42 protein-coding genes (1 of these 42 only partly in view) are annotated in these 49,871 nt (G+C 69.5%); 13 read left to right on the top strand and 29 right to left on the bottom strand.

The annotated features are described in order from the left end of the window. Both H5407_RS06220 and H5407_RS06215 read left to right on the top strand, forming a co-directional pair. A partial coding sequence (locus tag H5407_RS06220; RefSeq protein WP_255501096.1) for a D-alanyl-D-alanine carboxypeptidase family protein occupies positions 1 to 1,046 on the top strand: 1,046 nt, incomplete at its 5' end. Between the two features lie 120 nt (positions 1,047 to 1,166). Beyond that, positions 1,167 to 2,057 (top strand): alpha/beta hydrolase, encoded by an 891-nt coding sequence (locus tag H5407_RS06215; RefSeq protein WP_183103568.1) that lies wholly within the window; start codon positions 1,167 to 1,169, stop codon positions 2,055 to 2,057. A 6-nt stretch (positions 2,058 to 2,063) separates the two neighbouring features. On the opposite strand, the gene H5407_RS06210 is transcribed toward H5407_RS06215, so the two are convergent. Next, positions 2,064 to 2,576, bottom strand: a complete 513-nt coding sequence (locus H5407_RS06210; protein WP_183103567.1) for a hypothetical protein — start codon at positions 2,574 to 2,576, stop codon at positions 2,064 to 2,066. 40 nt (positions 2,577 to 2,616) lie between these two features. Beyond that, positions 2,617 to 5,340, bottom strand: coding sequence for a polysaccharide deacetylase family protein (locus tag H5407_RS06205; protein WP_255501095.1), 2,724 nt, complete (start codon positions 5,338 to 5,340; stop codon positions 2,617 to 2,619). Between the two features lie 192 nt (positions 5,341 to 5,532). On the opposite strand from H5407_RS06205, the gene purB reads away from it, so the two are divergent. Then, positions 5,533 to 6,900, top strand: a complete 1,368-nt coding sequence (purB, locus tag H5407_RS06200; protein WP_183103565.1) for an adenylosuccinate lyase — start codon at positions 5,533 to 5,535, stop codon at positions 6,898 to 6,900. Between the two features lie 38 nt (positions 6,901 to 6,938). Continuing rightward, positions 6,939 to 8,138, top strand: coding sequence for an MFS transporter (locus tag H5407_RS06195; protein WP_310737622.1), 1,200 nt, complete (start codon positions 6,939 to 6,941; stop codon positions 8,136 to 8,138). Between the two features lie 4 nt (positions 8,139 to 8,142). Here the strand turns inward: H5407_RS06195 and H5407_RS06190 are convergent, their stop codons facing one another. The 14 genes from H5407_RS06190 to H5407_RS06125 all read right to left on the bottom strand — a co-directional run bounded on the left by H5407_RS06190 (position 8,143) and on the right by H5407_RS06125 (position 21,741). Further along, complete coding sequence (locus H5407_RS06190) at positions 8,143 to 8,835, bottom strand: YciI family protein (RefSeq protein ID WP_183103563.1); 693 nt, start codon at positions 8,833 to 8,835, stop codon at positions 8,143 to 8,145. Between the two features lie 43 nt (positions 8,836 to 8,878). Then, positions 8,879 to 10,240 carry an ATP-binding protein gene (locus tag H5407_RS06185; RefSeq protein WP_183103562.1) on the bottom strand — a complete coding sequence of 454 codons (1,362 nt, stop codon included), beginning with the start codon at positions 10,238 to 10,240 and terminating at the stop codon, positions 8,879 to 8,881. Next, positions 10,230 to 10,952, bottom strand: coding sequence for a response regulator transcription factor (locus H5407_RS06180; protein ID WP_183103561.1), 723 nt, complete (start codon positions 10,950 to 10,952; stop codon positions 10,230 to 10,232). Before H5407_RS06180 ends, H5407_RS06185 begins: the two co-directional genes overlap by 11 nt. A 64-nt stretch (positions 10,953 to 11,016) precedes the next feature. Next, positions 11,017 to 12,390 (bottom strand): sigma-54 dependent transcriptional regulator, encoded by a 1,374-nt coding sequence (locus tag H5407_RS06175; RefSeq protein ID WP_183103560.1) that lies wholly within the window; start codon positions 12,388 to 12,390, stop codon positions 11,017 to 11,019. Between the two features lie 10 nt (positions 12,391 to 12,400). Continuing rightward, complete coding sequence (locus tag H5407_RS06170) at positions 12,401 to 14,266, bottom strand: ATP-binding protein (RefSeq protein WP_183103559.1); 1,866 nt, start codon at positions 14,264 to 14,266, stop codon at positions 12,401 to 12,403. Positions 14,267 to 14,278: 12 nt separating this feature from the next. Further along, positions 14,279 to 15,013 carry an amino acid ABC transporter ATP-binding protein gene (locus H5407_RS06165; RefSeq protein WP_183103558.1) on the bottom strand — a complete coding sequence of 245 codons (735 nt, stop codon included), beginning with the start codon at positions 15,011 to 15,013 and terminating at the stop codon, positions 14,279 to 14,281. An 8-nt stretch (positions 15,014 to 15,021) separates the two neighbouring features. After that, positions 15,022 to 15,684: an amino acid ABC transporter permease gene (locus tag H5407_RS06160; RefSeq protein WP_183103557.1), complete on the bottom strand. Its 663-nt coding sequence runs from the start codon at positions 15,682 to 15,684 to the stop codon at positions 15,022 to 15,024. After that, the gene (locus H5407_RS06155) at positions 15,681 to 16,427 is read right to left on the bottom strand and encodes an amino acid ABC transporter permease (protein ID WP_183103556.1); all 747 of its coding nucleotides are present in this window, start codon (positions 16,425 to 16,427) and stop codon (positions 15,681 to 15,683) included. Before H5407_RS06155 ends, H5407_RS06160 begins: the two co-directional genes overlap by 4 nt. Positions 16,428 to 16,490: 63 nt before the next feature. Continuing rightward, the gene (locus tag H5407_RS06150) at positions 16,491 to 17,405 is read right to left on the bottom strand and encodes an amino acid ABC transporter substrate-binding protein (protein WP_183103555.1); all 915 of its coding nucleotides are present in this window, start codon (positions 17,403 to 17,405) and stop codon (positions 16,491 to 16,493) included. Positions 17,406 to 17,443: 38 nt separating this feature from the next. Then, a complete protein-coding gene (locus tag H5407_RS06145) occupies positions 17,444 to 18,379 on the bottom strand; it encodes a transporter substrate-binding domain-containing protein (protein ID WP_183103554.1) in 936 nt (311 codons plus the stop codon). A gap of 176 nt (positions 18,380 to 18,555) precedes the next feature. Beyond that, complete coding sequence (locus H5407_RS06140) at positions 18,556 to 19,395, bottom strand: hypothetical protein (protein WP_183103553.1); 840 nt, start codon at positions 19,393 to 19,395, stop codon at positions 18,556 to 18,558. A gap of 170 nt (positions 19,396 to 19,565) precedes the next feature. Beyond that, positions 19,566 to 19,787 carry a hypothetical protein gene (locus tag H5407_RS06135; protein WP_183103552.1) on the bottom strand — a complete coding sequence of 74 codons (222 nt, stop codon included), beginning with the start codon at positions 19,785 to 19,787 and terminating at the stop codon, positions 19,566 to 19,568. A gap of 272 nt (positions 19,788 to 20,059) precedes the next feature. Next, a complete protein-coding gene (locus H5407_RS06130) occupies positions 20,060 to 20,458 on the bottom strand; it encodes a hypothetical protein (RefSeq protein WP_183103551.1) in 399 nt (132 codons plus the stop codon). A gap of 356 nt (positions 20,459 to 20,814) precedes the next feature. After that, positions 20,815 to 21,741 (bottom strand): GNAT family N-acetyltransferase, encoded by a 927-nt coding sequence (locus H5407_RS06125; protein ID WP_183103550.1) that lies wholly within the window; start codon positions 21,739 to 21,741, stop codon positions 20,815 to 20,817. A 118-nt stretch (positions 21,742 to 21,859) separates the two neighbouring features. On the opposite strand from H5407_RS06125, the gene pyrF reads away from it, so the two are divergent. The 3 genes from pyrF (at position 21,860) to H5407_RS06110 (ending at position 26,704) form a co-directional block, all read left to right on the top strand. Continuing rightward, a complete protein-coding gene (gene pyrF / locus H5407_RS06120) occupies positions 21,860 to 22,699 on the top strand; it encodes an orotidine-5'-phosphate decarboxylase (protein ID WP_183103549.1) in 840 nt (279 codons plus the stop codon). Between the two features lie 194 nt (positions 22,700 to 22,893). Beyond that, on the top strand, positions 22,894 to 26,181 hold the full coding sequence (locus H5407_RS06115) for a PAS domain S-box protein (RefSeq protein WP_183103548.1): 3,288 nt from the start codon (positions 22,894 to 22,896) through the stop codon (positions 26,179 to 26,181). A gap of 88 nt (positions 26,182 to 26,269) precedes the next feature. Beyond that, the gene (locus tag H5407_RS06110; RefSeq protein WP_183103547.1) at positions 26,270 to 26,704 is read left to right on the top strand and encodes a hypothetical protein; all 435 of its coding nucleotides are present in this window, start codon (positions 26,270 to 26,272) and stop codon (positions 26,702 to 26,704) included. Between the two features lie 64 nt (positions 26,705 to 26,768). Here H5407_RS06110 and H5407_RS06105 read toward each other — a convergent pair whose 3' ends face one another. From H5407_RS06105 to H5407_RS06095, 3 genes are all read right to left on the bottom strand, one after another. Further along, on the bottom strand, positions 26,769 to 27,503 hold the full coding sequence (locus H5407_RS06105; protein WP_183103546.1) for a class I SAM-dependent methyltransferase: 735 nt from the start codon (positions 27,501 to 27,503) through the stop codon (positions 26,769 to 26,771). Between the two features lie 131 nt (positions 27,504 to 27,634). Beyond that, positions 27,635 to 29,164 (bottom strand): hypothetical protein, encoded by a 1,530-nt coding sequence (locus tag H5407_RS06100; RefSeq protein ID WP_255501094.1) that lies wholly within the window; start codon positions 29,162 to 29,164, stop codon positions 27,635 to 27,637. Positions 29,165 to 29,195: 31 nt separating this feature from the next. Beyond that, positions 29,196 to 30,479, bottom strand: coding sequence for an SPFH domain-containing protein (locus tag H5407_RS06095; protein WP_183103545.1), 1,284 nt, complete (start codon positions 30,477 to 30,479; stop codon positions 29,196 to 29,198). A gap of 164 nt (positions 30,480 to 30,643) precedes the next feature. On the opposite strand from H5407_RS06095, the gene H5407_RS06090 reads away from it, so the two are divergent. The 4 genes from H5407_RS06090 to H5407_RS06075 all read left to right on the top strand — a co-directional run bounded on the left by H5407_RS06090 (position 30,644) and on the right by H5407_RS06075 (position 35,043). Continuing rightward, entirely contained in the window at positions 30,644 to 31,339 is a 696-nt protein-coding gene (locus tag H5407_RS06090) for a response regulator transcription factor (protein ID WP_183103544.1), read from the top strand. 13 nt (positions 31,340 to 31,352) lie between these two features. Continuing rightward, a complete protein-coding gene (locus H5407_RS06085) occupies positions 31,353 to 33,476 on the top strand; it encodes a HAMP domain-containing sensor histidine kinase (RefSeq protein ID WP_183103543.1) in 2,124 nt (707 codons plus the stop codon). A gap of 68 nt (positions 33,477 to 33,544) precedes the next feature. Then, entirely contained in the window at positions 33,545 to 34,270 is a 726-nt protein-coding gene (ypfH, locus tag H5407_RS06080; protein ID WP_183103542.1) for an esterase, read from the top strand. Between the two features lie 2 nt (positions 34,271 to 34,272). Further along, positions 34,273 to 35,043 carry a transporter substrate-binding domain-containing protein gene (locus H5407_RS06075; protein WP_183103541.1) on the top strand — a complete coding sequence of 257 codons (771 nt, stop codon included), beginning with the start codon at positions 34,273 to 34,275 and terminating at the stop codon, positions 35,041 to 35,043. Here the strand turns inward: H5407_RS06075 and H5407_RS06070 are convergent, their stop codons facing one another. The 9 genes from H5407_RS06070 to H5407_RS06030 all read right to left on the bottom strand — a co-directional run bounded on the left by H5407_RS06070 (position 35,044) and on the right by H5407_RS06030 (position 44,014). After that, positions 35,044 to 35,757 carry a hypothetical protein gene (locus tag H5407_RS06070; protein WP_183103540.1) on the bottom strand — a complete coding sequence of 238 codons (714 nt, stop codon included), beginning with the start codon at positions 35,755 to 35,757 and terminating at the stop codon, positions 35,044 to 35,046. 285 nt (positions 35,758 to 36,042) lie between these two features. After that, positions 36,043 to 36,273 (bottom strand): hypothetical protein, encoded by a 231-nt coding sequence (locus tag H5407_RS06065; protein ID WP_183103539.1) that lies wholly within the window; start codon positions 36,271 to 36,273, stop codon positions 36,043 to 36,045. A 275-nt stretch (positions 36,274 to 36,548) separates the two neighbouring features. Continuing rightward, positions 36,549 to 36,821 (bottom strand): hypothetical protein, encoded by a 273-nt coding sequence (locus H5407_RS06060; protein WP_183103538.1) that lies wholly within the window; start codon positions 36,819 to 36,821, stop codon positions 36,549 to 36,551. A 112-nt stretch (positions 36,822 to 36,933) separates the two neighbouring features. Further along, positions 36,934 to 38,649, bottom strand: coding sequence for a M14 family metallopeptidase (locus tag H5407_RS06055; RefSeq protein ID WP_183103537.1), 1,716 nt, complete (start codon positions 38,647 to 38,649; stop codon positions 36,934 to 36,936). A 121-nt stretch (positions 38,650 to 38,770) separates the two neighbouring features. After that, positions 38,771 to 39,532, bottom strand: a complete 762-nt coding sequence (locus tag H5407_RS06050; RefSeq protein WP_183103536.1) for a LytTR family DNA-binding domain-containing protein — start codon at positions 39,530 to 39,532, stop codon at positions 38,771 to 38,773. A 30-nt stretch (positions 39,533 to 39,562) separates the two neighbouring features. Then, complete coding sequence (locus H5407_RS06045; RefSeq protein ID WP_183103535.1) at positions 39,563 to 40,726, bottom strand: sensor histidine kinase; 1,164 nt, start codon at positions 40,724 to 40,726, stop codon at positions 39,563 to 39,565. Then, positions 40,723 to 41,871, bottom strand: a complete 1,149-nt coding sequence (locus H5407_RS06040; protein ID WP_183103534.1) for a sensor histidine kinase — start codon at positions 41,869 to 41,871, stop codon at positions 40,723 to 40,725. The genes H5407_RS06045 and H5407_RS06040 overlap by 4 nt, the downstream gene beginning before the upstream one ends. A gap of 97 nt (positions 41,872 to 41,968) precedes the next feature. Next, positions 41,969 to 42,724, bottom strand: coding sequence for a class II glutamine amidotransferase (locus tag H5407_RS06035; protein WP_183103533.1), 756 nt, complete (start codon positions 42,722 to 42,724; stop codon positions 41,969 to 41,971). 15 nt (positions 42,725 to 42,739) lie between these two features. Then, a complete protein-coding gene (locus tag H5407_RS06030) occupies positions 42,740 to 44,014 on the bottom strand; it encodes an NAD(P)/FAD-dependent oxidoreductase (protein WP_183103532.1) in 1,275 nt (424 codons plus the stop codon). A gap of 424 nt (positions 44,015 to 44,438) precedes the next feature. Here H5407_RS06030 and H5407_RS06025 point away from each other — a divergent pair, with 424 nt between their 5' ends. After that, entirely contained in the window at positions 44,439 to 47,015 is a 2,577-nt protein-coding gene (locus tag H5407_RS06025; RefSeq protein WP_183103531.1) for a TonB-dependent siderophore receptor, read from the top strand. Between the two features lie 133 nt (positions 47,016 to 47,148). Further along, positions 47,149 to 49,119: a prolyl oligopeptidase family serine peptidase gene (locus H5407_RS06020; protein ID WP_183103530.1), complete on the top strand. Its 1,971-nt coding sequence runs from the start codon at positions 47,149 to 47,151 to the stop codon at positions 49,117 to 49,119. Positions 49,120 to 49,206: 87 nt separating this feature from the next. Here H5407_RS06020 and H5407_RS06015 read toward each other — a convergent pair whose 3' ends face one another. Then, a protein-coding gene (locus tag H5407_RS06015; RefSeq protein ID WP_183103529.1) for a malate synthase G crosses the window boundary here: on the bottom strand, positions 49,207 to 49,871 show its end. Its footprint extends 1,528 nt past the window's final position; 665 of the gene's 2,193 nt are visible here — the last part of the coding sequence; its start codon lies beyond the right edge, outside the window; it ends in the stop codon at positions 49,207 to 49,209.

Genomic DNA, 49,871 nt, shown 5'->3' with positions numbered 1-49,871 from the left:
TGCAGCGCGTGCGCGGCTTGCTGCAGCCTGGCGAGCGCCTGATGCCGGCCTGGAAGCTGGCCCTGCCGGCCCTGCTGTTGGCCCTGGGCGGCCTGCTGGCTCAGGCGCAGGCCAAGGTCAATGCCGGCGGCGAGGCGGGCGACGAGACCGAGTCCGCCGTGCTGGCGGCCTTGCCGCAGCCGGCCGCCTCGGCGCCGGAGGCCGTGGCGTCGTCGGCATCGGCGGCGCAGGCTGTGCTGCAGGCCGCTTCCCCCGCAGCCCCAGAGCCCACGGCGGTGCTGGCCGCGCCCGCCCGGCCCACGACTTCAGGCTGGCGCCTGCCCGTCAACGCCCGGCATGCCGTGGTGATCGAGGAGGGCAGCGGCCGCGTGCTGATGGCCAAGGACGCCGACGAGCCCGTGCCCATCGCCTCGCTGACCAAGCTGGTGACGGCCATGGTGGTGCTGGATGCGCGCCAGGATCCCCAGGAGCAGTTGCGCATCGCCGACGAAGACGTGGACCGCCTCAAGCACAGCGCCTCGCACCTCAAGGTGGGCAGCCGCCTGCCGCGCGAGGCCGCGCTGAAGCTGGCCCTGCTGTCCTCCGAGAACCGCGCGGCCTCGGCCCTGGCGCGGGCCTACCCGGGCGGCCTGGAGGCCTTCCGTCTGGCGGTGCGCCGCAAGCTGCAGGGCCTGGGCCTGCAGCACACGGTGATCCAGGAGCCCACGGGTCTGTCGCCCGAAAACGTCTCCACTGCCAGCGAGATGGCGCGCATCGCCGCCGCGGCCAGCCGCTACGCCGAGATCAATGCGATCACCAGCGCGTCCCGGGCCAAGGTGCCGGTCAACGGCCAGGCCCGCGAGTTCCACAACACCAACCGCCTGGTGGGCCGAAAGGGCTGGGACATCCTGCTGTCCAAGACCGGCTACACCGAGGAAGCCGGCCGCTGCCTGACCATGCGCATGAAGGAGGCGGGCAAGGCCGTCACCGTCGTGCTGCTGGACGCCGACGGCTCGGCCCAGCGCCTCAAGGACGCTGCGGCCATCCGCCGCTCGCTGGGGCGCTGAGCCCCGGCGCCCCGGCGCAATCGCAGCCCGCTTCCTTCCCTCCCCATCACCTGTGCAGACAGGCCGGCATGCACCGGCCTGGGCTGCCGCATGTCCCGCCGACATCCGTCCAGGAGTTCCATGCCCCGCCTGATCCTTCATGTCCTGCTGCTGTGCTGCCTGCTGCCCCTGTCGTGGCCAGGGGGGGCGCAGGCCGATCCCGCCCCCTATGTCCTGGACCGCACCGAGGTCCACCGCCTGCACTCGCGGCTGCTGCAGCGCGACTACGAGCTCTACATCGGCCTGCCGCCCGAGAGCGAGGCCGGCGCACGCCTGCCCCTGCTCTTCGTCACCGATGCGCCGGTGGCCTTCCCGGTGATACGCGCCATGAGCCGGCGCCTGGGCCGTGAGGGGCCGCAGTCCCAGCAGATGGTGCTGGTGGGACTGTCCTACGCCCTGGGCGACAGCCCCACGGTGAGCCGCAACCGCGACTACACGCCCAGCCGGCGCGCCTCGTCCGCCGAGGACAGCAGCAGCACCTACGGCCAGGCCGAGGCCTATGTGCGCTTCATCCGGGAAGAGGTGCTGCCCTACCTCGCCGCGCATGTGCCGCAGGCCGACCTCGCGCGGCGCTACTTCGCGGGCCACTCCTACGGCGGCCTGCTCGGCGCCCATGTGCTGCTGCACCACACCGACCTGTTCCAGCGCTACATCCTCAGCAGTCCCTCGCTGTGGTACGACCAGGAGCGGCTGCTGCGGGAGGCCGAGCAGCTCGCGGCGAAGCGGCAGCCGCTGAAGGCGCAGGTCCTGCTGCTCGCCGGCGCGAAGGAGCAGGAGGCACCGGGGCGGCGCCCGCGGCCGGGCCGTGAGGCGGACGGCGACATCGTGGGCAACACCCGCCGCTTCGAGCAGGCCCTGCGCCAGCTGCCGGGCCTGCAGGTGCAGCGCCAGATCATCCCCGACGAGGACCACCTCTCGGCCTTTCCCAGCGCCATGGTGCGCGGCCTGCGCTGGGCGCTGCCACGGCGCTGAGGGGCCCTACCGGAGCACCTGGTGCACGGCCGGGTCGCCGTAGAGCGATTCGTAGTGGAGCGTGATGGACAGGCGCTTGAGCACGGCCCCGAGCTTCTCGGTGCTCAGCCTGCAGTCCGGCCCGGCCGAGGACAGCACCATCTGGCGCTGGTTGACGCGGTAGAAGTGCACCAGGGAACCCGATCCCATGCAGGCAGGGTCCAGCCCCAAGGCCTTGGCTGCGGCCGCGGTGCTGGGCTGGGGCTTGTTGTCCACCAGGATGTCCGCGCGTGTCACCCGTGCCGGGCCCAGGCCGCTGTTCTGGACCAGCAGGACCCAGCTGCCGTCCAGCTCGGTGTTGAGTTCGGTATCCAGGATGGGCTGCACCATCAGGCGGTTGTGCTTCTGGATGGCATAGCCCTGCCACAGTGTGGCGACCAGGGCGCAGACGGACACCACCATGGTCCGGGTGCGGATGGCGGTGAGGGTGGCCCAGCGGCGGCCTTGCGGCGCCGGGGTGTTGGAAGGGGCTTGGGTCATGGGCTGGGCTTCTTCAGGAAGGCTGGATTCTGCGGCCGGCTCAGGCCGCCGGCTTGGGTTGGTGGGCTGCGTCCGGCTGGGCGATCCAGGCGCGCAGCTCGGCGCTGCGGGCATGCTGCGGGGCCAGCTCCACGAAGCTCTTGTAGGCGGCCAGAGCCGCGGCCTCGTCGCCAGCCTGCAGCTGGGCGTCGCCCAGATTGAGCCAGGCCAGCGCGCGGCTGCCGTCCATCTCGATGGCCTTCTGGTACCAGCGAGCGGCCTCCGCCGGCTTGCCGCGCTTGTAGTAGATGAAGCCCAGGTTGTTGGCCGCCAGCGCGAAGCGGGGCTGCAGCTTGAGGGCCTCGGTGAAGGCGGCCTCTGCCTCCTCGTAGCGGCGCTCCTTGTAGAGCTGCAGGCCGCGGTCGTTGGCGCGCTGCGCCGCCACGCGGGCGCCCGGGTCCACCTTGGCCGTCGGGGCGGCGATGGCGACCTCTTTGCCATCCAAGCCCTGCAGCTTGACCTGCACGGCCTTGGCGGTAGGCGCCTGCGCGGCGGTCTTGGCCTCGTCCAGGCGCTTGGCCAGGGCCGAGGCCTGGGGGTCGAGCTGGCTGCTGTCGCCACTGAGGGCCTGCTCCTGCGCGGACGCCAGCTCGAAGACGAACTCACCGCCCTCCGAGCCGGGCAGGCTGCCGAAGGCCGGCGTCTGGTGGGCCACGGCGGACACGGCCGGCGCCACGTAGGCGGCCAGCTCGGTGGCGGTGATGAGGCCGTCGCCGTTGAGGTCGGCCTTGCCCGCAAGCGCCTGCAGCAGGGTCCAGGTGAAGACCGAGTGGCCGCCGGGGCCGTCGTCCGCCACCTGCTGGTCGGTGCCGCCGGCCGTCATCATCTGGCGGCCCAGGCGGCGGGCGTTGTCGCGGATGAAGTTGTTGTTGTTCGGAGCGCCGCCGCCGCGGGTGAGGCCCAGGCCCGAGTAGCAGGCATCGACCACGAAGAGCGCATGCTTGGCCGGCAGCGCTTCGCCCAGCTCCTGCAGCTGGGGCATGGCGATGGCGTCGGTCTGCAGGTCATCGAGGCCGGCATCGACCGGGATCACATAGCCTACCTCGCGCCCGCTGGGCAGCCTGCGCGTGCTGCCATGCCCGGCGAAGAAGACGAAGACGCGGTCATCGCGCTTGAGCTCCTTGCCCGAGAGCTTGTTGAGCGCGCGCAGGATGTTGGCCCGCGTGGCCTCGCCGTCCAGCAGCAGCTTGACGTTCTCCGGGCGGAAGCCGAAGCGGGTTTGCAGGGTCTCCTGCATGGCCTTCGCGTCGCGGCCGGCGTGCTGCAGGCGGGGCCAGCGCTGGTACTGGTCGATGCCGACGATCAGCGCATGGCTGTCGCGGTAGAGCGCTGCGCCGGACAGCTGGGTGTCGCCCGTCTCCAGCGGCTTGCGCTCGGCGCTCATGAACTGGCCGTCCTTCCAGCTCGCGAACTTGTAGCCCTCTGCCACCAGCTGGTCCAGCACCAGGGGCAAGGCCTGCACGGTACGGGCGTGGATGTCGTGGAAGAGGATGATGCCGCGCTGCTGCTTCTGCACCTCGCCGATCACGCGCGCGGCGATGGACTTGGGGATGGGGTCGGACCAGTCCAGCGAGTCAATGTTCCACATCATCGAGCGCAGCTTGAGAGCCTCGATGGTGTCCAGCGCCTGGTCGTTGCGCGCGCCGTAGGGAAAGCGAAAGAGGGCCTGGCCGCTGCGACCGGCCTTGTCGAGCAGGGCCTCGGTGTGGGCAGCCTCGTCGCGCACCTGTGCCTGGGCGAACTTGGACATCAGTCCGTGCGTGAAGCTGTGGTTGGCCAGTTGGTGGCCGGCGGCCAGCACGCGCTTCGCGACCTCGCTGCCGGGCCCGGGCTTGACCTGCCCCTGCGCATCCACGCTGCCCAGGTTCTGACCCAGCTCGAAGAAGATGGCGGGCGCCCGATAGCGCTGCAGGATCTCCAGAATCTCGTCGGTGTAGCGGCCGTGCGGGCCGTCGTCGAAGCTCAGCAGCACGGTCTTCTCGGGTAACTGCTGGCCGAAGAGCTCGCGCTCGCTCTTGGCCGCGCTGGGCTTGGCCTGCGCCTGGGGCAGGATGGTGGCGTAGTCCTTGAGGATCTGCTCGCGGCTGTAGATCGTCTTGAGCTTGGCGACGTAGTCCGCCCACTTCTCGCGCTTGAGCTCGATGCCGCGCTGGGCGAAGCGGCCGAAGGTGTCGCGCAGCTCGCGCTCGTAGGCCTGCTCCACCTCGGTCAGCACGGCCAGGTCCTCCTGCGCGCGCTTGGCCAGCTTCAGGCCGGCGATGCTCTGGCTGGCGCCCAGGCGCTGCTGCAGCTGCAGCAGCAGGTCCTTGAAGGCCAGGCGGTCGGCGTCGAACCAGCTGGGCTCGCCCTCGACGCGGTCCAGCAGCTGCGCAAGGCTGTCCAGCGAGGCGTCCTTGGCGAAGGCCTGTTCCACCAGAGCGCGCTGACCTTTTTGCAGATCGTGGAAGAGCATCAGGCCCACGCTGCTGACGGCCTCGCGCTCGGCGGGCTTGAGCGCGGCCTCGCCGTCCATCAGCACGACCATCTGGCGATGCAGGGCCAGCAGGGCGTCGCCCTTGTCGATGAGGCTGGGGGCGGTCTTGGCAGCAGAGGCGGCAGCGGAGGCCGAGAGCGCCGGGCCGGCGTTCGTGCTGCCGGGGCGCTGGCAGGCGCTCAGCGACAGTCCGGCGGCCAGCAGCAGGCCGGCGAGTGCGCCCAGGCGCCAGGATTGGGTGACGGGTGACAAATCGGGCTCCCTCTTCATGATGCAGGGCGCCCGGAACGTTGCCGGGCGCCGCCCGAATTGTGACCTGGCGCGAAACCTGTCCTGGCCGGCCGCGACGGATGCCACGGACGCCCCCGGGACCGCCCCGCTAAAATCCGCGGGTTTGCCCTCGCTCTTCCCGAAATCGCCCGGCTTCGCCGCCGGCTTCCCGCCATGAACCTCTCCGCCCTCACCGCCCTGTCTCCCCTGGACGGCCGCTATGCCTCGCGCATGGGCAGCCTGCGCCCGCTGCTGTCCGAGTTCGGCCTGATGCACCGCCGCGTGCAGGTCGAGGTCGAGTGGTTCATCGCCCTGTCGGACGCCGGCTTTGACGAGTTCAAGCCCCTGTCCGCCGGCGCCCGCGAGCTGCTGCGCGCCCTGGTGGCGAACTTCGGCGAGGCCGATGCCCAGGCCATCAAGGACATCGAGAAGACCACCAACCACGACGTCAAGGCCGTGGAGTACTGGATCAAGTCGCGCTTCGAGGGCCACGCCGAGCTCAAGGCCGCCGGCGAGTTCGTGCACTTCGCCTGCACCAGCGAGGACATCAACAACACCAGCCACGGCCTGATGCTCAAGGCTGCCCGCCAGGACGTGATCCTGCCCACGCTGGACCGCATCATCGAGAAGCTCACCGCCATGGCCCACACCCTGGCCGCCGTGCCCATGCTCTCGCGCACCCATGGCCAGACCGCCAGCCCCACCACCGTGGGCAAGGAGATCGCCAACGTCGTGGCCCGCCTGCGCAACGCGCGCGCCCGCATCGCCGACGTGAAGCTGCTGGCCAAGATGAACGGCGCCGTGGGGAACTACAACGCCCACCTGTCCGCCTGGCCCGCCTTCGACTGGGAAGCCTTCAGCCAGCGCGTGATCGAGCAGCAGCTGGGTCTGAGCTTCAACCCCTACACCATCCAGATCGAGCCGCACGACTACATGGCCGAGCTGTTCGATGCCGTGACCCGCGCCAACACCATCCTGATCGACTGGTCGCGCGACGTGTGGGGCTACGTGAGCCTGGGCTACTTCAAGCAGCGCACCAAGGCTGGCGAGATCGGGTCCTCGACCATGCCGCACAAGGTCAACCCCATCGACTTCGAGAACGCCGAGGGCAATTTCGGCCTGGCCAATGCCGTGCTGACCCACCTGAGCCAGAAGCTGCCCATCAGCCGCTGGCAGCGCGACCTGACGGACTCCACCGTGCTGCGCAACATGGGCGTTGGCCTGGGCTACGCGCTGCTGGGCTATGACTCCCTGCTCAAGGGCCTGGACAAGCTGGAGGTCAACGAGGCCGCCCTGGCCGCCGACCTCGATGCCGCCTGGGAAGTGCTGGCTGAGCCCATCCAGACCGTGATGCGCCGCTACGCCCTGCCCAACCCCTACGAGCGGCTGAAGGAGCTGACCCGCGGCAAGGCCATCACGCGCGAGTCCATCCAGGAGTTCATCCGCGGGCTGGAGCTGCCCGAGGCCGAGAAGGCCCGACTGCTCGAACTGACGCCCGGTGGCTACACCGGTACGGCCGAGTCCCTGGCCCGCCGCATCTGAACCGGGGCGGGGCTGTAGCTCACTTCATGAGCCACCCCGTGAGCCCTCTCACCGTCGAAGACACCCGCTTCGCCACTCTGCGCCGCGTCCCCGGCGCCATCTGGGTGCTGGGCTTCGTGAGCCTGTTGATGGACATCTCCTCGGAGATGATCCACAGCCTGCTGCCGCTGTTCATGGTGGGCAGTCTGGGGATGAGCGCCACGGCCGTGGGCCTGATCGAGGGCGCGGCCGAGGCCACGGCGCTCATCGTCAAGATCTTCTCCGGCATGCTCAGCGACCACTGGGGGCGGCGCAAGCCCCTGGCCTTGCTGGGTTACGGCCTGGGCGCACTCAGCAAGCCGCTCTTTGCCCTGGCGCCCGGAGTGGGCCTGCTGGTCACCGCGCGGCTCAGCGACCGTGTGGGCAAGGGCCTGCGCGGCGCCCCCCGCGATGCCCTGGTGGCCGACATCGCGCCGCCTGATCTGCGCGGCGCGGCCTTCGGCCTTCGCCAGTCCCTGGACACCGTCGGCGCTTTCCTGGGCCCCTTGCTCGCGGCCGCGCTGATGCTGCTGTGGGCGGGCGACTTCCGCGCCGTGTTCTGGGTTGCCTGCGTGCCGGCCGTGGCCTGCGTGCTGCTGCTGGCGGTGGGTGTGCGGGAGCCGGCACCGCCGCCGGCCGCCCAACGCCCCAATCCCCTGAGCCGCGCGCAGCTCGCGCAGCTGGGGGCAGCGTTCTGGTGGGTGGCGGGCCTGGGCGCGCTCTTCACCCTGGCACGCTTCAGCGAGGCCTTCCTGGTGCTGCGCGCGCAGCAGCAGGGCATCCCCCTGGCCCTGGTGCCGCTGGTGATGGTGGCCATGAATGCGGTCTACGCGGCCTGCGCCTATCCCTTCGGCAAGCTGGCCGACCGCATGCCTGCGACGCGACTGCTGGCCGGCAGCCTGCTGCTGCTGCTGGCCTCCCAGGCCCTGCTGGGCTGGGCCCAGGGCTGGCCCTGGGTGCTGGCCGGCGTGGCCCTGTGGGGCGTGCACATGGGCATGAGCCAGGGCCTGCTGGCGGCCCTGGTGGCCGAGGTGGCGCCAGCCGCGCTGCGCGGCACGGCCTATGGCTTCTTCAACCTCTTCTGCGGCCTGGCCATGCTGGTCTCGGGCGGCCTGGCCGGCTGGCTGTGGGACGGTCTGGGCCCGGGCAGCACCTTTGCAATGGGCGGGCTGTACAGCCTGCTGGCGCTGGGCGCGCTGAAGCTCCGGCCGCGCGGCTGAGGCTTCAGCGGACCACGCCTTCCGCGAACCACTGGCCCCAGACGGCCGCCTGCAGGCGCTCGTCCGCACGGCCGGGCAGGCGCGCCAGGGCAGCCTGCAGTGGGGTCTCGTCATTGCCGGCGCGGAAGAGCACGTGGTCGATGGGACCGGCCTGCATCGCATACCAGGCGCCCAGCGTGCCCTCGTCCACCAGGGCCTGCAGCGCGGCTTCGAGCTGCTGGCGTTCCTCGGGCCGCAGCGCGGCGGCGCCGGACAGCATCACGATGCGGTTCTCGACGATCTTCTTCAGGTTCAGGCCGGTGGTGTTCAGCGCCTTCTTCACCACGCAGGGCTGCGCATTGAGCGTCATGTGGCCCAGGGCCACGTACTCGTCCTCGGTGAAGTAGATGCGCAGGGCGTCCAGATCGGGGGCGCGCACCACCACGATGCCGCGCTTGAGCTGGGAGGGGTCGCGCATGGGGCCGGCAGCGAAGAGCTTGCCCGCCGCGAAGAGTCGGCCGAAGTTCTCGATATGACCCTTCTGCATGGCCATCACCCGCTCCTTGTCCGGCGGGGTGGGTACGCCGCGTTCCAGGAAGACGAACCAGTCGCGGCCCGGCACGGGCGTGGGCGCGGGGGCCTCGTCCGCATGGACACGGGGCAGGGCCATCGCGGTGGCGAGGCCGGCAGCCCCTTGCAGCACAAAGCGTCTTTGCATGGCGAACTCCAGTGGGCGGGATGTGCTGAGCATAGCCGTGGCCTCAGCGCCCCGGGGGCATTTGCTGCGGCCAGCGGATCAGCAGGCGCGCGCCGCCCAGCTCAGGTGCGCGCTGCATCAAGGCCTCGCCGCCATGGCTCTCGGCCACATGGCGCACGATGGCCAGGCCCAGGCCGAAGCCGCGCGAGCGGCGGTGGCGCTCCAGTCGCTTGAAGGGCGTGAAGACGAGCTCCCGCAGGGCCTCGGGCACGCCTTCGCCGTCGTCATCGATGGCCAGCCAGATCTGCTCCTGGTCCAGCCAGGCCTGCAGGCAGATGCGCGAGCGGGCATGGCGGGCCGCATTGCGCAGGCCGTTGCGCAGGGCGTAGGGCAGGATCTGGGCATCGAAGGGCAGGGCGGTATCGGGCAGCTTGATCTGCAGGCTGAGGTGCTTGCCGTCCAGCAGCGGCCGCAGGCTGTCCGATTCGGCGAACAGCAGCTCGCTGAGGTCGCCCGGTTCGGGCTTGGCGCTCAATGCGCCGGTGTCCAGGCGGGCGAGCATGAGGCTGGCGTCGATCAGGCCTTCGAGCTCCTCGATGTCGCGCTCACAGGCCTGGACCTGGGACTCGCGCCGGGCGGCGTCGTCCTCGTCGATGAGGGCGTCGATGGCAAAGCGCAGGCGGGCCAGCGGCGTGCGCAGCTCGTGCGAGACCGCGCCGGTGAGCTCGCGCTGGCTGGCCAGGGCCGAGGCCAGGCGCTGCAGCGTGGAGCGGATGGCATGGGCCAGGGGCGCGAAGAGCCGGCTGCGGGGGCGCGGCAGGGGGGTGTCGAAATGGCCGGCGCTGATCTGGTCGGCGGCGGCCTGCAGCTCGCGCAGATCGCGCCAGGCCGGGCGCAGCAGCCACCAGGCCAGGCCCATCACCGCCACGGCCAGCGCGAGCGCGGAAAAGAGCTGCAGCCACAGCTCGCGCGGCAGCTGCCAGGACTCGCCCGGCTGCCAGTCGGCATTGAGCGGGCCCAGCTGCAGCACGGCGTCGCCCTTGGGGTCCAGGCGTGCATAGACCCGCCTGTTGATGCCGGCCACCACCAGCTCGCCGCGCAGCAGCTGCTCCTGGCGCGTGCCGCTGAGGTCCTGCATGCGCACCAGGCTGACGGGATAGGCGAAGGTCTGGTCCAGCTGGCGGATGCGGGCCTCGCGGGCCTTGTGGTCCAGGGGGCGCAGCTCGTTGACCAGCACGTCCACCGTGCCGCGCATGAAGCGCTTCACATAGTCCGCCGTGAACTGATCGACAGCCACTGCCACCAGACCCTGGGCCATCAACATCAGCGTTAGTACTGCCAGGCCCAGGCCCAGCGCGATGCGCGCCAGGGGTGAGGGCTTGAAACGGGGCAGGCGCAGCCAGCGCGGCATGGCGTCAGGGGACAAAAAGGTAGCCCTGGCCTCGCACCGTCTTGATGCGCTCCGGCGCATGGGCGTCGTCGCCCAGCTTGCGGCGCAGTCGCGAGACGCGGGCATCGATCGCGCGGTCCAGGCCGTCGAACTCCAGGCCGCGCAGGCCCTGCATGATGTCCTCGCGCGAGACCACCTGGCCGGCACGGCGGGCCAGGAAGAGCAGCAGCTCGTACTCGGCCGTGGTCAGCTCCACGGCCTCGCCGTTGACGCGCAGCTCGCGTGCAGTGGGGCGGATCTGCACGGGGCCGAAGTTCATTTCGTCCGCCGGCTCGCCGCCGGCCGCCTCCGCCGTCGCGGCAGGCGCCGCGTCCCGTCGCAGCAGGGCCTTCAGCCGGGCCAGCAGCACGCGCGGGGCGACGGGCTTGGTGATGTAGTCGTCGGCCCCGCCTTCCAGGCCCAGGACCTGGTCGATGTCATCGTCGCGGGCGGTCAGCATAACGATGCGGCCCTTGAATTCGCGGCGCACGTCGCGCAGCACATCGAAGCCGTCCTTGCCAGGCAGGTGGCCGTCCAGCAGCACGACGTCATAGGGCTCGGCGCGCAGCCGGGCTTCGCCCTCGGTGCCGTCGCCGCAGCAATCGACGGCATAGCCGGCCTTGCGCAGGGCCTCGGCCACCAGCGCGGCCAGGCGGTCGTCGTCTTCAACGAGAAGGATGCGTGCGGGGTCCATGGGGGCGGTGCTCATTGCTGGCGCAGTGTATGCAAATGGGCATGCGGAGCCAAAAGATACCGGGGTTCGCAGGAAGACCTCAGCCGCTCTCCCCCGCATTCAGCCCGTACTTGCGGATCTTGTCCGCCAACGTGGTTTTGGGTGTGCGCAGCGCCTGGGCGCTGCGGGCGATGTTGCCGCCGTGGCGCTGCAGGGCCTCGCGGATGAGGCTCTTCTCGAAGTCCTCCACGGTCTCAGCCAGTGAGAGGGCCTGGGGTGCGGGGGCAGCGGCCGTGCTGTCGCCCGGCACATCGCCCATCACGTCACTGCGCACGCCCAGCACCAGGCAGTCGGCCACATTGCGCAGCTCGCGCACGTTGCCGGGCCAGTGGTGGGCCGTGAGGGTGCGCAGCTGTGCCACGCTGACAACGGGCACGGCCAGGCCGTAGCGGCGGGCGGCCAGCAGTAGGAAGTGCTCCAGCAGCAGGGGGATGTCCTCGCGCCGCTCGCGCAGGGGCGGGAGGTCGATGGTCACCACATTGAGGCGGTAGTAGAGGTCGCTGCGGAAGCTGCCCTGGCGGGACTTCTCCAGCAGGTCGTCCTTGCTGGCTGCCACCACGCGGCAGTCCACGGGGAGGGACTGGTTGGAGCCCAGACGCTCGATCTGGCGCTCCTGCAGCACGCGCAGCAGCTTGATCTGCGCGGCCATGGGCATGCTCTCGACCTCGTCCAGGAACAGCGTGCCGCCGCTGGCATGCTCGATCTTGCCGATGCGCCGTTTCTGCGCGCCGGTGAAGGCGCCGGGCTCGTGGCCGAAGAGCTCGCTGTCCAGCAGGGTCTCGGGCAGACCGCCGCAGTTGAGGGCCACGAAGGGGCCGCCGCGGCGCGCCGAGAGCTCGTGCAGGGCCTGGGCCACCAGCTCCTTGCCGGTGCCGGTCTCGCCGCGGATCAGCACATCCACGCGGGACTCCGCCACCCGCGCCACCAGCTGGCGGACGGCTTCGATCTGCGGCGAGCGACCCACCAACTGGCCGGCCACGCCGTCGCGCCTTGCCAGGGCCTCGCGCAGCTGGGCGACCTCCAGGGTCAGCCGGCGCTTGTCCAGCGCACGGCGCACCACCTCGACCAGGTGCTCCGGCGAGAAGGGCTTGGGGATGAAGTCGTAAGCCCCGGCCCGCATGGCCTCAACGGCCAGGCTGACGTCGCCATGGCCGGTGATCATGATGATGGGCAGAGCGGCGTCCATCTCCTGGCTGTGGCGCACCAGGCTCAGGCCGTCGGCGCCAGGCAGGCGCATGTCGGTGACGACCACGCCGGCAAAGCCCTTGTGCAGCAGCGGGCGGGCCTCTTCGACCGAGGCCACGGCGTGCGCCGCAAGGCCTGCCAGCTGCAGGGCCTGGACGCAGCCCAGCTGCATGTGCAGATCGTCCTCGACCAGCAGGACGGACAGCTCGGGGTGGGGCGGCAGGCTCATGACGGCATTGTCAGGCCTGGGCGGGCCCGTCAGGGGCCTCAGGGGCGTCGGCGGCGGGCAGGTGCAGGATGAATTCCGCGCCGCCCTGTGGGTGGTTGCGGGCCTCCAGCTCGCCGCCTCCCTCACGGGCGATGTCGCGCGAGATGGCCAGGCCCAGACCCAGACCCGTGCCCTGCTCCTTGGTGGTGAAGAAGGGTTCGAACAGGCGCTGCAGCGCTTCCTTGCCCAGGCCGGGACCGCTGTCATGCACCAGGAGCAAGACCTGCCCCCTGGCCTGCATCGCCTGCACCCGGATCACACGCTCCTCCTGACCCTGCACGGCATCCAGGGCATTGCCGATGAGGTTCAGCAGCACCTGCTCCAGCCGGTTGGGGTCGAAGAAGGCGAAGACCTGGCCAGGCTGCAGTTCGCGCTCCAGGCTGACCTGCTGCTGGCGGATGCGCTGGTCATGCAGGAAGAGGGCGTTGCCCAGGGCTTGTCCCACGTCGCAGCGCTGCGGGCGGGCCTGACTCTTGCGGGCGAAGCCCTTGAGCGGCTGGATGATCTGGCCCATCTGGTCCGCCAGCCGGGTGAGGATCTCCAGATTACCCTGCACCGAGCGCAGGTCCTCGCGCCGCATGAACTCCAGCGCATTGCCGGCCAGGGTGCGGATGGCGCCCAGGGGCTGGGCCAGCTCGTGGGTGATGCCGGTGGCCAACTGACCCAGGGCGGCCATCTTGCCGGCGTGCACCAGCTCGTCCTGAGCGCGGCGCAGCGTGGCCTCGGCCTGCTGGCGCTCGGTCACCTCCTGCGCCAGCCGGGCATTGGCCTCGGACAGGGCCTGCGTGCGCCGCCCCACCTGGTCCTCCAGCTCGGCGTGGGCTTCCAGCTTCTGGCGCAGGATGCGGCGGCGCTGCAGCAGGATCAGAGCGCTGAGCAGCACCACGCCAAGGCCCAGGCTGGCCAGCAGCCCATGGGTGCTGGCCTGCTGGCGCACGGGGCGCAGGTCGCTGAACATCATCAGCCGCCAGTCCATGCCGTTGAGCGTGCGGCCCATCACCAGCATGGCGCGGCTGGCCAGGCGCGGCGTGGAGGCGGCGGCGCCCAGGCCGTTGGGCAGCACGCCCTCGACGACCTGGCTGTCCTCGTCCACCCGCAGGTCCACCTGCAGGGGAAAGCGCGGCAGGGGCTGGGCGGCGTAGAGGCGCGAGAGCTGCAGGTCCACGCGCTGGTCCACGCTCAGCTCGGCCAGGCTGGTGTAGCGCCAGGCGGGCTCGGAGGACAGGATGACGACCTGGTTGGAATCCGCCAGCAGGGCCGGCGAGCCCAGAGTGGCCCAGGCCTCGTTGATGGGGTCCAGCTTGATCTTGATGGCCGCCACGCCCACCACGCGGGCGCCGTCGTGGATCGGGTGCGAGACGTAGTAGCCCGGCCGGCCGTCCCTCGTGCCGATGGCGAAGTGCCGGCCCACGCGGCCGGCCAGCGCCTCCAGGAAATAGGGGCGGAAGGACAGGTCCTCACCCAGCAGCCCGGGTTCGCTGGAGGCCAGCACCTGGCCCCGCTGGTTCTGGACGAAGAGCTCCAGGCTGCCCAGGTGGGCGTTGAGCCGGCGCAGGTAGAGGCTGGCGGCTTCGGCCCGGGCGGCGGACTGGGGCTCGCGCAGCAGGGCCAGCACCTCGGGGCTCAGCTGCAGGGTGGCGGGGATGGACTCCTGCCGCTTGATCACGCCCTCCGCGGCGGCGGCGAAGAGCTCCAACTGATGGTTGGATTCGCGCCGCAGCACTTCCGTGCCCTGGCGCAGGCTGGCGGCATAGGCCAGCCAGCCGGCGCCGCCGACCAGCAGCGCCGCGGCCAGCGAGCCGAGCAGGATGCGCAGACCGCGCTGCATTTCAGCCATGCGCCGCCGGGATCAGTGATTCAAAATTTTGGACAGGAAGTCACGTGCGCGCGGCGAGCGCTCCTCCGGCTTGCCGAAGAAGTCCTCCTTGCGGCAGTCCTCGACGATCTTGCCGGCGTCCATGAAGATCACGCGGTGGCTGACCTTCTTGGCAAAGCCCATCTCGTGCGTGACGCACATCATGGTCATGCCCTCGTTGGCCAACTGCACCATCACGTCCAGCACCTCGCCCACCATTTCGGGGTCCAGGGCCGAGGTGGGTTCGTCGAAGAGCATCACGATGGGGTCCATGGACAGGGCCCGGGCGATGGCCACGCGCTGCTGCTGGCCGCCGGAGAGCTGGCCGGGGAACTTGTCCTTGTGGGCGGACAGGCCCACGCGGTCCAGCATCTTCAGGCCGCGCGTCTTGGCGTCATCGGCATTGCGGCCCAGCACCTTGATCTGCGCCAGCGTCAGGTTCTCCGTCACCGAGAGATGGGGAAACAGCTCGAAGTGCTGGAACACCATGCCCACGCGCGAACGCAGCTTGGGCAGGTTGGTCTTGGGGTCGGCCAGGGAGATGCCGTCCACCACGATGTCGCCCTGCTGGAAGGGCTCCAGCGCGTTGACGGTCTTGATCAGGGTGGACTTGCCCGAGCCCGAAGGGCCGCAGACCACCACGACCTCGCCCTTGCGGATGCTGGTCGTGCAGTCGGTCAGCACCTGGAAGCTGCCGTACCACTTGGAAACGTTCTGGATCTGGATCATGGTCGACCTCAGCGGATGATTTGGATGCGACGCTGCAGCCGGCGCACAAGCATGGAGAGGCTGAAGCAGATCACGAAATAGACGCCCGCGGTCAGCAGCGTGGTTTCCACCGGGCGGTTGAAGTTGCGGCCGGCCACCTCGAAGCCCTTGAGCAGGTCATAGGCACCGATGGCGTAGACGAGCGAGGTGTCCTGGAAGAGGATGATGGTCTGCGTCAGCAGCACCGGCAGCATGTTGCGGAAGGCCTGGGGCAGCACCACGAGGGCCATGGCCTGGCGGTAGTTCATGCCCAGCGCGAAGGCCGCATAGGTCTGGCCCTTGGGCACGCTTTGCACGCCGGCGCGCATGATCTCGGCGTAGTAGGCCGCCTCGAAGAGCGTGAAGGTGACGAAGGCCGAGAGCTCCGCGCTGATGGGCCCGGTGAGCAGGGGCACCAGCAGGAAGAACCACAGGATCACCATCACCAGCGGGATGGAGCGCAGCAGGTTCACATAGGCCGCGGCGGGCGCGCTGAGCCAGCGGTGGCTGGACAGGCGCATCAGCGCGAGCACCGTGCCCAGCAGGATGCCGCCCACCATGGCCACCAGGGTCAGCTGAATGGAGAAGAGGAAGCCCTTGAGGATGAAGGCGCGCAGGAACTCGGCCGTCAGGAAGGAGAAGTCGAGGCTCATTTGTGACCGGCTCCGGCAAGACCTGGCACCCGCACCCAGCGTTCGATGAGGGCGGCGATCAGGTAGACCGCGAAAGCGGACAGGAAGTACAGCAGGGTCACCATGGCGTAGACCTCGGTGGGGCGAGAGGTCTCCTCACCGACCTGGCGCGCGAACTGCGTCAGCTCCAGCACCGACAGCGCGAAGGCCACCGAGCTGTTCTTGACGATGCTCATGGCCTCGCTGGTCAGCGGCGGCACGATGATGCGGAAGGCCACCGGCAGCAGGATGTGGCGGTAGGTCTGGGGCAGGGTCAGACCCAGGGCCAGGCCGGCGGCCTTCTGGCCGCGCGGCAGGCTCTGGATGCCCGCCCGCACCTGTTCCGAGATGCGCGCCGAGGTGAAGAAGCCCAGGCCGATGGCCGCGATCAGGAAGCTCGGCAGCTTCTTCATCACCGGCAGGAATTCGGGCACCACGAAGAACCACAGGAAGAGCTGCACGATCAGCGGGATGTTGCGGAACAGCTCGGTCCAGGCTTCGCCCAGGAAGGAGAGCTTGCGGTTCGGGCCGGTGCGCAGCACCCCCATCAGTGAGCCCAGCACCAGGGCGATGACCAGACCGATGGCCGAGACGGCCAGGGTCCAACCCCAGGCCGAGAGCAGCCAGTCCAGATAGGTCTGCGTGCCGGGGCCGCCGAAGCAGCCCGGGACTACCGTCTCTTCGACGGTGTCCTTGCACCAGAGTTCCTGCCATTCGAATGTCATGGGGATCCTTTCTGCGGGGTCAGGTCTTGCCTGACCCTGGACGGCCGGTGCGGCCGCGTCTGCTTACTTCTTGGCGTAGGCTTCCATGGGCTTGTCGTTCGGCGTGGCCAGAGCGGCCTTGAGGTTCTCGCTCATGGGCAGGCCCACGCGGGCGTTGGTCGGGGGGATGGGCTGCATCAGCCACTTGTCGTAGAGCTTGGCGATCTCGCCGGATTTCATCATCGCGATGAGGGTGTCGTCCACGGCCTTCTTGAAGGCGGGATCATCCTTGCGGAACATGATGGCGATGGGCTCGACGGACAGCACCTCGCCGACGATCTTGAAGTCCGCCGGGCTCTTGGCCTTGGCGATCAGGCCGGCCAGCAGGGAGCCGTCCATCACGAAGGCGTCCGCGCGGCCGGATTCCAGCAGCAGGAAGCTGTCGGCATGGTCCTTGCCGAACACCTCGTGGAAGTCCACGCCCGTGGCGCGCTCGTGCTTGCGCAGGGTCTGGACCGAGGTGGTGCCGGTGGTGGTGGCCACGGTCTTGCCGGCCAACTGGCCGATGTTGGCGATGCCCGAGTTCGCCTTGACGGCGATGCGCACTTCCTCGACGAAGGTGGTCACGGCAAAGGCCACGTCCTTCTGGCGGGTCAGGTTGTTGGTGGTGGAGCCGCACTCCAGGTCCACCGCACCGTTCTGCACCAGGGGGATGCGGTTCTGCGAGGTCACCGGCTGGTACTTGATCTCCAGCTTGGGCAGGCCCAGTTGCTTCTGCACGGCGGCGGCCACCTTCTGGCAGATCTCCACGTGGTAGCCCACGTACTTGCCGTCGCCCAGGGTGTAGGAGAGCGCGCCGCTGGACTCGCGCACGCCCAGGGTGATGGCACCGCTGTCCTTGATCTTCTTGAGCGTGTCCTCGGCGCGGGCGGGGGCGGCGCTGAGGGCGGCCAGGCCCAGCAGGGCGGCCAGGGCGGAGGTGCGGAAGGAGGTCTTCATGCGGATGCCTGTCTCTTGACTTGTTGGAAGGGAGGGATTCATTGCAGGGCGCGGTCCGAGGGCTGGCGGTAGAGCTGCAGCAGGGCATCGGAGGGCGGCCAGTTGAGGTTCAGCCCCTTGGGCGGGATGGGGCGCTGGAACCAGCGCTGGTAGATCTTGAGCGCCTCGCCGTTGCTCATCAGCCGGCTCAGCTCGCGGTCCACCAGGGTCTTGAAGGCGGTGTCCTCGCGGCGCAGCATGCAGCCGTAGACCTCGGAGCTCATGGGCGTGCCGGTGAGGCGCCAGTCCTCGGGCTGCGCGGCCTTGGCGCGCTCGCCCAGCAGCAGGGCGTCGTCCAGCATGAGGGCATCGACCTTGCCCGTCTCCAGGGACTGGAAGGCCTCGCCATGGTCGCGGGCCGAGAGCAGCTGGATGCGCCCGCCATGGGTCTCGTTCCAGGCCCGCAGCAGGCGCTCGGAGGTGGTGCCGGCGGTGACCACGGCGCGGCGGCCGGCGAGGTCGGCGAACTCCTGCAGCGGCGAGTCCCGGCGCACCAGCATGCGGGTGCTGACGATGAAGATGGAGACCGAGAAGGCCACCTGCTTCTGCCGCGCCAGGGTGTTGGAGGTGGAGCCGCATTCCAGGTCCACGGTGCCGTTCTGCACCAGCGACATGCGGTTCTGCGAGGTCACGGGCACCAGGCGCTGGGTGAGGGCCGGCAGCTTGAGCTCTTGGCGGATGCCCTCGACCACCTTGAGCATCAGGTCCTGAGAATAGCCCACCACCTGGCGGCGCTGGTCGTAGTAGGAGAAGGGCACCGAGGATTCGCGGTGCCCCAGGTTGATGGTGCCGGTGGCGGCGATGCGCTTGAGGGTCTCGCTCCGGGCCAACAGCGGGCTCGCGTCCTTGCCCGCCAGGAGTTCCGCCGCCATGGCGCCGCCGGCCAGCAGGGGCAGGCTCAGCAGCAGGGCGGGGGCGAGGAGGCGGCGCAGCATGCCCCGCTTCTTGCAGGGGGCGTGCCAGCTGGGGTTATCCCTGGGTTTCCAGGGGTGAGAGGCGGGCAAGTGCTTGATTTGACTGGGGGGAGGGGGTCTCGATTGATGTGCGGGGAACGGAATTCCGTTTCTGAGGGGGAGGGTGGGACGGAAATCCGTGCGCCGCTGATGGGGGCTCAAGGCTTGGGACAAGGGTCCAGGTTGCACCGCAGGAAAGCATCCACCCGGCCCTGCTGCAGTGCCTCCTGCATGCGCTGGGCCAGGGCCTGGACCTGGGCCTGCTGCTCGGGTGTCTGTGCCGCTTTGCGCACGAGGGGGAGATCCGTGGACACCTGGCTGCAGCGCCCGAACTGGACGCACTGGGACAGGCTCAGCACATGATCCTGCATGGCCTCGGGGTCCACGGTGGACCAGGCCCACACGCGCTCCAGCGCTTCGTTGAAGAGGCCGGCATCAGGCAGGCCGCCCAGCACCATGCCGTCAAAGAAGGGGTGGGCTTGCGGACTGGCGTGCAGCAGGCGGGCGAGGGTGATGATGTCCCCCGCCTTCACCGCGTCGATCACGTCCAGACGCAAGGCTTCCTTCCGGTTGGCGTCGTCCTGCGCGGCATCCGCGCGTTGCGGTGACTGCAGCATCTTTTCCCATGAGGGATCGTCAAACATCGGCCGGCAGCGCATCTGGACCAGATCCCAGGCGCGGCGCCGCTGGGCGGCTAGCGTTGCGTCCTCGCCCGCCAGTGGCGCGGGAGCGCGCATCTGGAAGGGGTTGTCGTAGGTCTTCTGGTCCGGGCTGCTGGAGGTGTTGAACAGCGCGGACCGGCAGGTGGTCAACATGGCTCGGGCTGCGGCCTGGCTGGCGGCGTCGGGCTGGCTGGACAGGCGGACATAGGTGGCATACGTCTGGTTGCTGCTGAGCGCGCGGCGGGCGTCGGACCACTGTTGCTGGACGGGGTCGGGCCCTCTGCTCGCGGGGGGCGCCGCTGATGAGCCTGGCAATGCCTGGGAGCTTTCTGCCATTGCGTCACCCGTCGCGGTAGCGGATGGGTGCTTTACGGTCGCCTCGGTCACGCTGGCGAGCAAGCCCGTCGGAGGCTCAAGGGGCGACCAAGGGGCCCAGTAAAGCAGGCCCGCGCCCAGTAGCAGGACGGTGACTGCGGGGATCCAGTAGCGCGAACCACGAAGTGCTATCACCGGCATCGGGAAGACATCTCCGCAACCGGCTTGGGACTGCCCACGATGAGGCCGCTCGCCATGGGCAAGTCGATGGTGAAGCGCCACAGGCTGCCATTGCCGCCACCGTTGATGAGCCCCTGGTCCTCCGTGTCCCGCGCCCGTGTGGCGCTGGCCACCTTCGGCGTGCTTCCGCCGGTGGCCGGCGGCGACGCTTTGCGGGTGATCTTGTAGAGCACCGGCAGGTCCGGCCATGGGAACTCAGCTGCCGCCGAGGCCGAGGTGCAGCCCAGGGCCACGATCAGTGCAGTGCAAGCTTCTTGATGAGCATGTGAGGGTCCTCCGTCCCTGTGTCTATCTTGTGATGTCGCCCTGATGAGGGCCGGCGCAGCGTACAGAGAATGGGGCCGCACGGGGCCTGCAAGTTCTTGCAGGGGGGGGCGGCCCCACGGGGCGCTGTACGCACGGGAGGTGCCGCCGAAGCCGTGCGGAGGGCCGGACTCGTCGGGACTCAGGGCTTCTTGCGGAACTCGAAGGCCTCGAGATCCCCGCGCAGCACAGCCGCCATCATGCGTGGGTAGAGCGCCTGGATGGTGGCGCGCTCGGGGCTGTCGGCGGGGTAGTCGGCCAGCAGGCGCTCCTCAAGGCTCCCGCTGCACAGGCCTTTCTGGGCGCACAGGGTCAGGGCGTGGAGGTGAGGGCTGGGACTCTGCGGATCGGCATAGAGCATGACGGCAGCCACGCTCAAGGCCAGGTCGTAAAGCTCGCCCTTGCCGGCACCGCCCAGGGGCTGGCCTTCGAACCAGTGGGTGAGGCCGTGCTGGGTGCTCCGCCGCTCGATGGCCCGATCGAATCGCTCGTTTTGGAGATGGTGGGCCAGGAGGCGGCGCGGGTCCTGCGCAGCCCTCACCAGCAGTCTGTCTTGAGAATAGGGGTCGCCAGAGGGGCGGCAGCGCTGAGCAATGGTGTCGAAGGCCCGCTGTCTCGCGTTGACCCGCTCGCTGCTCTGGCCGGGTACGACCAGGGGTGCCTATGACTGCAAGGCCGTGGTGGCGTCAGGCCATCGGCCATCGAACACCGATGGCAGGGCCTTGCGGGTAACCTTGCAGAGCCCCGGCAGGTCAGGGAACGCAGACTCCGGGGCCGCAGAGGCCGAGGGGGCGCCAAGGGCCAGGATCGGTTTTGGGAGCGATGCTGCGCCTGCGCTCTGCGCAGAGGGCGACATGGGTGAGGAGCCTGCCCTGGCTCACCCGGGGGAGAGATGACTCAGGCCGTCACGTCTTCCCACGCCACCGCCGCGATCTTCCAGCCTCGCGCCGTCTTCACGCACTGCATCAGCTTGTGCCCGCGCCCCGCGAAGGCCTGGCCCTCGCGGCGGCCGGCCTTGGCGTAATGCAGGCGCAGCTGGGCCAGGCCGCCCTCGTGCTCGATGTGCAGGTCCTCGATCCACTCGTGGAAGTCCTGCAGCGAGCCGCTGGCGAAGGCGTCGGCGCGGGGCTCGATGAATTCGCGCACGGAAAGGCTGCTGAGCGCCTCGCCCTGGCGCACCACGATGCGGGCCTCGGGGATCAGCCAGTGGGGCAGGGCGGCGAGCTGGGGGAGGCGGCCCGCGCGGTTGTCGAAGGCGCCCAGGAAGCGCTGCACCAGGGCGCGCAGCTGCTGCTCGTCGTCGCCCGCAGGCTCGGGCGACCGCCATTCGTAGACGTGGGACAGGCCTTCATGGGCCTCGGTCTGCTGCAGGCCCAGGTCCTGGAAGCCGATGTCCCTCAGCACGCGGCCGGAGCTGTCGTTGTGGGGCGCGGTGGTGGCCAGCAGATGGCGCAGGCCCAGCACCTCATGGGCGTAGCGCAGGGTGGCGGTGGCGGCCTCGCGGGCGTAGCCCCGGCCCCAGTGGCGCTGCGCCAGGCCATAGCCCAGGTCGGGCTCGGGCAGGCCCTCGCGGTGGATCAGGCCGGCCAGGCCCAGGCGCTCGCCGTCCTCCTTGCGCTCCACGCACCAGAAGCCGTGGCCCTGGGACCAGTAGCGGTTGAGCAGGCGGTCCCGCATCCACTGGCGGGCCTGCTCGGGCGTGCTGACGCCGGGGTCGGCGATATTGGCCTTCCAGGAAGGCTCGTTGATCAGGCCCAGGATGAAGGGCACGTCGCTGTCATCGAACCAGCGCAGGCGCAGGCGGTCGGTCTCCAGAATCTGCATCGTCGGGGCTTTCGTTGGCGGGGGACAGGGGCCATCCAGCCTGAACAGGCGTGGGAATGGGCCGAAAGCGAGACAATACGGCACCTCCACCAGTCCAGCCCGCCCAAGGGTGCGATCCATGACCTTCATCCAGCAACTCCACGCCGCCGAACGCCTCAACCAGTCGATGCTCTGCGTGGGCCTGGATCCTGAACCGGCTAAGTTCCCCGGGGCCTGGAAAGGCGATGCCGGCCGCATCTACGACTTCTGCAGCGCCATCGTGGACGCCACCAAGGATCTGGTCAGCGCCTTCAAGCCCCAGATCGCCTACTTCGCCGCCCACCGCGCCGAGGACCAACTGGAGCGGCTGATGGCCCACATCAAGCGCGTGGCGCCCCAGGTGCCGGTGATCCTGGACGCCAAGCGCGGCGACATCGGCTCCACCGCCGAGCAGTACGCCCGCGAGGCCTTCGTGCGCTACCAGGCGGACGCCGTCACGCTCTCGCCCTTCATGGGCTTCGACACCATCGAGCCCTTCCTGCGCTATGCCGACAAGGGCGTGATCCTGCTGTGCCGCACCTCCAACCCCGGCGGCAGCGACTGGCAGAACCAGCGGCTGGCCGACGTCCCAGGCCAGCCCCGCCTCTACGAGCACCTGGCCCGCCTGGCCCAGACCGAGTGGAACAAGACCGGCCAACTGGGCCTGGTGGTGGGCGCGACCTTCCCGGAGGAGATCGCCCGGGTGCGCGAGATCGCCCCGACCCTGCCCCTGCTGATCCCCGGCGTGGGCGCCCAGGGCGGTGACGCCGCGGCCACGGTGCGCGCGGGCTGGCGCGGCACGGCCGAGGCCAGCAGCGCGCCCATCATCGTCAACTCCTCCCGTGCGGTCCTGTACGCCAGCAGCGGCGAGGACTTCGCCGCCGCGGCCCGCCGCGTGGCCCTGGCGACGCGCGAGCAGCTCAACGTCGCCCGCGGCTGAGGCTTCGGGTGCAACTCCCGGGACCGCCGCGCGCGGACCCAGGCTGCGCATTCCTTCTCGCTCTGCTGCCGGGCGTTGCATTTGCGCGTGGTTTGCCTGGCTGAACCGCTGTTCAGCCGGCCAGCGCTGACCGAGACTCGCAATATGGCTCGGCTCCGTGGTGGGGCGGGCACCCTCGGAGCATGCCCGCCAACGTGAGCAAGGACCCCCTCGACGATCTCAGCAGCCTGGTCGGCCAGGAGATGTCGCTGGACGAGCGGCGCCAGGCCCTGGAGCGCGGCCTGCGCTGGCGCTCCGTGCGCATGCTGTTGGGTGCCTCGGCCCTGATCGGTGGCCTGGTCACCCTGCTGCTGGCCGGCACCATCCGCCCGAGCGAGCCCCTAGGTGGCGCGCTGCCGCCCCTGCTGGCAGCCCTGGTCTGCGCGGTCGGCACGGCCTTCTACCTGCGCCTGCCGCGTGAACGGGCCAAGCCCGGCGTCATGCTGCTGATGAGCCTGGTGATGATGATGGGCCTGGCCCTGGCCTGGTCCCGCGGGGCCGGCCTAGGCTCGCCGGGCCTGGGCGTGCTGGCCCTCATGGTGGCCTTGGGCACGGCCGTGACGGGCCTGACGGCGGGGTTGTGGCTCTTTGGCGTGGGCGCCGTGTGCCTGCTGGTGATGGCCTGGCTAGAGGCCCACCAGATGCTGCCGCAGGCGTCCCTGGGTTCCAGCGTCTCTGCCCAACTGGTGACGCAGCTGGTGCTGCTGAGCACCGGCCTGGTCGTGGGCATGGGCACGCTGCGCCTGGTGCACCGCTCCATGCGCGAGGCCAGCGAGCGCAACGCTCGCTTCCGCCATCTGCTGTCCATGGCGGCGGACTGGTACTGGGAGATGGACCGCGATTTTCGCTTCACCCACATGGCCGAGAACATCCCTGGCCAATCGGGCCTGGACCTCAACAACCGCCTGGGCAAGACGCCCTGGGAAGTCGATCAGGCCCATGGCCTGGGGGACGAGGACATGGACGCCCACCGCGCCGACCTCGAGGCCCACCGCCCCTTTCGCGGCATGGTGGCGCGCCGCCGCGGCGAGGACGGCCTGCTGCGCTACGTCTCGGTCAGCGGCGAGCCGCGCTTCGATGCGGCGGGCAACTTCCGCGGCTACTGGGGCGTGGGTCGTGACGTCACCGACGAGGTGCAGGCCGAGCAGGCCATCGTGGCCACCGAGGCCCGCTACCGCGAGCTCTTCCGCCGCTCGCCTTCGCCCCTGGTGCTGCACCGCTGGGGTCGCGTGCTGGACGCCAACCCCGCCGCCATGGCCATGTTCGGCTACACCCAGCGCTCCAGCATGATCGGGCAGGACCTCTTCGCCCACTACGAGAGCGGCGAGGACGAGCGCGCGCGCGAGCGCGCCGCCAAGATCGAGTCCATGCCCGTGGGCGCCATCCTGCCCGTGGCGGAATTCAAGCTGCGCACGTTGTCGCGCCGGCGCCGGCTGGTGCAGGTCACCAGCGTGCGGGTCGATGCCGCCAGCGGTCCCGCGACGCTCTCCTTCTTCATCGACCAGACCGAAGCCTCGCGCGCCCAGGAGGCGCTGCGCCGCTCAGAGGGCCTGCTGTCCCACCTGGTGGCCACCAGCCCGGACGTGATCACGCTCACCGAGATCGCCACCGGCCGCTACGCCATGGTCAACAAGACCTTCGAGGAGCTCTCCGGCTACAAGGCCGAGGAGGTGCTGGGCCGCACGGCGGACGAGCTGGGCGTCTGGCACAACCCCGAGGACCGCCAGCGTCTGGTCGAAGGCGTGAAGCAGCACGGCCGCGTGAACGACATGCCGGCGGCCTTCAAGGGCAAGAACGGCGAGCTGATCTCCATGGTGATGTCCGCCGCGCCCTTCAACATGGAAGGGCAGTCCTACCTGGTGATCAATGCGCGGGATGTGTCGGAGTCGGAGCGCACGCGCCTCATCCACGCGGCCATCTTGGAGAACGCCTCTATCGGCATCACGCTCACCCGGGACCAGTGCTTCGTGCAGGTCAACCGCGCCGTGGAGGAGATGTTCGGCTGGCCCGATGGCAGCCTGATCGGCCAGTCCGGCCGCGTGGTCTGGCCCAGCGACGAGGAGTACCGCGACGCCGGCCGCGAGCTGGGCGCGCGACTGGCCGCGGGCGAGCAGGTCGAGACCGAGCGCCGCATGGCCCGCAAGGACGGCAGCACCTTTCTGTGCCGCATCCTGGCCCGCGCCGTGGACCCCGACCACCCCAGCCGCGGCGGCACGATCTGGATCCTGGAGGATGTCACCGAGAAGCGTCGTGTCGAGGCCGCCCTGGCCCAGGCCAAGGACGAGGCGCAGGCCGCCAGCCGCGCCAAGAGCGCCTTCCTGGCCAACACCAGCCACGAGATCCGCACGCCGCTCAACGGCGTCGTGGGCCTCGCCCGGCTGCTGCAGCAGCCGGACCTGGACGACGAGACCCGCCGCCACTATCTGGACCAGATGCTGGACAGCGCCGAGAGCCTCTCCGGCCTGATTGCCGACATCCTGGACCTCTCCAAGATCGAGGCCGGCCGCCTGACGCTGGAGTCGCAGCCCTTCGCCTTGCGCGACATGCTCTCCACCATGCGCATGGCCTACCTGACCCTGGCCCAGGCTCGTGGCCTGGCGTTCCGCATCGATGTCGATGAGGACGTGCCCGGCTGGGTGGTGGGCGACCCGGTGCGCACCCGCCAGATTCTTTCCAACTACCTCACCAATGCGCTGAAGTTCACCGAGAGCGGCTCGGTCTCGGTGCGCGTGACCCGCATCAGCGACGAGCGCCTGCGCATCGAGGTCACCGACACCGGCCCCGGCATCACGCCCGAGGTGCAGGCCCGCCTCTTCCAGCCCTTCACGCAGGCGGACGAGTCCACCACACGGCGCTATGGGGGCACAGGTCTGGGCCTGTCGATCTGCCGGGAGCTGGCCCACCTGATGGGGGGCGAGGTGGGCGTGCAGTCCGAGACCGGGCGCGGCTCCACCTTCTGGGCCGAGCTGCCCCTGGTGGCCGCTGCCAGCAGCCTCTCGTCCCAGCCCCGCGAGGCCCGCGACAACGCCGACCTCGACGGCCTGCGCGTGCTGATGGTCGAGGACAATCCGGTCAACATGATGATTGCCGTGGCCCTGCTGGAGCAGTGGGGCCTGGAGGTCTCGCAGGCCAGCGACGGGCATCAGGCCATCGAGGCCATCCACGCTTCGGCCAGCATGGGCAAGCCCTTCGACGTGGTGCTGATGGACGTGCAGATGCCGGTGATGAGCGGCCATGAGGCCACCCGCGAGATCCGGCGACGCTTCCCCGCAGAGCAGCTGCCCATCGTGGCGCTGACCGCCGCGGCCCTGGTCTCCGAGCGCGACGAGGCCCTGGAGGCCGGCATGAATGAGTTCCTCACCAAGCCCATCGACGCCAACCGCCTGCGCCAGGTCCTGGTCAAGCTGATCGGGCACAAGCCCAACGACAGGCAGCGGCGCTGAGGCCGTCGCAGAGCGCTGCCACAATCCGGGCGCGGCGGCCCCGGCATTGCGGGCTGCCGATGTCCCGCGTCCCCTGTTTGCCGACCTCATGCTGAAGTCCCTGTTCATCGGCCTTTGCGGCTTGTCGATGGCCGTCCAGTGCGCGGCCCAGATCCCTGCTGTGGCCCCTGCCTCGTCAGCCCTTCCTGCCGGCGGCGCCAGCGCCGCCGCGCCCCCGTGGATCCACGTCGAGGCCCAGGCGACACTGCGCGTGCAGGTCCGCCTGCTGCCTATGGGCTTCAGCCAGGGGCGGGACACGCCCGTCTACACCGGCTACCGGCCCCAGCTGCGCTTCCCGGACCATCCCGCGGGCTCGACCTGCGCGCTGAACATCCCACCCGGCGTCGGCGGTGAGCTCAAGCCTGGTGAAAGCGCCGAGGCCACCGTCCGCTGCCTGGATGCCCTCCAGCTGCGCGACGACCGTCGGCAGTTCCAGATGTTCCAGGGCGGGCGGCTGGTGGGGGAGGGGCAGGTCTTGCCCTGACCCTCGGCGCAGGCTCAGGCACCCCGTCTTGCACCTCGTGTCCGGGGTCCGGGCCGAGGCTCCGTCAGTCGGGGCCTCGGCTTCTTTGTGCCCGCTCGGGGCCGGCGTGCGCGCCGGTGCGACCTGTCAGCAGGTACATCGTCTCCAGGTTGCGGCGCTCCAGCCGGTACTCGGACAACAGGGGCAGCAGGCCCTGCCAGGGCGCATGCAGGGCCTCGAAACAGCACAGCGAATGCCAGGCGGCGCCCCACACGAAGGCGTTGCCCAGCCATTGCCAGGCCGGCGCCCAGACCAGGCCGGCGGCCACCACCCGGGCGCCGGGCTTCAGCGCATCCTGCAGCCGCTGCAGCGCTTGCGGGCATTGCTGCAGGTCATGCGTGAAGAAGAGCAGGGCGGCGTCAGCCTTGCCGTCACCCTTCCCGTTGTGCTTCCCGGACCCTCTCTCAGGCCAGTCGGCCTCCGCGGGTGCCTCGATGAGGCACAGGCGCGGGTCCTTGCCGCAGCGCTGCCGGGCCTGTTCCAGCATGGCCTTGCAGGGCTCAAGGCCGATCACCTGCCCAGTTGGGCCCACGGCCTGAAGCAGCAGGGGCAGGCTCAGGCCGGTGCCGCAGCCCAGGTCCAGCACCGTCTCCCCCGGCTCCAGACCCAGCTGGGCGATGGCCTCGCGGCGCAGGCCCGTCAGGGCCGCAAGCTCCAGGTCATAGACCGGCGCGCGGCGGGCATAGAGCGCCTGCGAGTGCTGGTGGCGCAGCTGATGGACCTGATGTGACCTGTCGCTGGGCGGCGGCGGAGAAGGCATGGCAGGACTCCGGCAATGGAGGGGCAGCTTCGGCCCGGACGCTCGCCCCGTCAAGCGATGCCTGATGTTCCTGTGCGCCTATGCGACGCGGCCGCACAGCCGGTCTTGAGCTGGCGCAAGAGCCGTGCCTTTCAGCGCAAGCTCAGGCTACCCGCCTTCCACCCCGCATCCGCCCAGCGCTGGAAGGGGCCCAGCTGCTGGGCGTCGCCGCTGCGGCGCAACACCTGCAGGCTCTGCAGGTCCAGCAGCTCGAAGCTGCGCGGGGTGTAGCGGCCCTCGGCGCGGGCCTCGCGCACCATCAGCAGCTGCTGGCCGCCGGGCACCCAGCCGGCGAACTCGGCATAGCCCAGGCCGGGGTTGGCGGCCACCGGGGGCAGCACGTCCAGGCGCCAGCCCTGCGCCGTCTGGCGCAGCACCCACAGCTCGCGCCAGGACTCCGTGGGCTGCACCGCCAGCGTCGCGGCCGTGCCCTCGCGGTTGACGTTGAAGGAGGCCGTCTGGATCAGGCCGAAGCTGCAGTGGCGCAGCAGCGCCTCCTTGGCCTGTGCGGACTGCAGCACCAGGCATTGGTCGCCCTCGGTGCCGGGCAGCAGGCGCAGCTGCAGCGAGTCCTTGCCCCGGCTCCAGCTCATCGTGCCGGACCCCGCGGGCAGGGCCTGCCAGCGCACGGCATTGGCGCGCATGGCGGCGTCGTTGGCCAGGGGCTGGTCGTCGTCGGCCAGTTCGCCGGGCTGCAGGCGGGCCAGGGCCTGCAGGGCACGGGCGCCGGCGGCCTGCGACTGGCTTGCGGCGTTGGCGTCGGTCTGGCGGGCCTGCGCATAGGCCAGGCTGCTCCACACGCTGGCCTGTCGCAGGGCCACGCGGTTGCGCCACAGGGGTGCCAGGCCATTGGCGGGCACGCGCTCCAGGATGTCGGCGCGCCACTGTTCGCGCTGCAGCTTCTGCGAGGGCGTGGCGGCGGGGTTCTGGCACTCCGGGCGGGTCAGCGCCAGGGCGGCGCGCGCCTGCTGCTCTGGCGTGCTCGCGGGCAGGGCCAGCACGCGGCGGAAGACTTCGCCCTCGTAGCAGAGCTGCAGGCTGCCGGCTTCGCGCTCGAAGCTCTGGAACTTCAGGCCGTAGCGCGCGGCCACGTCCAGCTGGGCGGCCAGCTGGGTGTCGGCCGAGGTCGTGGGCGCGTCCAGCTTCGCTGTGCTGCTGCGCGAGGCGCGCTCGGCCAGGCGCTCGGCCAGGCTGCCCAGCGCGTCCAGCGCCTCGATGCCGCCGGGGCCGGCCATCTGCTCAGCGCTGGCCTGCTGCACATAGGCCGCGGCCAGGCCCAGGCCCAGGGACTCGGCGCCCGGCTGCAGGCGCACCAGGCGCAGGGCGGCCAGCAAGGCGGCGGGCTCGGCGGCCGGGCCTTCGATGGGCAAGACCTGACCCTTGCGGACGAAGCCGCCGCGCTCGCGGCGGTAGTCGTAGACCTGGTAGAAGTCCAGGCGCTCGCCGCGGATCTCCACCGCCTCGCCCCGCCACAGGGCGGCCTGCGAGGGGGCGGCGTCGCGGGCGGCGGTGCGCAGCGCGGCCTGGTCCTGGAGGATCAGGGCCGTCGCGGCCTGGCTGGCAGCCGGCTGCAGCAGGGCGGCGCCGATGGCCAGGGCGGCGGTGCTCAGGATGGGGCGCATGGTTGAAGTCCTTGCTGTGGAAGTCACGGGGTCAGTTGTTGCCTTCTGTCTGTTCTTCCTGCGCCTCGCGCGCCTTGGCCACGGTCTCCGTCTTGCCGCCCAGCAGGGTCTTGCCAATGAAGCCGCCATCGGCCGGGGGCGGGGCGATGATGACCTGCACCTTGTCCGAGAGCTTGTCGGCCATGGCCTTCTGGATCAGCAACGGGTGCCGGCTCAGCAGGGCGCCCTCGGCCGACATCTGCTCCAGGCTCACCTTGCCCAGGCGGCCCTGGCGGTAGGCCTCGGCGTCGGCCAGCTTCTCGCGGGCGCGGGCCTCGCCCTCGGCCTCGATGCCGCGGGCCTGCGCCGCACCCTCGGCCATGCGCACGCGGGCCACGCGCTCGGCCTCGGCCTCCAGCTGGCGCTGCTCGACCTGGCGCTGCTTGAAGGGCAGCACATGCTTCATGGCTTCCTCCTGAGCCTTGGCGGCGATGACCTGCTCGCGCGCGGCGGCCTCGGCGGCGGTCTCGCGGCGGATCTTGTCGGCGGCGGCCTCCAGCTCGGTCTGCTTGACCTTCTTCTCCTGCTGCTCCAGCGTGTAGCGCATCTTCTCGGTGGCCAGGCCCTCGGCCAGCAGCTTCTCCAGGCCTTCGCGGTACTCGTGCGGCAGGTCCACATTGCCGATCTGCACGCTGTGCAGCACGATGCCGTCGGCCAGCAGCTTCTTGCGCAGCTCGGTCTCCAGGGCCTGCTGGATCTCGGCGCGCTGGGTCGAGAAGATCTCGCGCACCGTGTGGCTGGCGATCTGGCGGTAGATCACGCCCTGCAGGATGGGGTCGATCAGCTCGCGCTCGATGTTGTCCGGCAGGCTGCGGGCCAGCTGGGGCAGGCGGGTCTGGTCCACGCCCCAGCGCAGGGTCAGCGTGAGTCCCAGCGACAGGCCCTCCACCGACTGCAGCGGCGCCGGGCCGTCGGCGCGGGCGAAGGCGCCGGGCTGGTAGCTGCGGTCCTGCTGGGGCAGGGTGCGGATCTCGTGCAGGCCGGGGAGTCGAAAGAGGCTGCCATCGCGGGCCTGGGTGACGCCGCCGGTGAGGGCGTTGGTGCGCAGGGCGACCTCACCGCGGGGCACGGCATAGAAGGGCGGATGCAGGGCCAGGGCGGCCACCGACACCACGCTCACGCCCAGGGCCAGCAGCAGCGGGGCATGGCGGCGCAGCTGGGCGCCCAGGGAGGGTCTGGCGGCCTCGTGGGCGGCGGCGGCTTCGTAGTCCTCGACCAGACGGCTGTGCAGGATGTCGTCGTCGGCCTGGCCTTGCTCGGGGGTGTGCTCGTTCATATGCGGCTTCTCTCTTGGTTCGGGGCGGACCCCGTGTGTGGATCGATGGCCGCAGTGTTTGTCGGGGGCCGCGGAGGGCGCCAGGGCGGCGCCGGGCCACTGTCGTCACAGCCCGGAAGAAAGCTTCACAGGGGCCTGCGCGCGGGCTGCCGATAATCGGGCGCATGAACAAAGTCGCCGTCATCGAGGACGACCGCCCCACCAGCGAGCAGCTGGCTGGCTGGATACGCGCCGCCCGCCCCGAGCTGCAGGTGGACCAGTGGTTCGACCGCGACAGCGCCGAGGCCGCGCTGGGGCGTGAGGCCTATGCCATGGTGGTGCTGGACATCGAGCTGGGCCGCGAGCGCCATGCCGGCGTGGCCCTCATCAACGCGATCAACAAGCTGCACCAGGGCACGCCGGTGCTGGTGGTCTCGGCCATGCCCGCGGCCATCTACCGCGGCATCATGAAGGCGCTGGATGCGTGGGACTACCTGCAGAAGACCAGCTTCGACGAGGCCGAGTTCACCGAGACTTTCCTGGACATCCTGCGTGCCGCCCGCGCCCGCACGCCCAGCCCCGTGCCGGATACCGCGACGGCCCTGCAGCTGGATCCGCTGTGGCAGCGCAGCCCGCTGTGGAAGGGCCAGCGCATCAACCTGCCGCTGACCGCCCAGCGCATCCTCGCCACCTTGCACCAGCGCGCGCCCGAGGTGGTGAGCTACGAGGAGCTGTTCGACGTGGTCAAGAGCGGCCGCACGCGGGACAACGTGCGCAAGCATGTCTCCACCCTGCGCGAGGCCCTGCGCGAGGTGGACGCCGACTTCGACGCCATCGAGAACGTCCCAATGCGCGGCTTCCGCTGGGCCGGGCCGCGATGAGATCGGGCGGCGCATGAAGCTCGGTCCCGTCGAGCTGCCGGCTTTGCCGGTGCCGCGCCTGGGTCTGGCGGCCTTCCGCCGCCGCCTGGTGGTGCACCTGGCCTTCGTGCTGCTGGTGGCGGCCACCCTGGGCCTGGCCCTGACCGTGCTGCAGGACCAGAAGCAGCGCAGCTACCAGCGCTACGAACAGGGCTTCCGGCAGTCCCTGGCCGAGATCACTCTGCAGCTGCGCCATCCGGCCGGCCAACTGGCCCTGCTCAACCCGGGCATGGAGCCGGGCAATGGGCAAGACCTGGCCCCGGTGCTGCTGCCCTTCTCGGCCATCGATTTCGACGACCAGTACAAGGCCCTGCGCGCCGTGGAGATGGCAGGCTGCGGTCTGCGCTGGCCGCAAGGCGCCAGCCTCTGCGCCGCCGTGGGCAGCAATGCCTACGCGGGCGGCTTCGTCTACCTGGTCGGGAGTCTGGACGCCGGGCCGCTGCAGCCGCGCAGCATCGGCCAACTGGCGCTGGGCGGCGTGCACCGCCTGCGTGTGAGCCTGGACTACCGCGGCCAGCGCAGCGTCTGGACCGCGCCCTATGAGACCGCTCGGCCTGAGGAGGGCCCCGCCCAGCAGCGTGGGCGGCTCACCGGCTTCCTGGCCGAGGGGGACCAACTGGAGCGCCAGTCCCGCCCGCAGCGCGAGTTCCGCGGCTGGCTGTGGCGCGAGGGGCCCTGCGTGAAGACGGGAGATGCCGAGGCGGACTGCGCGCGGCACACGGTCTTCTCGGTCCGCCTGCCGGTGGAGGCCTTCAAGACCGCTCTGTTCGAACGCGGCGCCCAGGCCTGGCCGCCGCGGGACCTGGACCGGCTGCGCCTGCGCGTGCAGCTGCTGGGCCCGGCAGGCGAGGACGGCGCCGCACGAACGCTGTTCGACAGCAGCCGCCCGGGCGCCACGGTGGGCGTGTCCCTGGACCGCCTGGGCGCGGGCCTGCAGGCCGGCGAGACCCTGCGGATCGAGCGTCTGGGCGAGCAGCCGCTGGTGATTGCCGAGCGCCGCGGCGCCGAGATCGGCGATGCGCCCCTGCCCTGGCTGAGCCGCCTGATCCGCCGCCTGCCTGTGGATGTGCCCGTGGGCGACGCGCGCCTGCGCCTGCAGGCCCGGGAGGAGGTCGTCACCGCCACCGGCCGCTACCGCCTGACCCTGCAGGGTGACCTGCGCAGCCTGGACCGCCAACTGGCCCGCGAGGCGCGCAGCCTGCTGTGGCTGGTGGGCGCCATGCTGGCGGCCATCGCCTTCGCCTGGCTGCTGGTGGAGCTGGGCCTGATCCGCCGCATCACGGTGCTGACGCGGCGCGCGGCGGCCGTGTCCTACAACATGCAGGACCCGCGGGCCGAGCAGCGCATCGGCGAGCTGGACGTGGCGGACCTCAAGGGGCGCGACGAGCTGGGCATCCTGGCCGGCACCCTGCAGGCCCTGCTGGAGCGTGTGAAGGACGGCCTGCGCCGCGAGCAGCTCCGGGCGGAACGCGAGCGGGAGATGTGGCATGCGGTGGGCCACGAGATCATGTCGCCCCTGCAGTCCCTCATGGTGCTGCATGGTGCTGCGGATGACCCCAGCCATCGCTATGTGCAGCGCATGCAGCAGGCGGTGCGGGTGCTCTACGGCACAGCCTCGCCCTCCGAGGCCCTGGAGGCCGCCGACCTGCAGCTGGAGACCCTGGACCTGGCCCAGTTCTGCCGCGATGTGGTGGCCAATGCGCCGCATGCGGGCATCGAGGGCGTGCAGATGCAGGGCGACGAGGGCACGCCGCTGCCCGTGCGCGGCGAGGCCTATGCGCTGGAGGACGTGGTCACCCATGTGCTGCGCAATGCCCAGCGCTACCGCCGGCCCGGCACGCCCATCACCCTGACACTGGCCGAAGAGGACGGCATCGCCCTGCTGGGCATTCACAACAGCGGGCCTGGCATCCCGGAGGACATGCTGGCCCGCATCTTCGAGTACGGCGTCTCCGATCAGCCGCCCGATGCCGGCCCGGAGCGCCGCGGGCAGGGCCTCTTCGTAGCACGAAGCTACCTGGCCAAGATGGACGCGCAAATTGAGGCCCGCAACGAGGACGGGGGCGTGCGCTTCTGGCTGCGTCTGCGCCGCGTCTGAGCCCAGCCCGGCAGGGGCGGTTCATTCGGGGGACTTGCGGCCAGGCCCCCGCCGCGCACAATGCGGGCATGAGCGACGCCGTCCCCCACCGATCCCACGCCCTGGCCCTGCTGCCCGACAAGGGCGTGCCCAATCTGCTGTTCCTGCTCTTCCACGGGGCCGGGGCGGATGCCACCCAGATGCGGCCCCTGGCCCAGGCCCTGCGCGGCCAGTACCCGCAGGCGGCCGTGCTGGCCCTCAGCGGCCCCGAGGCCTATGACCTGATTCCCGGCGGCGGCAGCGGCCTGCAGTGGTATTCCCTGGACGGTGCCAATGACGAGAACCACGCCCGCCGCGTGGCCGACGCCCTGCCTGACTTCATCGCCCTGGTCCGGGCCTGGACCGAGCATTTCGAGTTGCCCTGGCAACAGGTGGCCCTGGGCGGCTTCTCGCAGGGGGCCGTGCTGGCCCTTGAAGCCGTACAGGCCGAGCTGGAGCTGGCCGGCCGCGTGATGGCCTTCGGCGGCGCCTATGCCACCCTGCCCGAGCATGCGCCGCGGGAGGTCACCGTGCATCTGCTGCATGGCCAGCAGGACGGCGTGCTGCCCTACCAGGACCAGATCCAGGCCGCCAAGCGCCTGGTCGCCCTGGGCGCGGACGTCACCGCCGATGTGCTGCCCGACATCGGCCATGAGCTGCACCCCGAGCTGATCGCGCGCGCGCTGCACCAGCTGAGCACCTTCGTGCCGGCTCGCATCTGGCGGGCCGCCATGCAGGCAGCCGAGGAACAGGGGCTCAAGGCCCCGCTGCAGTGAACATGGGCGGCAGGCTGTGCCGGATCGCGGGCCTGCCGGCTGTGCGGTTTGCCGCGGTCTGCCTGCTGGCGCTGGGGCCAGGTCTTGCTCCTGCCACCGGCACCGAGCCAGCCTCGCAGCCCACGGTGGAGCTGCTCTACCAGGACCGCCCGCCCTACTACATGCCCCAGCCCGGCCGGCAGCCGCCGCAAGGGCTGGTGATCGAGCCCCTTCGGCGTGCCCTGGAGCGCACGGGCCTGCCCCACCGCTGGGCGCTGACGCCGGCGGCGCGCCAGCTGCTGATGGTCGAAAACGGCGAGCATCTGGTCTGCGGCGTGGGCTGGTTCCGCAACCCGGCCCGCGAGGCCAGGGGCCAGTTCAGCGCGCCGCTCTACCGCGGCCAGCACGTGGCCATGATCGCCCGCCGTGACGCCCCGCTGCACGAGGGCATGAGCCTGCGCGAGGCCCTGGACTCGCCGGCCCGGATGCTGGTCAAGCAGGGCTATTCCTACGGTGCCGAACTGGACGCCCTGATCGCCGAGCGCCCTGGCCGTGTCACCCAGGGCAGCGGCGAGGTCGGCCAGCTGCTGCGCATGCTGCAGGCCGGCCATGCCGACTGGATGCCGGCCGCGCCCGAGGAGGTGCAGGCCCAGCTCCTCCGCGACGCCAGCCGCGAGAAGACCCTGCAGCTGCTGCACTTCAGCGACCCGCCCGTCATCGTGCCCCGGCACCTGTACTGCAACAAGGCGGTGCCGGCGGCCTGGCTGGAGCGGCTGGGGACGGCGCTGCGCTAGCTAGCGCAAGCCGCCCAGCAGCTGGTTGACCGCCTGCTGGATCTGGGCCCAGCGTGCGCGGGAGACCCAGGCAAAGCTGGGCGATCCGTTGGGATCCACCGGGCTGCGATTGAAGACCTTCTGTTCGGGGAAGTCCCGCAGGTCGTCGATGCACAGGTTGAGCGCATGGCACTGATAGGCCAGCTGGGCCTCCTCCACGCAGGTGCCCAGTCGCGTGCAGGACCAGATGGCCACCACGCGGGACAGCGCGAACTGGTCGCGCAGGCGACTGACGCTGGCCAGGTCGAAGAGCGGCCCCATGCCTTCGAGGTCGGCCGCCTCTGGCTTCAGGGGCGGCAGCAGACCGCGGGCTTCGAGCAGTTCCAGGGTGATGTGGCCGGGCAGCAGCTCCGCCGCGAATTCGGCGGAGCCGGTGGACAGCACGTAGTCCATCACCCCGGCGTGGTCCTGGCGCTGCTGGGCCTCGTAGGCGCGCCGCTCGGGGGAGTCGGCAGCCCAGGACTGCGCCACATAGGCCAGCTGCCGGCGGTCGCCCCGGGCCTGGCACAGGTCCTCCAGCGCCTTGATCGTGCGCTTCATCGCCTCCGATGCCGAGGGCGCCGCGTGCGCGACCAGGGCCTGGCTCACGCCCTTGTCCAGGCAGCGCTGCAGCTGGATCCGGGCCGCGAAGTAGTCCTGGGGGGATTTGCTCAGGGCGGCGCGGTGCACCAGCATGGCTGGCGTTTGATGCCGGAGACCAAGAACGGCCGAGGACCAAGCAGAAGTCGCAATCTGCTCTGCACTTGTGCTTGAGAGCTCCTTTTTGGCAGCAGACGGCGCCGCAGATGGCGATACCGACGCCCCAGTCACCTGCAAGGGTGCATCGGTTGAACTTTCGGTTGCAGGCGATTCTGATTGAGACCTTGTCAGAAACATGAGTGCCACGCCAAGGGCCACGATCAACAAGGCAACTCTGAAAGCGTGTTTTGCGACGATTGTCATGAGTCCGTAGGTCTCAATTCAATTGATAGGGCAACGAGACTCGCCGTTGCCTCGTTTCAACGTATTGGGCACCACGATCGGGTTGTGCGGGGCATCTACCATGAGTGCCCATTTGTATTGTTCAGTGCCGCCGTCCGAAAAAGTGATGGTGACGGTATAGCCCCCGTTAGGGCGGTAGGCCCATTTGTGAATCAAGCCGACGAGGCCAACCTCGGACGTGGCGAATTTTCCGCTCAAGTACGAAGCCATACCTGACGCTTGCATTGCAGCTCTCGCTGCAACTTGACGATCGTCGGTGCCAGCGTGGCTGGTCGTGGTCTGAAGGGTCTGCTATTGCTCATCGGTGGCCAGAGAGCTCTTCGCTGCTGAACAAGCGTCCGCCTGGTTATCGCTGACGGTTTTCTCGATGATCTTTTCCTTTAGCCAGACCGGTGAGGCTTCCACCACCTCGTCTGGAGAACGCATGTACTGCCTGCATTCCTCTCCATAGCAGATTGACGTGTCGCGAGTCGATTTACCGTAGATCACCACTTTCTCGACGGATTCGAGGGGAGTCCAGCCGCCCCGGAATATGTGTCCGAGGAGCGCTCGCAGTAGCCATTTTCAGACGTATTGCAGGAGCCGCTATCGTTCATCATTAAGGCAGCAGTCTTGCCGGAGTTTGGCGCGCCGCTTGGTTTCAGCAGCTTGATCCGAGTAGTCCGCGTATATGGAATGTTGGGGAATACGTCATTCGCTGTTTGTGCGGCGGCGGTCATGCATCCCAAGCCGAAAAGAATGGCGGCAACCAATTTCATGTGAAAGAAATCACACGCTATGTGCCAGCGAGCGGGAAGTGATGAATGGAATCCTGTCACTTCTAACAGGCTTTGTGCGATTTTCGAACATTTGGCGGAGTCTTGCCGGTCTTCAATCCAGCGTCACCTCCGCCCTCACCACCCCCGCCCGCTCCGTGCGGGCCGAGAGCGAGAGCCGCGTGCCATGCGGGGCGCGGACGATCCATTCGGCGACGGCGCGGTCGCCGGTGATCTCCTCGGTGGGCAGGAAGCTCAGCTGCGAAGCCTGCGGTGCGTGGCCGGCCAGGTGCGGGCCCTCCATGCGCTCCTTGCCGGTGACGAGGCTGGCGCTGCCGTCGGTGGGCAGCTGGATCTCGAAGATCACGCCGCGCACCACCTGGCGCTCCTTGGCGCGGGCGGTGACGGCGGCGCTGAGGTAGCCGCTGTTGGCCACGGCCAGGCGCACGCGCCAGCTGTCGGCACCCAGGGCGCGGACCTCGGTGCGCAGCAGCTCCAGGCGCGGCAGGGAGAGGCCGATCTGCGTCAGCCAGGCGGGGAAGCGCGCGGCCTCACGCTCGCGCAGGGCGGGCGGCGGGTTGCGCCAGTAGTTCATCTTGTCCCAGCCGCCGATCTCCACGGCACCCAGCTGCGGGTGCGGGAAGGGCGTCCAGTCGACATGGGCCTGGCCGGCGCAGTGCTCGTCGCTCCACTTGAGCAGCTTGAGCTCGTCCTCCACCGGGTGCTCGCGGAACCAGTCGATCCACTTGTAGCCCGTGACGCCAGCCTCCTGGTTGGGGTTCCACAGCTCCACCACCCAGAACAGCGCGCCCAGGTGCTCGTAGAGCCATTCCTGCGTGCCGCTGATGCTGTCCTTGGGGTGGTACTTGAAGTCGTGCCAGATGCTCACGGCGGGGTAGCCCGTGTGCTTCTCGCCCAGGGCCGAGAACTGCTTGATCAGCCAGAGGTCCTCGGGTGTCATGTCTTCGTCGGCGCAGCTGCCCATGGGGCGCAGGATCACGCCGCTGTAGGTGTGGAAGCTGATGGCAGCGCCGATGTTGGGATGCTTCACGATGAAGTCCACCATGGCGCGCACCTCGGGCTCGCTGGCGGGGTAGGGGCCGGCGCCGTCCTGCTCGTGCTCCTGGCGCCAGCCGCCGGGGAAGTTGCGGTTGAGGTCCAGGCCCTCGACGTCGCCGTTGACCTTGATCTGCAGGCCGTCGTAGTGCTGGATGAAGCCCTCGGGCATCAGGCGGTAGTACGCGCCGCCGAACTCGCCGGGCTCGCGGGCCACCATGAGGCGCGGGTCCTCGGGATGCTTCTTGTAGCCGCCGTGGGGGTCGGGTACGCGCATGGTGAGGATGCGGCCATCGCCGTCCACGTCCTCCATCGTGAGACCGTCCACCGGGTCCTCGTCATGCGGGTAGCGGCGCGTGGAGGAGCGAATGTGGCGCGGCCGGTCCGCCAGCGCCAGCTCGGCGCCGTCCGGGTTCAGCCGGGGCACGATGTAGACCACGCGGCTGTCCAGCAGCCGGGTGGCACGGCGACCCTCCTCGCTGTCCTGCCCGTGGTGGCTCAGCAGCTGGTGCAGGTAGTAGAGGCAGGTGGTGGAGGCGGTGAGCTCCGCGGCGTGGATGTTGCCGTCCAGCCAGAGGGCGGGCTTGTCGGTGTCGGGGCCGGTGGCCTCGTGGGTGAGGGCCAGCAGCCAGATCTCGCGCGCCTCGTGGCTGCGGCCGATGGAGCGCAGCGTGACCAGATGCGGGCATGCCGCGGCATAGGCCTGCAGCAGTTCGGTAAGGGGCTGGTAGCGAAGGAACTGACTGAAGTCCGGGGTCGGGAGGGCGGCGGCCATGGCGTGCGTCTTGTGGAGGCAGGGGGGGCCATGCTACGGGGGGGGCAGGCGCTTACGGCTGGGGGCGAACCCGTGCCAGCACCCAGGGCGTCAGGCGCCGCGCGGCCCCTTCATCGTGGCGTCACTGTCCCTTGAACAGGCCCTGGAACTGGCGCGACACCGGCAGCTTCTCTTCTCGGCCCTTGAGCGTCAGCTGCATGGTGTTTTCGTCGATGCGCACGGCGCTTGCGATGCAGCGGCTGTTGACCAGCACCGAGCGGTGCACCTGCCAGAAGAGTTCGGCGTCCAGCGAGGCCAGCAGTTCCTTCAGCGGCGTGCGGATCAGGGCCTCGCCGCCGGTGTAGACGACGCGGGTGTAGCGGTTGTCGCTCTCGAAATAGACCACGTCCTGCGGATCGATCATCTTGACCTCGCGCCCCAGGGAGGCCTGGATCAGGCGGGCCTTGGGCGTGGCCGCAGCCATGGGCAGGAGCTGCTTGAGCAGGGCCTGGAGGTCGGGGGCGGGCTGCTGCAGCCGGGCCTTCAGCCGCTCGATGGCCTGCGACAGGCGGGCGTCCTCCACGGGCTTCATCACGTAATCGACCGCACCGGTGTCGAAGGCGGCCAGGGCGTGGTCGCCATAGGCCGTCACGAAGACCACATGGGGCGGGCGGGCGGTGGCGCCCATGCGGCGAGCCACCTCGATGCCAGTGAGGCCGGGCATGTTGATGTCCAGGAAGCAGATCTGGGGCTCGTGCGCCAGGAAGTCGTCCCAAGCATCGACGCCATGGCGGCTGGCGGCCACGATGTCGAGTTCGGGCCAGAGGCGTTGCAGGGCGGCGCGCAGCTGCTCGCGCGGCCCTTCCTCGTCGTCGGCGATGAGGGTGCGGATGGGGGTGGTCATGGGGTCCTCTCTCCTTGCTGTTGTGTTTGTTCAGGCGGCCTGGATACGCACCTCGGCCGCGCAGCCGCCTCCGTCCAGGGGCCGCAGTTCCAGACTGGCCCGTTCGCCAAAGGCCTGGCGCAGGCGCTGCAAGGTGTTGCGCAGGCCCAGACCGCCGTGGCCGGCCGCGGTGGGCGAGGACTGGCTGAAGTCCAGCCCGGGCACGGGCCCGTGGCCGTCGTCCAGCACCTGCAGAAACAGCCCGCTCTGGGCGTCGCAGCTGGCCTGGATGGTGATCTCCCCGCCTTGCAGGCGTGGCTGCACGCCGTGCTCGATGGCATTCTCGACCAGGGTCAGCAGCACGCCGGGCGGCAGCTGGGCGCCGGCCGCATCGGGGTGGATGTCCAGGCGAAAACGCAGGCGTTCGCCCAGCCTCGCCTGCATCACCTCGAGATAGCGGCGTGCGGCCTCCGCCTCCTCGGCCACGCTCAGCAGCGGGCGTTCAAAGAGCGGCAGCGTGGCGCGCAGATAGCCGGTCAGCGAGGCCAGCAACGGCGCGGCGCGGTCGTCCTTGACCTGCACCCAGTGCTGCAGCGCGGCCAGGGAGTTGAAGAGGAAGTGCGGCTGGATCTGAGCGGTGGCCAGTCGGCGGGCCAGCTCCAGGGCCTCGGTTTGGCGCTCCTGCTCGCGCAGCCATTGGGCGCAGTACTCGTTGCGCCAGCAGGCCAGGACCCACAGGGCCAGGGCGCCCAGGGCCATGCCCAGCACCAGCATCAGGAGCAGGGACCGGGCCAGCGCCTTGTCCAGGTGAATGCTGGCCTGCCAGGTCAGGAGGCCCAGGACCGTGGCGATCCAAACCAGGGCGTAGACGCTGGAGATCAGGTACAGCCGCTTCATGGTGGGGCGGCGCCAGAGCTGCTGCAGCATGGACAGCTGCATCACCCCGATCCCATGGTTGGCCAGGAAGACCGCAAGCAGGCCTTGCCAGGGCGTCCCCGGGAAGAAACGGTTCACGGCCCAGAGCTGGAACAGCCCGGAGCAGATGATGTTGATCCAGATCGCTGCCGTCACGCTGGCAGACATGGGCGGCAGCGCCTGCAGCTGCTGCCACTGCGCCGGGGTGAAGCGGTGCCGCGGCCCCAGCATCAGTGCGACCCGCCAGTCCACCTCGCGCCAGAAGCCCAGGATGCGCTCGCGCAGGGTGAGCGCGCTCATGCCTGCCCCTCCAGCTGCAGACACACGCGGGTGCCCGGACCGTCCTCGCGCGGGCTGAGCCTCAGGGCGGCGCGCTCACCGAAGAAGCCCTGCAGCCGGGCGCGGCTGTTGCCCAGTCCCAGGCCTTCCTGCCAGTCTTCGGCCAGGCCCACGCCGCTGTCCTCGATCAGCAGCTGCCAGCCGCCCGAAGGCAGCGCCTGCAGCTGCAGATGCAGCTCGGCGCCGTTGAGGGTGGGCGCGATGCCGTGCTCCAGCGCGTTCTCGACCAGGCTCAGCACGATGCCCGGGGGCAGGCTGGCGGCGGCCGCGGCGGCAGGGGCGATGTCCAGCCGGTAGCTCAGTCGCTCGCCCCAGCGGGCCTGCATGACGCCCAGGTAGGCCTGCACCAGCTGAAGCTCCTCGGCCAGGCTGACCTCGGGCCGCAGCATCAGCTCGGCCGAGCCGCGCAGAAAGCTGCTCAGCTGGCGCAGCAGGGGGCTGGCGCGCTGGTCGCCGGTATCCACCCAGTGCTGGACGGCGGCCAGCGTGTTGAAGATGAAATGCGGCTGGATCTGGGCCTGCAGCAGGCGCAGCCGTGCCTCGCTGGCTTCGCGCCGGGCCTGTTCCTGGTCCGCGCGGCTCTTCGCCAGTGTCAGCTCGCGGGCCATCTGCTCGCGGCGCTGGCTGGCTGTCAGGATCACCACCAGCAGCAGGGCGAAGGCCATCATCAGGGGCAGGGGCATGCCGATCTTGGCGGCGGCGATGGCGCCTTCCAGTTGCGCCGGCCAGGGCAGTCCGTGGTCCACGGGCGCGCGGCGCAGGCCTTGCGTCATGCCGATGGCGCCGGCCACCAGCCCCGTCAGCGTGCTGAGAATGAGCGCTGGACGGCCCGAAAACCACAGCGGTCGCAGCCAGGACAGGCCCATGAGGCCGAGGAAGCCACCGCTGAACCCCAGCCAGGCCAGCAGGCCCAGCAGCAGGGCGCCGCTGTCCTTGTAGATGCCGGCGAACAGGCCCATGCCGCCGAACAGCGCCCCGGTCACGGCGCCCAGGAATTGCGAGTTGCGACAGACGCCGTTTTCGTTGCGCAGGACATGGCCCAGCGCTTGCGCGGCATCGTGGCGCAGCGCGGCATGCCAGGAAAGGGAGGTGGAGGGAGTCGCCATGCTGCGAGTATCCCTGCCGCGTGGCGGATGGATCATGGGCTTGCGGCGAACGGCAGGCAGCTCCGGCGGATGGCGGCCTGCAGCGGTCCGGCGGCGCTCAGCCCGCCAGTGCACCGCCGACGAAGACCTTGAGCTCGCCGGGTTGGAAGGCTACCCAGGGCTCGTCGCGGGTCAGGGGCTCGGTGGCGATGATGGCGGCACGGTCCAGGGGTGAGGCGTGGCGGGACAGGTCCACGCTGAGGTCTTCGTCCTGAAGGTGCACACGGCCGAAGGGGTGCTGGCGCAGCAGGTAGTGCAGCTTGGTCGAGCCGTGAGCCCAGAGGGCCTGCCCGTTGGAGAGCAGCATGTTGAAGGTGCCGTAGGCATTGAGCCGCGGCATCAGCTCGGCCAGGGTCAGGCAGAGCTCCTCGACACTGGGCACGCTGCAGTGCGCCTTGGCCAGTTCCTGCATCAGCCAGCAGAAGGCGCGCTCGCTGTCGGTGTCGCCCACGGGGCGGAAGGCGGCGTGAAGGGGCGGGTGGAAGTCCTTGAGGTTGCCGTTGTGGGCGAAGACCCAGTAGCGGCCCCACAGCTCGCGCACGAAGGGGTGGGTGTTCTCCAGCATGACCTGACCCTGCGTGGCCTTGCGGATGTGGGCGATGACGTTGTCGCTCTTGATGGGGTAATGCTTGATGAAGCCGGCCAGGGGTGAGACGCGCGCGCTGTGGTGGTCCACGAAATGGCGCAGGCCGCGGCCCTCGAAGAAGGCGATGCCGAAGCCGTCCTTGTGCTCCTCGGCCCGGGTGGCCAGGCCGGTGAAGCTGAACATCACGTCCGTCGGCACATTGCAGTTCATGCCCAGCAGCTGGCACATGGGAAGGGTCCTTGTCTACTCGAGGAACAGGCGCCTGATGCCCTTGAGGCTCAGCAGGGTGCCCGGATTGCTGGTCTCGTTGAGCACGCCGCTCATGCGCTGTCGCAGGCGCGGGCTCCGCCTGGCGCGCCAGATCAGCAGGTCGGCCAGCCAGGGCGCCGCGTTGATGCGATTGGCGCGCTCGTAGAGATCGTAGCGGGGCTTGAGTGCCTGCAGCACGGCTTCGTAGCGCTGGCGGGTGTCCGTGTCGTCCCGGCCCTGCAGCACGGCCTCGGCGGCGGCCATGCCCGTGGCCATGGCCTTGCCAATGCCTTCGCCGGTAAAGGAGTAGGTGCTGCCGGCGGCCTCGCCACTGACCAGCAGGCCCGGGCGCGTCCAGCGCGCGCCCTCCAGGGTGCAGCGCAGGGGCGCGCCCTTGAGCTCGCCCTCCAGATGGCCGTGGCGCATCAGTTCCGCCGCGGGCGGGTAGTGCTGGCAGAAGGCGTCGAAGAGGGCGCGCAGGTTGACGTCCTTCTTCTGCCCCTTGCCGGCCACGGCGCTGTGGCTGTCGGTCACGCCCACGCCGATGTTGAATCGGCCCTGTGGCGCAGGGAAGATCCAGCCATAGCCCGGCCGGACCTCGCGCGACCACACCACCTCCATGGCCTGGATACGGCCGACCATGGCCGGCGCGTGCACATAGCCGCGCAGGGCCACGCCACTGGGCGTGTGGCGCTCGCACATGCCGGCGGCGATCAGGGCCTTGGGCACGGCTCCGGTGGCCAGGATGACCCAGTCGGCCCGCAGCTCCAGGCGCTCGCCGCCCCGCTGCAGCACGGCGCCGCAGACGCGGCCCTGCGCGTCCTCCAGCACCTGTTCGAAGCGGGCCTGCTCGAAGCGGGCTCCGGCGGCCAGGGCGTGGCGGGCCAGCAGCTCGTCCAGGATCTGACGGGGCAGCACGGCCAGCTCGCCGGGCACATCGACGCGGCCGCCGCGCGGACCGACGCAGCCCACTTCGCGTACCGGCTCGGCGCGGGCCATCACCGCCTCCAGCAGCCCCAGCTTCTGCAGGGCCTGGTGGGCGTCGGGGATGAGGCCGTCGCCGCAGGTCTTGTCGCGGCCCAGCGGGTGCTGGTCGATCATCAGCACGCGACGGCCGGCCTGCGCGAGCAGCCGGGCTGCCGCGGCACCGGCTGGCCCGGCGCCCACCACGAGCACCTCGAAGGCGGTTTCCAGGGCCGCGGGAGCCGGCGCCGCGTGCGAGGGCGGGACGCCCGGGGATGGGGGAGGGAAGGAATGGCGTTCTGTCATGGCAAGGGCAGGGGTGGCGGCGCGATTCTAGAGAGCGCCAGCCCCTTCGCTGCCTCACGCGGCCCCTGAGGGCTGGCACCAGGCCCGACCCTTGTCTACGGCCCGCCGGGATGGCCTGGCCCGCGGCTGGGGGATTTGTTGGCGCGCTGCAACAAATTGTGTTTCCGCGCGTCCTGCGCCCCCTTGTGAGTGTCGCTTTGGGCCGGCATGTGCCGACAAGTCCAGGCAAATGTCCCATATCTGCTCACTTGTCGGGGCGATTGCCACAATCGATGGTGAAAACCCTAGGGGTCCCCCAAAGGTGGGTCGGAAAAAATTCACCGTCCCTCCGCGACCGCCTACCCGCGCCGTGAGAAGGTTCACTGGATGCGGGCCATCAGCCCGCATTTTTCATACATAGACTTCCGATTCCCGAGGAGAAGGAATGTTCAAGAAGACTGCCGTAGCCAAGGCCATGGTGCTGGGTTTTGGTCTGGGTGCCGCGCTTGGCGTGGCGCAAGCACAGGAACAACTGGAGCGCGTCGAGATCACCGGTTCGGCGATCAAGCGCACCAATGCCGAGGGCCCCTCTCCCGTTGAGGTCGTGACCCGCAAGCAGATCGAGCGTACTGGCGCCACCTCGGTGAACGAGCTGCTGCGCTCCATCCCCTCGATCGACATCTTCGACCAGGGCGAGCTGGCCTCCAACTCGCCGGCCGGTTCTGGCACCGCCAACGTTCGCCTGCGCGGCCTGTCCAGCAGCGAAACCCTGGTGCTGCTGAATGGCCGCCGCCTGCCCGTCAACGCCATCTACGACTCGTCGGGTGCTGGCGCTGCGTTCGACATCAACTCCCTGCCCATCGGCGCCATCGAGCGCGTTGAAATCCTGAAGGACGGCGGCTCCGCCATCTACGGTGCAGACGCCATCGGCGGCGTGGTGAACTTCATCACCAAGACCGACTACCAGGGCATCGAGGCCAACCTGAGCACCGGCCAGACCAGCCGCAGCGACGGCCGCGAGACCCGCTTCGGCGCGTCCGCCGGCTTCGGTGACCTGAACAAGGACCGCTTCAACATCCTGGTGGGCCTGGACTACCTGAAGCGCGACCCGCTCTACCGCAAGGACCGCGACATCTCCAGCTCGGTGGACTTCCGCCGCTTCGGTGGCAATGACGCCCGCAGTTCCTTCTCGCCCTACGGCAACGTCATCGACCCCAACACCGGTGCTCTGGTGGGCGTGCCCTACTCGGCCTGCCCGGCTGAAAGCCTGAACGGGACGGTCTGCCGCTACGACTTCAACAAGAGCATCCTGACCGCCTACAACGGTGCCGACCGTCTGAGCGCGATGGCCATTGCCTCGTACCAGATCAACCCGGACACCCGCGCCTTCGCGGAAGTGACCTACTCGACCTCCAAGGACCACTTCGAGGCCCACCCGGTGCCCGACTACTTCGTGGTGCCCATCACCAACGCGGCGCAGCGTCCCTACGAGATCCCGGCTGACTGGGGCCTGGGCACCGACAAGGTCTACATCGCCGGCCGCTTCATGCAAGGTGGCCCTCGCATCACCGACCGCAAGGCCGACTTCATCAACGCCGCCGCCGGCGTGGAAGGCAGCTTCGGCACCTACGACTGGAAGGTCAATGTGGCGCGCGGCGAGAGCAAGGTGGTCAACACTGACCACAACTACTACGACGCCACCAAGTGGGGCCCGGCCACCGAGAGCGGCAAGCTGAACCCGACGGTCAACACCAATGACCCGGCCTTCGTGGACAGCCTGAAGGTCAGCCCGGTGCGCACCGGCAAGTCGGTCCTGACCAGCTTCAACGCCCTGCTCAGCGGTGACGTCACCAAGCTGCCCGCCGGCATGATGAAGTTCGCCGTGGGCATGAACCTGAACCGTGAAACCCTGACCGACACCCCCGATGCGCTGACGCAGGCCGGCAAGGTGGTGGGCTCGATCAAGCAGGCCCCTGTGGATGCCGCCCGCACCTACAAGGCCGTGTTCGGCGAGCTGTCCATCCCGGTGCTGAAGAGCCTGGAAGCCCAGGCCGCCCTGCGCTACGACAAGTACCCCAACGCCAGCTCCAGCAGCCCCAAGATCGGCCTGAAGTGGACGGCTGCCCCGACCGTCGCCCTGCGTGGTTCCTACTCCGGCAGCTTCCGCGCTCCCGTGCTGAAGCAGCTGTTCGGTGCCCAGGAAGAAGGCGCGGTGACCATCACCGATCCGGATCAGTGCAAGATCCTGGGCGTGCCGCTGGATGCCCAGGGCAAGTGCCTGGTGTCGGCCTACCAGGTCAATGGTTCCAACCCCGACCTGCAGCCTGAGAAGGGCAAGACCTACAACGTCGGCGCCGTGTTCGAGCTGAGCAAGAACTTCAATGCCAGCGTGGACTGGTGGAAGATCAAAAAGACCAACGACATCAGCACCCCCACGCTGGCGTCGTCGATCGAAGCCGGCCGCTTCACCAAGGTGGGCCCGCGCTTCAACATCTTCACCAACCTGCAGAACTTCGCCCAGCGCGAGACTTCGGGCGTGGACGTGGATGCCCGCTGGCGCATCAACGGCACGTTCCTGGGCAACGTGTCGGTGCGTGAACTGCTGACCTACTACTCGACCAACAAGACCCGCGCCGGAGACGGCTCCGACTGGAGCGAGTACGTCGGCACCTACAACACCCCGCGCTTCCGCAACAGCGTCAACGTCTCGGTCGAGAACGGCCCCTGGACCTATGGCGTGACCTGGAAGACCGTGGGCGGCTTCTACGACACCGACAAGCCCTTCCCCATCAAGGCCGGCACCGGCTACGTGGGCACCTACGAAGAGGCTGATGCCCTGCTGCAGTACTCCGGCTTCAAGAACCTGGAGCTGAGCCTGGGCGTCAAGAACCTGTTCGACCGCATGCCGCCGCTGAGCCTGACCAATGCGTCCAGCAACAGCTACACCCAGATGGGCTTCGCCGAGCTCTACTCGAACCGCGGCCGCTACATCTACGTGAGCGGCAAGTACACCTTCCGTTGATCCCACGCGATTGACGTAAGGTCCCAAGGCGCCTTCATGGGCGCCTTTTTCATTCAGATCAGGGCCGCAGCCCCCCGCCCTGTTGGCAGGGGGGCGCGAGCCCGACATAGGAGGTTTCATGTCAGGAGAACACATGTCCATGCAGCGCCGCAGCCTGCTGGGCGCAGCAATGGCCGCCCCGCTGATGAGCGTGCCGGCCTGGGCGCAAGGGACGCCCGCCGCCATTCCGATGGAGGATTTCTTCAAGTCCGCCGCGCTGATGCAGCCGCGCCTGTCGCCCAATGGCAAGTTCATGGCCGCGCTGCGCGAGGTCAAAGGGCGCTGGAACATCGTGGTGGTGGACCTGGGCACCCGCAAGGCGACGATCATCACCAGCTTCACCGACGGCGACGTGGCCAGCGTCAGCTGGATCAACAACGAACGCCTGCTGTTCAACATCTACGACCGCGAGCGCGGCAGTGGTGACCAGGTCGCCGGAGGCATCTTTGCCATCAACAAGGATGCCAGCGAGTTCAAGCAGCTCTCTGAGCGCGCCTTCCTGTCGGAGGGCCAAAAGCTGTTGCCGGCCAGCGCCAGCTTCCTGGAGGTGGTGTATGAGGGCAATGAGCCGACCTCCGATGTGCTGGTGAGCGTGAGTTCGCGCCAGGCCATGGGCAAGGCGTCGAGCAATGTCTACCGTCTGGATACCCTGACTGGTCGCAGCAGGATCCTGACCCTGGGCGGTCCCGGAGATGTCATGAGCTGGGTGATGGACACCAAGCTGGTGGCGCGCGCCGCGCTGTCGCGCCGCGATGAGGACCTGGTCCTGTTCGTGCGCGATGGTGCTGACGCACCGTGGCGCGAGCTGCTGAGCTTCAACCGCCTGGACCAACTGGCCGCCGTGCATCCGTTGGAGTTCGATGCCGAAGGGCAGCTGTACGTGTCGGCCTACGCCGGCAACGACAACACCGGCATCTACCGCCTGGACCTGAAGACCGGCCAGCTGAGCAAGGACGCCGTGGCCGCAATCAAGGGCTACGACCTGGACGGCGGCCTGCTGTTCTCGCCCGATGGCAAGGTGCTGCGTGGCGTCGCCTACGAGGCTTCGCGTCCCGGCGTCTACTGGCTGGACGAGCAGTACGCCGCCATCCAGGCTGCCGTGGACAAGCAACTGCCCGGCAAGACCAACAACATCCAGGTGCGCGGCCCCAAGGACGCGCGGGTTGTGCTGGTCACCTCCAGTTCCGATCGCGATCCGGGCAGCTACTACCTGTTCGACGTCAAGTCCGGCAGCTTCGAGGGCATCGGCGCGCAGCGCCCCTGGATCAAGCCGGAGCAGATGCGCCCGACCACCTTCTTCCGCTACACGGCACGCGACGGCCTGAGCATCCCTGCTCAGCTGACGCTGCCGGCCGGCGAAGGCAAGCCACCGCTGATCGTGCTGCACTACGGTGGTCCCTGGGTGCGTCCCATCCACTGGGGCTTCGATGCGCGCGTGCAGTTCCTGGTGTCGCGTGGCTATGCCGTCTTCATGCCGGCACCGCGGGCGTCCACGGGCTTTGGTCACAAGCTGTTCAAGGCCGGCTGGAAGCAGTGGGGCCTGGGTATGCAGGACGACGTGGCCGATGGCGTGAAGCACCTGATCGAGCAAGGCAAGGTCGATGGCAATCGCGTCTGCATCATGGGGGCCTCCTATGGCGGCTACATGACCATGATGGGCCTGGTGAAGGAGCCCAAGCTCTACAAGTGCGGCATCAACTGGGTGGGCGTGACCGACCCCAGCTTCATGTTCACCGTGACCTGGACCGACTTCAACCGCTTCGGCGGCTCCAGTGCCGACATCGTGGCCTGGATCGGCGACCCGGTGAAGGACGCCGAGCAGTTCAAGCAGACCTCGGCCGTGCAGCGCGCCGCCGAGATCAAGCAACCGGTGCTGATGGCCTATGGCGGCCTGGACGTGCGGGTGCCGCTGATCAACGGCGAGAAGATGCGGGACGCGCTGCGCCCGCACAACCCCAATGTGGAATGGGTGGTCTATCCGGACGAGGCTCACAGCGGCTGGCGCACGGAGACCAATATGGACTTCTTCGGCCGCGTTGAGAAGTTCCTGGCCAAGAACCTCTGATCCGGTTCGATCCGCCAAGGCAAAGGGCGACCCTCGGGTCGCCCTTTTTTCATGGGCCGGGTCCCTGTAGCGGCCCGGCGGTCGGGGTCAGGCCTGGCCGGCCTTGACCTTCAGGCGCCAGGCGTGCAGCAGGGGCTCGGTATAGCCGCTGGGCTGTTCCTTGCCTTTGAAGACCAGGTCCAGCGCGGCCTGGAAGGCAGCGCCCTGCGGGTTCGCCGCCAGGGACTTGTAGGCGGGGTCGCCGGCGTTTTGCTGGTCCACGACCGCGGCCATGCGTGCAAAGGTCTCGCGCACCTGGGCCTCGCTCACCACACCGTGGTGCAGCCAGTTGGCGATGTGCTGGCTGGAGATGCGCAGCGTGGCGCGGTCTTCCATGAGGCCGACGTTGTGGATGTCCGGCACCTTGGAGCAGCCCACACCCTGGTCGACCCAGCGCACCACATAGCCGAGGATGCCCTGGACGTTGTTGTCCAGCTCCTGCTGGCGCTCGGCGGCGCTCCAGTTCGGGCTTGCGGCCACAGGGATGGTCAGCAGTCTCTCCAGGATGCCGGCGCGCTCGGCGGACTCGTCGGTCTTCTCGAGTTCCTGCTGCACGGCGGCCACGCTGACCTGGTGGTAGTGCAGGGCGTGCAGCGTGGCGGCGGTGGGGCTCGGGACCCAGGCGGTATTGGCGCCGGCCTTGGGATGGGCGATCTTCTGCTCCAGCATGGCGGCCATCAGATCCGGCATGGCCCACATGCCCTTGCCGATCT

The organism is Mitsuaria sp. WAJ17 (assembly GCF_014174515.1).
Taxonomy (GTDB): domain Bacteria; phylum Pseudomonadota; class Gammaproteobacteria; order Burkholderiales; family Burkholderiaceae_C; genus Roseateles_B.
The sequence above is the reverse complement of the archived record's forward strand: the minus strand, read 5'-3'. Positions and strand labels throughout refer to the sequence as shown.

Bases quoted from the DNA above. Each gene is read 5' to 3' on its own strand.
- H5407_RS06215 (WP_183103568.1), top strand. From the start codon at position 1,167: ATGCCCCGCCTGATCCTTCATGTCCTGCTGCTGTGCTGCCTGCTGCCC.
- H5407_RS06210 (WP_183103567.1), bottom strand. From the start codon at position 2,576: ATGACCCAAGCCCCTTCCAACACCCCGGCGCCGCAAGGCCGCCGCTGG.
- purB (WP_183103565.1), top strand. From the start codon at position 5,533: ATGAACCTCTCCGCCCTCACCGCCCTGTCTCCCCTGGACGGCCGCTAT.
- H5407_RS06190 (WP_183103563.1), bottom strand. From the start codon at position 8,835: ATGCAAAGACGCTTTGTGCTGCAAGGGGCTGCCGGCCTCGCCACCGCG.
- H5407_RS06180 (WP_183103561.1), bottom strand. From the start codon at position 10,952: ATGAGCACCGCCCCCATGGACCCCGCACGCATCCTTCTCGTTGAAGAC.
- H5407_RS06175 (WP_183103560.1), bottom strand. From the start codon at position 12,390: ATGAGCCTGCCGCCCCACCCCGAGCTGTCCGTCCTGCTGGTCGAGGAC.
- H5407_RS06170 (WP_183103559.1), bottom strand. From the start codon at position 14,266: ATGGCTGAAATGCAGCGCGGTCTGCGCATCCTGCTCGGCTCGCTGGCC.
- H5407_RS06165 (WP_183103558.1), bottom strand. From the start codon at position 15,013: ATGATCCAGATCCAGAACGTTTCCAAGTGGTACGGCAGCTTCCAGGTG.
- H5407_RS06160 (WP_183103557.1), bottom strand. From the start codon at position 15,684: ATGAGCCTCGACTTCTCCTTCCTGACGGCCGAGTTCCTGCGCGCCTTC.
- H5407_RS06155 (WP_183103556.1), bottom strand. From the start codon at position 16,427: ATGACATTCGAATGGCAGGAACTCTGGTGCAAGGACACCGTCGAAGAG.
- H5407_RS06150 (WP_183103555.1), bottom strand. From the start codon at position 17,405: ATGAAGACCTCCTTCCGCACCTCCGCCCTGGCCGCCCTGCTGGGCCTG.
- H5407_RS06145 (WP_183103554.1), bottom strand. From the start codon at position 18,379: ATGCTGCGCCGCCTCCTCGCCCCCGCCCTGCTGCTGAGCCTGCCCCTG.
- H5407_RS06140 (WP_183103553.1), bottom strand. From the start codon at position 19,395: ATGGCAGAAAGCTCCCAGGCATTGCCAGGCTCATCAGCGGCGCCCCCC.
- H5407_RS06125 (WP_183103550.1), bottom strand. From the start codon at position 21,741: ATGCAGATTCTGGAGACCGACCGCCTGCGCCTGCGCTGGTTCGATGAC.
- pyrF (WP_183103549.1), top strand. From the start codon at position 21,860: ATGACCTTCATCCAGCAACTCCACGCCGCCGAACGCCTCAACCAGTCG.
- H5407_RS06110 (WP_183103547.1), top strand. From the start codon at position 26,270: ATGCTGAAGTCCCTGTTCATCGGCCTTTGCGGCTTGTCGATGGCCGTC.
- H5407_RS06105 (WP_183103546.1), bottom strand. From the start codon at position 27,503: ATGCCTTCTCCGCCGCCGCCCAGCGACAGGTCACATCAGGTCCATCAG.
- H5407_RS06100 (WP_255501094.1), bottom strand. From the start codon at position 29,164: ATGCGCCCCATCCTGAGCACCGCCGCCCTGGCCATCGGCGCCGCCCTG.
- H5407_RS06095 (WP_183103545.1), bottom strand. From the start codon at position 30,479: ATGAACGAGCACACCCCCGAGCAAGGCCAGGCCGACGACGACATCCTG.
- H5407_RS06090 (WP_183103544.1), top strand. From the start codon at position 30,644: ATGAACAAAGTCGCCGTCATCGAGGACGACCGCCCCACCAGCGAGCAG.
- H5407_RS06085 (WP_183103543.1), top strand. From the start codon at position 31,353: ATGAAGCTCGGTCCCGTCGAGCTGCCGGCTTTGCCGGTGCCGCGCCTG.
- ypfH (WP_183103542.1), top strand. From the start codon at position 33,545: ATGAGCGACGCCGTCCCCCACCGATCCCACGCCCTGGCCCTGCTGCCC.
- H5407_RS06075 (WP_183103541.1), top strand. From the start codon at position 34,273: ATGGGCGGCAGGCTGTGCCGGATCGCGGGCCTGCCGGCTGTGCGGTTT.
- H5407_RS06070 (WP_183103540.1), bottom strand. From the start codon at position 35,757: ATGCTGGTGCACCGCGCCGCCCTGAGCAAATCCCCCCAGGACTACTTC.
- H5407_RS06065 (WP_183103539.1), bottom strand. From the start codon at position 36,273: ATGGCTTCGTACTTGAGCGGAAAATTCGCCACGTCCGAGGTTGGCCTC.
- H5407_RS06060 (WP_183103538.1), bottom strand. From the start codon at position 36,821: ATGAAATTGGTTGCCGCCATTCTTTTCGGCTTGGGATGCATGACCGCC.
- H5407_RS06055 (WP_183103537.1), bottom strand. From the start codon at position 38,649: ATGGCCGCCGCCCTCCCGACCCCGGACTTCAGTCAGTTCCTTCGCTAC.
- H5407_RS06050 (WP_183103536.1), bottom strand. From the start codon at position 39,532: ATGACCACCCCCATCCGCACCCTCATCGCCGACGACGAGGAAGGGCCG.
- H5407_RS06045 (WP_183103535.1), bottom strand. From the start codon at position 40,726: ATGAGCGCGCTCACCCTGCGCGAGCGCATCCTGGGCTTCTGGCGCGAG.
- H5407_RS06040 (WP_183103534.1), bottom strand. From the start codon at position 41,871: ATGGCGACTCCCTCCACCTCCCTTTCCTGGCATGCCGCGCTGCGCCAC.
- H5407_RS06035 (WP_183103533.1), bottom strand. From the start codon at position 42,724: ATGTGCCAGCTGCTGGGCATGAACTGCAATGTGCCGACGGACGTGATG.
- H5407_RS06030 (WP_183103532.1), bottom strand. From the start codon at position 44,014: ATGACAGAACGCCATTCCTTCCCTCCCCCATCCCCGGGCGTCCCGCCC.
- H5407_RS06025 (WP_183103531.1), top strand. From the start codon at position 44,439: ATGTTCAAGAAGACTGCCGTAGCCAAGGCCATGGTGCTGGGTTTTGGT.
- H5407_RS06020 (WP_183103530.1), top strand. From the start codon at position 47,149: ATGTCCATGCAGCGCCGCAGCCTGCTGGGCGCAGCAATGGCCGCCCCG.